The following is a 46,271-nucleotide window of genomic DNA, read 5'->3' on the forward strand; positions in this document are numbered from 1 at the left end:
CAGGATTTCCTCGACGTACTCAGTTCGCGCAAGCGCAAACAGATGCGTAAGGAACGCGAGCAAGTGGCAGGGCAGGGCTTCGAGTTTGAATGGCTGGAGGGGCACCAACTGGATGAGGCTCGATGGGATTTTGTCTATGCTTGCTACGCCAACACCTATGCAGTGCGCCGGCAAGCGCCCTATCTGACCCGGGAATTTTTCAGCTTGCTCGCCGAACGCATGCCGGAGTCGATCCGCGTGGTGCTGGCCAGACATGGCTCACGGCCGGTGGCGATGGCGTTCAGTCTGGTCGGCGGCGACAGTTTCTACGGCCGCTATTGGGGCTGCCTGGCCGAGTTCGATAGCCTGCACTTTGAAACCTGTTTCTATCAGGGCATGGACTACGCGATTGCCCATGGTTTTCAGCGTTTCGATGCGGGAGCTCAGGGCGAGCACAAACTGATTCGGGGGTTTGAACCGGTGATCACGCATTCGTGGCACTACCTGCGTCATCCGGGATTGAAAGCTGCGGTCAAAGACTTCCTGCACCAGGAGCGCGCAGGTGTGCTCGCCTATGCGCAGGAAGCAGTTGCCGCGTTGCCTTACAAACAGGTTTGAGCTTTGGCATCGCACGCGAAACTGCAAAAAGCCGCTGACAACAAGGCCCGACAGTTTGCTCGGGCCTTGTTGGTTCAACTAAAAATACACTCGGTTACCAGCTTGCACCTGCTACACAATTGCTTAACCCTTTCTGCGAGGATACGTTGTTAAAATCCTCAAGAGTGGCAATCGAAGAATAATAATAAATCATCAGATTTGGTTTTTTGGCGACCTGACAGGTATATATGAACTCCGGTCGATCACATTGGACTTTTCCCGTGTTAGCGTTGGCGGAACAATTTAGTTCCGGGCGAACTTCAGACAGCGCTTCACCCATGTTGAATTCCAGAGGTGAGTCGCTATTGACCGTTGGCGACAGCATGGCAGAAGCAAAACCTGAATAAGTTGCAATGATCAGTACGGCGGCGATTAGACTTTTGTAATATTTCATTTACTTACCACTCCCAGTGGCTGCTATTATCTTCAAATACCCAGACCTTGCATTTTTTCAGGTCCAGAGCCTTGGCGGACTCGGTCTCCATGAACGCTTCGGCTGTAGGCGCGTCGCTATAAAAGCCTTTAAGCTTCCAGATGTAGCCCTTGAAATCCTCGCTGTATTGCTGGCAGCGATAAACGTTAGTGCCGGTATCATCGGCTACAGCATTGTTTTGCATCAGACCAGTAGTCAAGGCAATAGCGATGATGCTGTTGATTAAAGTGTTCATGCCTCAATCCTTGAGAGATTTGTGTGTTGGTGGTGAAGAAAGTTGCTTTTGTTTGCGGGGTCAAAGGTAATACGCTTAGAGGCGTCTGTCAGCGTTTTCGCTGTTTCAGAATATTTTATATAGTGTGTGAATGTAATTGAAGGCCGTATTTTTAGTTTAACTAATACGGCCTTTTAGTTGCGTGAGGTTTAGTTTTTTTCGTCAGCCAGCCATCGATAAATTCCACCGCCTGCCACTGCGCCTATCAACGGTGCTACCCAGAACATCCACAGTTGCGCAATGGCCCAGCTGCCAACCATCAGTGCCGGTCCGGTGCTGCGCGCCGGGTTTACCGAGGTATTGGTGACGGGAATCGAGATCAGGTGGATCAGCGTCAAGCCCAATCCGATGGCGATAGGCGCCAGCCCAGGCGGTGCACGTTTGTCGGTGGCGCCGAGGATGATGATCACGAACATCGCGGTCATCACCAACTCAGTGACAAACCCCGCCGCCATCGAATATTTGCCCGGCGAGTGCTCGCCATAACCGTTGGACGCGAGGCCGGCGGCAATATCAAAACCTTCCTTGCCACTGGCGATGTGAGCGATCAGCGCTGCCGCGAAGATCGCGCCGAGCACTTGAGCAATGATGTAAGCAGGTAACTCTTTGGCCGGAAAGCGACCGCCGACGAACAGTCCGACCGACACGGCCGGGTTGAGGTGACAGCCACTGATGTGGCCGATGGCGAATGCCATGGTCAACACCGTCAGACCAAACGCCAGGGCAACCCCCAGCACCCCGATTCCCAACGGCGAGGACGCGGCAATCACCGCGCTGCCGCAACCACCCAATACCAACCAGAACGTACCCAACAACTCAGTGACTGAACGTTTGAACAGAGACATGAGAGAGTCCTTGATAGGCGTGCTATCGAGACTGCATCGAGTTGTGCATCCTTGCAGACTTACGACAGGCCCCGTTCTGGAACCTTGGCTGAGTACAGCAGGGTTTTTACGGATTTCCAGCGGCCAAAAAAAACCGCCAGCGCCCGTGGTTGGCGGACTCTGGCGGTGATCGTTCCCACGCTCTGCGTGGGAATGCTTCAAGGGACGCTCCGCGTCCAGTGACGCGGAGCGTCAAGGGCTGCATTCCCACGCAGAGCGTGGGAACGATCTTGGAGGGGTCAGTCGATGCCGACAAACCCTCCAGTCTGGTGCGCCCAAAGCCGTGCATACAGACCGCGATGAGCCAGCAATTCAGCGTGGGTGCCGCTCTCGGCGATCTTGCCGTTCTCCAGCACCACCAGTCGGTCCATCCGGGCAATGGTCGAGAGCCGATGCGCAATCGCAATCACGGTTTTGCCTTGCATCAGGGTTTCCAGGCTTTCCTGAATCGCCGCTTCGACCTCCGAATCCAGCGCCGAGGTCGCTTCGTCCATAATCAGGATCGGTGCGTCTTTGAGCAGCACCCGCGCAATCGCAATGCGCTGACGCTGACCACCGGACAGTTTCACCCCGCGCTCGCCCACGTGAGCGTCGAAGCCGGTACGGCCCTCGGCGTCCGACAGTAGCGGTATGAATTCATCGGCGCGGGCTTTGTGCACCGCGTCCCACAGCTCGGCGTCGGTCGCCTCCGGTTTGCCGTACAGCAAGTTGTCGCGGATCGAACGGTGCAACAGCGAAGTGTCCTGCGTGATCATGCCGATGCGTGCGCGCAGGCTTTCCTGACCAACTTCGGCGATGTTCTGGCCATCGATCAGAATCCGCCCGCCCTCGACGTCATACAAACGCAGCAGCAGGTTGACCAAGGTCGACTTACCGGCCCCCGACGGCCCGATCAAGCCGATTTTTTCGCCCGGTCTGATGTTCAGGTTGAGATCGCCGATGATGCCTTTCTTCTTGCCGTAGTGAAAATCCACGTGCTCGAAACGCACTTCGCCCTGGGCTACATCCAGCGGTTTGGCCTGTTCGCGATCGGTGACGCTGACCGGTTGCGAGATGGTCTGCAAACCGTCCTGGACCATGCCGATGTTTTCGAAAATGCCGGTGACCACCCACATGATCCAGCCGGACATATTGACGATGCGTATCACCAGGCCGGTTGCCAGGGCAATCGCCCCGACGGTGATCAGTGATTGCGTCCACAGCCACAAGGCCAGGCCCGTGGTGCCGACGATCAGCAGGCCGTTCATGGTGGTAATAGCGATGTCCATGCTGGTCACAACGCGGCCCGCCAGTTGGGCTTTTTCGGTCTGTTCTTCGATTGCTTCGCGGGCGTATTGCTGCTCGTAATTGGTATGGGCGAACAGCTTCAGGGTGGCGATGTTGGTGTAACCATCGACGATCCGCCCCATCAGTTTGGAGCGAGCATCGGAGGACACCACGGAGCGTTCCTTGACCCGTGGCACGAAGTAACAGAGCGCGCCAATGTACGCGGCGATCCACGTCAGCAATGGGATCATCAGGCGCCAGTCGGCCTCGGCGAACAGCACCAGCGAGCTGATCGCGTAGATCAGCACATGCCACAACGCATCCACCGCTTGCACCGCAGAGTCGCGTAGCGAGTTGCCCGTCTGCATGATGCGTTGGGCGATACGACCGGCGAAGTCGTTCTGGAAAAAATTCAGGCTTTGCTTGAGCACGTAGCTGTGGTTTTGCCAGCGGATCATGCTGGTCATGCTCGGACTCAGGGTCTGGTGCACCAGCAGGTCGTGCAGGCCGACAAAGACCGGGCGCAAGATCAGCGCGACCACGGCCATCCAGGCCAACTCCAGGCCATGCTCGTGAAAAAAGTTCGGATTCGGTGCGCCTTGGGCGAGGTCAATGATGCGACTGAGGTAGCTGAACAACGCCACTTCGATCAAGGCGCCGAACAATCCGACGGTGAGCAGGGCGGCAAAACTCGGCCAGACCTGCTTGAGGTAATAGGTGTAGAAGGGCAGTACGCGATCCGGCGGGGATGCCGTGGGGGCATCGCGGAACACGTCGATCAGTTGTTCGAAACGGCGATAGAGCATCAGATAACCGCCCGGAATCCGGGCTCTCCTTTTATCAGTGTGAGCGGCGCGGTGTTGAACCGCGCCGCTCGATACGCCCTGTACAGCTTAGTCGATGACTTTGGCCGACTTGATGATCACAGGGTCTACAGGCACGTTTTGCATGCCGCTTTTGGTGGTGGTTTGCGAGTTGACGATGATGTCGACCACGTCCATGCCCTTGACCACTTTGGCGAACACCGCGTAACCGGCGTCACGGCCCGGATCGAGGAACGCGTTGTCAGCCACGTTGATGAAGAACTGGCTGGTGGCCGAGTCAGGGTTGGAAGTGCGCGCCATCGACAAGGTGCCGCGCACGTTGTGCAGGCCATTGCTGGCTTCGTTCTTGATCGGCGCCTTGGTTTCTTTTTGCTGCATCTGCTGGGTGAAACCGCCGCCCTGAGCCATGAAGCCCGGGATCACGCGGTGGAAAATGGTGTTGGTGTAGAAACCGCTGTTGACGTAATCCAGAAAATTCTTGGTGCTGATCGGTGCCTTGACCGGATCCAGTTCGATTTCGATCTGACCGTTGGTTGTGTCCAGCAGCACGTGCGGTGCTTTGACCGGCGTGGCAGCCATCAGGTTGGCGGCAAACAGCACGGTGCCAGCGGCGAGGGCGAGTTTTTTCAGCATGGGTCAGTGATCCTGAGATTGAATTTCGGCTGCGGCGAGGAACTCCAGCAGCGTTTGATTGAAGCGTTCGGGTTGATCGAGCGGGGTGGCGTGGCGCGAATCGGCGATCACCACCAGCCGCGCATTCGGCAGCAGTTTTACATAGGTTTCTTTCAATGCCACCGGTGTGTAATCACGGTCGGCGCTGATGACGAGCGTTGGACAGGTCACCCGGGAAAGTCGTTCCTGAACGCCCCAGCCAACAATCGCATCGAAGCTGGCGAGATAAGCACGTTTGTCGTTTTTTGCCCAGCGTTCGGCCATTTTCTGCCGCAGACCGGCTTGTTCGGGTTTCGGGAAAAGTTTGCCGCCAAGGGCTTTGCCAATGGTCGCGAGGCTGAGCACGCGCATCAGGCTCCAGCGTTTGAACCACTGCCAAAAATCGTCGCGGCTGCGTAATTTGACCTCCGGTGCGCTGTTGACGATGGTCAGGCTCTTGAGCCGTTGCGGCTGATCGACGCCGAACTGGAAGCCGATCATGCCGCCCATCGACAGCCCGACGTAGTGCACCGGGCCAAGGTTCAAATGCTCGATGAGTGCAAGCATGTCAGCGCTGAATCCAGCGATGCTGTAGCGCTCGTGTGGCTTGTCCGAGCGACCGTGGCCGCGAATATCCGGGACGATCACCCGATAGTGCGCGGCCAGTGCCGGGATCTGCATTTCCCAGTCCAGCGTGCTTGAACCGAGCCCGTGAACCAGCAGCAACGGCGTACCGTGGCCATATTCCTCGTAGTGCAGGTTGCAACCATCGTGCTCGAAATAGGCCATCGGTGAACTCCGTGTCAGGCTTGTTCGGGGGCGGCGTACGGCGCATCCAGAGGTAACGTATCGAAGGTGCGTAGCAGTTCGATGAGGATTTGCGTGGCCGGACCCAAGGGTTTGTCCTTGTTCGAATACAGGTAGAAGCTGGAATTGCGAGTGCCGCCCCTATCCAACGGTAGCAGCTTGAGCGAGCCATCTTTCAGTTCTCGTTCAATCATGTGCCGGGGCAGCCAGGCAAAGCCCAGACCGCTGCTGACAAAGGTTGCGGCAGTGGCGAGACTGCCCACGGTCCAGCGCTGTTCGGCGCCGAGCCAGCCAACGTCGCGGGGCTGCTGGCGGCCGGAGTCGCGGATGACCACTTGCATCTGGGTTTCCAGATCCTGAAAGCTCAGTTCGCGATTGAGCCGGTGCAGCGGGTGATCGGGGTGGGCGACGGCGATGAACTCGACGTCGCTCAATTCCGCCCCGAGGTGGCCGGGAATGCTCAGGCCAGTGATCGCCAGATCGGCCACGCCTTCGAGCAACACTTCCTCGACGCCGGACAATACCTCTTCACGCAAGCGAACCCGGCAACCACGACTCTGCGGCATGAACGCGGTCAACGCGCGCACGATCCGCGCGCTCGGATACGCCGCATCGACTACCAGCCGCACCTCGGCCTCCCAGCCTTGCTCCATGTGATGGGCAAGGTCTTCCAGTTGGCTGGCCTGTTTCACCAGTTGCCGCGAGCGGCGCAGCAATACGCCGCCGGCTTCGGTGAGCACGGCTTTGCGCCCGTCGATCCGCAGCAGCGGCACGCCGAGTTGGTCCTGCATGCGGGCGACGGTGTAACTCACCGACGATTGCGAACGGTGCAAGGCCTCGGCGGCCTGGGCGAATCCGCCGTGGTCGACCACGGCCTGCAATGTTCGCCATTGATCCAGGGTCACGCGGGGCGCTTTCATCAATAGCTCCTCTTGTCCTAAGCTGGCCGTCCTTCATGGAGACTGCCGAATGAAAAAATTCTGTTGTGTGGTGCTGGCGTTGCTGCCGCTGACTGCTTTTGCGTACCCGATCGATGTGCAGAAAGATCTCAATGGCATGAAAATCGATTACGAAACCTTCGACACCGATAACGACATCGGCTCGATCCGGGTGGCCAACTACGGCGATGTCGATGCAGTGTGCAAGGCCGTTTTCAGCAATGGCCCCGAGGCGCCACGCACTCGCACCATCGACGTACCGGCAGGCAAACATAAAAACGCCACGGCCAAGTTCACTCGCGAAATTATCAAGCTGCGCATCAAGCTGACCTGCACCCCGAAGTAACGATCGATCCCTTGTAGGAGTGAGCCTGCTCGCGATAGCGGTGTGTCAGATTGATACACCGCTATCGCGAGCAGGCTCGCTCCCACAGGTTTCAGGTGCATCTAAACGAATTATTCGATGCTTTGCAGCAATTATTTGCGCTTTTTCATCGAGGCGGCACTGTTTAACCTTCACTCCATCGACCTACAACATTCTCGGATGGAGGCTACACACCATGTCCCGCGTTCTGATCATCGAAAGCAGCGCCCGCCAGCAAGACTCGGTTTCCCGTCAACTGACCCAGACCTTCATCAGTCAGTGGAAAGCGGCGCACCCGGCCGATCAGATCACCGTGCGTGACCTCGCCGTGAATCCGGTACCGCATCTGGACAGCAACCTGCTGGGTGGCTGGATGAAACCTGCCGAACAGCGCAACGACAGCGAACAAGCGTCGCTGGATCGCTCCAACGCACTGACCGATGAACTGCTCGCTGCCGACGTGCTGGTGATGGCCGCGCCGATGTACAACTTCGCCATCCCGAGCACCCTCAAGGCCTGGCTCGACCACGTGCTGCGTGCCGGCGTGACCTTCAAGTACACCGAAACCGGCCCGCAAGGCCTGCTCAGCGGCAAGCGTGCCTACGTGCTCACCGCTCGCGGCGGCATCTACGCCGGCGGCCCGGCTGATCATCAGGAACCGTACCTGCGCCAGGTCATGGGCTTCATCGGTATCAACGACGTGACGTTCATTCACGCCGAAGGCATGAACCTCGGTGGCGACTTCCAGGAGAAGGGCCTCAATCAGGCCAACGCCAAGCTGTCCCAGGTCGCTTGATATGTTAATCGCCAGATAATCGCCGATTGTTTAAGTGACCTGGCGCAACCCCTTCAAGGCTCTACGCGCATCGAACCTCCCTTTGCACTTGTTGCTCCTGAGTGCTGTAGCCCGATTGAACGCATTAGCGAGATCGGGCTTTTTTTTGCCCGTAACTCACCGATCCCCTGTAGGAGCTGCCGCAGGCTGCGATCTTTTGATCTTGTTTTTTTTTAAAATCAACATCAAAAGATCGCAGCCTGCGGCAGCTCCTACAGGGGGATTTTTGTTGGTTGCAGGGTGGAAAAACCGCTATCGTCGCCGCCATTCAAATTAGGGGCGAGCATGGGCTATCTACTTTTTGTCACGCTGATCCAGGCGTTTTCCTTCAGTCTGATTGGCGAATACCTGGCCGGTCATGTCGACAGTTACTTCGCGGTGCTGGTGCGCGTGGTGCTGGCCGGGCTGGTGTTTATCCCGCTGACCCGCTGGCGCTCGGTCGAACCTTCGTTCATGCGCGGCATGCTGGTGATCGGCGCGTTGCAGTTCGGCGTGACCTACGTCTGCCTGTACCTGAGCTTCCGCGTGCTGACCGTGCCGGAGGTGTTGCTGTTTACCATCCTCACGCCGTTGCACGTGACGTTGATCGAAGATGCGCTGAACCGGCGCTTCAATCCGTGGGCGCTGATCGCCGCGCTAGTGGCGGTGGGCGGCGCGGCAGTGATTCGCTTCGACAGCATCAGCCCGGACTTCTTCATGGGCTTCTTGCTGCTGCAACTGGCCAACTTCACCTACGCCGCAGGGCAAGTGATGTACAAACACCTGGTAGCCAGGCACCCGAGCGATCTGCCGCATTACCGGCGTTTCGGCTTCTTCTACCTCGGCGCGCTGGCGGTGGTGCTGCCGGCATTCCTGATGTTCGGCAAAGCGAATTTCCTGCCGGAAGCGCCGCTGCAGTGGGGCGTGCTGCTGTTCCTCGGTCTGGTCTCGACCGCGCTGGGCATGTACTGGTGGAACAAAGGCGCGTGCATGGTCAACGGCGGCACGCTGGCGGTGATGAACAACCTGCATGTGCCGGTGGGATTGCTGCTGAATCTGCTGATCTGGAATCAGCATGAGGAATTGGGCAGGTTGTTCCTTGGTGGCAGCGTCATCCTCGCTGCCGTATGGATTAGTCGACTGGGCATCCGCCGCACCGCATAACCCCTGTAGGAGCTGCCGAAGGCTGCGATCTTTTGATCTTTAAAGTCTAAAGATCGCAGCCTTCGGCAGCTCCTACAGGGGAATTGTGTTTTACATGAGGTGCTTCTGCGGCTCGGGAATGCTCGCCGCGCCGAGCACCGCCGGCAACAACCCCGACCGCAAATCCCCGCCACTCGGCTGCTGATACAGGCTCAAGCCAAACTCCGGCAACACCGCCAGCAGATAATCAAAAATATCCCCCTGAATCCGCTCGTAATCGGCCCACGCCGTGGTGCGGGTGAAGCAGTAGATCTCCAGCGGAATGCCCTGCGCCGTGGTCTGCATCTGCCGCACCATGCAGGTCATGTTCGGCTGAATCTCTGGATGACTCTTCAGATACGCCAGTGCATACGCGCGGAAGGTCCCGATGTTGGTCATGCGCCGCCGGTTGGCCGACATCGCCGCGACATTACCCTGGGCCTCGTTCCATGCCTTGAGCTCGGCTTTTTTGCGGCTCATGTAGTCGGTCAGCAGGTGCACTTGCGAGAGTTTTTCTTCCTCGTCATCACGGATGAAACGCACGCCGCTGGCGTCGATGAACACGCTGCGCTTGATTCGGCGCCCGCCGGATTGCTGCATGCCGCGCCAGTTCTTGAACGACTCGGACATCAACCGCCAGGTCGGGATCGAGACGATGGTCTTGTCGAAATTCTGCACCTTGACCGTGTGCAGGGTGATGTCGACCACATCGCCGTCGGCGCCGACTTGCGGCATCTCGATCCAGTCGCCGACCCGCAGCATGTCGTTGCTGGTCAACTGCACGCTGGCGACAAACGACAGCAGGGTGTCCTTGTAGACCAACAGAATCACCGCCGACATGGCACCCAGACCGGAGAGCAGCAACAGCGGCGAGCGGTCGATCAGCGTGGCAACGATGATGATTGCGCCGAACACGTACAAGACCATTTTCGCCAGTTGCACATAGCCCTTGATTGAGCGCGTACGGGCGTGTTCGGTGCGTGCATAGATGTCGAGCAGGGCGTTGAGCAGGGCGCTGACTGCCAGCAACAAGAACAGAATGGTGAACGACAGCGCCACATTACCGAGGAAGGTCATGGCGGTTTTGCTCAGTTCCGGCACCAGATGCAAGCCGAACTGAATGACCAGCGACGGCGTCATCTGCGCCAGACGCTGAAACACTTTGTTGTGGCGAAAGTCATTGATCCAGTGCAGCGCCGGCTGGCGGCCGAGCATGCGGCTGGCGTGCAGGATCAGATAGCGCGCCACTCGTCCGAGCAACAGCGCGATCACCAATAACACCGTCAGCGCGAGCCCCGCCTGCAAAAGCGGATGCTGTTCGAGGGTGCCCCAGAGGTCTTGGGCGTTGAGCCAGAGCTGTTTGAAATCCATATGAGCAACGATTCTTCTGTAAGACGCGATGGGCGATTAGAGCATTTAAGACGCCGTGTATTACCGTTGGAGACAAATCGAGCAACAAAAAAGCCACTGATTACGTCCGTTTGCACAAAGAAACTCGGCCTGAGCGCTCGAAACCGGTAACCTATGCAGCTGTTTTTTTGCATATCTTCGAGGTAGCACCCGTGTTTTCCCAATTCGCCCTGCACGAACGCCTGCTTAAAGCTGTGGCCGAGCTGAAATTTGTCGAGCCAACGCCTGTGCAAGCCGCGGCCATCCCGCTGGCGCTCCAAGGGCGTGATCTGCGGGTGACGGCGCAAACCGGTAGCGGCAAAACCGCCGCTTTCGTTCTGCCGATCCTCAATCGCCTGATCGGCCCGGCCAAGGTTCGCGTCAGCATCAAGACGCTGATCCTGCTGCCGACCCGCGAACTGGCCCAACAGACGCTGAAGGAAGTTGAGCGCTTTTCGCAGTTCACTTTCATCAAGTCCGGCCTGATCACCGGCGGTGAAGACTTCAAGGTCCAGGCCGCGATGCTGCGCAAAGTGCCGGACATCCTCATCGGCACCCCGGGCCGGATGATCGAGCAACTCAACGCCGGCAACCTCGACCTGAAAGAAGTCGAAGTGCTGGTACTCGACGAAGCCGACCGCATGCTCGACATGGGTTTTGCCGAAGACGTGCAGCGTCTGGTCGACGAATGCCCGAACCGTCAGCAAACCATGCTGTTCTCCGCCACCACCGGTGGTTCCGGTCTGCGCGACATGATCGGCAAGGTGCTGAACAACCCTGAGCACTTGCAGCTCAACGCGGTCAGCCAACTGAACTCGACCACCCGTCAGCAAATCATCACCGCCGACCACAATCAGCACAAAGAGCAGATTGTGAACTGGCTGCTGGCCAACGAGACTTATCAGAAGGCCATCGTCTTCACCAACACCCGCGCCATGGCCGACCGCATCTACGGCCGCCTCGTGGCTCAGGAATACAAAGCGTTCGTGTTGCACGGTGAGAAAGACCAGAAGGATCGCAAACTGGCGATCGACCGTCTGAAGCAGGGCGGCGTGAAGATTCTGGTTGCCACCGACGTTGCGGCCCGTGGCCTGGACGTCGATGGTCTGGATCTGGTGATCAACTTCGACATGCCACGCAGCGGCGACGAATACGTGCACCGCATCGGCCGTACTGGCCGCGCCGGTAACGATGGTCTGGCGATCTCGCTGATCTGCCACGGCGACTGGAACCTGATGTCGAGCATCGAGCGCTACCTGAAGCAGAGCTTCGAGCGCCGCACCATCAAGGAAGTCAAAGGCACCTACGGCGGACCGAAAAAGGTCAAGGCCTCGGGCAAGGCCGTCGGCGTGAAGAAGAAAAAGACCGACGCCAAGGGCGACAAGAAGAAAACCGCCGCGAAGACGCCGACCAAGCGCAAGAGCGCCAACCGTCCGAAGCCGGATTCGTTGGTGAGCAGCGACGGCATGGCCCCGCTGAAGCGCCGCAAGCCAGCAGAGCCTGCGGCTGAGTAAAGCGTTTCAGGCGTGCATGAAAAACCCGGACAATGTCCGGGTTTTTTTTCGTCCATCAGTTGCCGAGCTGGCCACTGGTGTCGGCGTCAAAGCGCCGCTTGGCTTGATCCGCTGCCGGTTTCAATGCGCCGAGAAGTGTTGCTTCGCTGTACAACCCGGTAACCGCCAACTCCTTGGGCGTCGGCTCGATCGGGATCAGCACGTCCTCACCGTCAGCATGCAGCCAGATCGCTACAACGTGCAGGGCTGAGACAAACAGCACACGCAACTCGACGCTCTTGCCTTGAAGTTGCGGCGCTTGTTCTGCCAGTTTCAGCGCACTCACCGTAGCAGCGGCGTGATCGCCGTGATTCAGCGAGGCGAATTCGACATGCCCGCGCACCTCGGCCAATTGCGCATCGGCAATCGTCACGCCGTCGGCAAAGACCAGGTAATGCCAGTCGCCGATTCGTGCGTCTTTCAGGCCTTTGCCTTGGCTCAGGTCATCCAGGCTGAGCGAATAGCCACGGTAGGCTTCGCTGAGGCTGATTTTCGCCGGTACAGCGTTGGCGAACTGGCGACTGGCGCCAAAACCCGGGGTTTGCAGCGCGGCTTGCAGGGCCGGGCGCAAGGTCTGTACGCCGTTGGAAGGCGCCTTTGGATAAGTCAGTTGCATGATGTCGCCCTCCTAATTTTTTACCGTGAAGTAAGTGTGAGTCCAGTTGCCGCCGCCATTGTAGGCACGGGGAAAGGCATTCAGCGCACGGGTCGAATAACCGTAGATCGAGTCCGCGACCAGCACGTAATCGCCGTTGGTGCCGTAGATCGTCAGGAAATGCGCACCGCCGCCGTACCAGGCACAGCGCAGGCCGACCGGGCGGCCCATGCTGATCTGGTTCTGGATCGCCGACATCTGCAGCGAACCCTGATTCATACCGTTGTAGCTGCGGGTGGTTTGCAGGGCCGAGTCCAGATAGCCGTAGACGTTGCACGGCCCTGGCTGATTGCAGCAGTTGCGGTCGAGCTGAGTGCTGGCCACACCGCACTGAGTCCAGTTGCCGGTGCCGTAATAGTTGCCGACCGAGGCGGAAACGGCGGCCCAGCACCAGTTGGTCTGGGTCTGTTGCTGCATGCTGAAGTTGAGGCTGCCAGCGGCAAAAGCGCTGGCGTGTTCTGCCGCTTCGACTTCGACCAGTTGTGGGTCGAGCAGATGACCGATGAGGCACCTTGGCAGTGATTCGCTGGTATAGGGTCTTGCTTCAGTGGTTAACATTTTTTCAATCCTCCATGAATGAAAACAAGCGTCCCGCTTGTAAGGGTGTTGCCGAGCGATCGGCGCTTGAGGGTTGCCATCTCCGATGGCGGTTGCCGATCTCCTTGCTCGATGTAACCGTAGACGGGTTATGCGTTTATGCAAATAAATAAATGCATTTGTGCATTTTCATGAGCAAAAGATCGCAGCCTGGGCAGCTCCTACGGTGATCGGCGTAGGAGCTGCCGCAGGCTGCGATCTTTTGTTTTTAACTTTCGGTTTTCTTCTCGGCCGTACCGAGTTCTTTCAACCGCTGATCAATCAACTGGCATTTATCCGGCAGATCCGCACTGGCCGTACCCAGATCCATCTTCTGCAACTCGGCATTGATCTCCTTGGCCTTGGCCGGATTCTGTTCGGTGAGCTTGGCAACTTCCTTGGCCAGTTGTTCGCGTTTGGCGGTGGCCTCTTCCGGCGTACAGGCCCAGACGGGCAAGGCGCAGGCAAGAGTGGCGGCGAGAGTGAGCTTGATCAGGGTTTTCATGGGGAGGGCCTCAGTTCCGGTTAAGGCGGGTTAACCGGTTGAGGCCTTTTTGCTGCGAAAAGTTCAGTCGCCATGGCAGCAGCTGGATCGGGTTTGCCCGTCATATCGATCATGATGCCGAACCCATTCCATGATCTCGTCTTCATTCCTGCCCTTGGGCGTGAGGTCGAGATAGTTGTAGGCACCGACCAGCATGTCGAGACCACGTGCATACGTTGAATAGGTGTGGAAGATGTCGCCATTTGCGTCGCGATAAAACACGCTCAGCCCGGGCATTTCTTCCTCGGCGCTGTCAGTTTTTTCGTAGTTGTAGGTAGCCGTTCCCGCCGCGACATCGTCGGCACGGGCACACACGCCGAAGTCATAGTTGAAGTCGCAGCCTTCTGACGACACCCAGTCGAATTTCCAGCCCATCCGTTGTTTGAACGCCTGAAACTCGTTGAATGGCGCATGGGACACAGCCACCAGCGCAATGTCGTGATGCGCCAGATGCTGGTTGGCGCCATCGATATGGTCACTGAGGAAAGAGCAGCCCTGACAACCTTCCTCCCAATCCTTGGCAAACATGAAGTGGTAAACGATCAACTGGCTGTGTTTACCGAATAGGTCGGCGAGTTTCAGTTCGCCGTTCGGGCCTTGAAAATGGTAATCCTTTTCGACTTTCAGCCATGGCAGCGCGCGACGTTCTGCGCTGAGGCGGTCGCGTTCCTTGGTGAAGGCTTTCTCGTGAGCGAGGTGTTGCTTACGGGCGGCGAGCCATTCTTCGCGCGATACCACCGGATGATTCTCAACGTTCATGATGATTTCTCCTGCGGGGTTGAAACCGTCTGTTTCAGACTAGTCGTTTAACCCTGCGGGAAATCGACAGACCGCCGGTCGGTGGTCGCGCAACATGCGGCTGAACGGCTGCGAGCGGCTCCGGTCACAACCTATGAACGCGCCATAAATCACGCGCACCGGAGGTTGAATCAGGATGACGACTTATAACTGGGATTTGATTGAGCGCTTGCTGCATGAAGTGCAAAACAGCGCCGGCCACAGTTTTGCCCCTCGGGCTTACGCCGAAGACTATGCGGCGGAAAAAGCCAGCGCCGGCGAGCCGATCGAGAACCTTGATCATCTGAAAACGCTGGCTTGCGACTATGAACGCTTGCTGTTGTTGCGTGGCTACATCGCACCGCGTCCGGATGAAGAGGGCAGCACCGGCAACAATTTTGTGCTGACGCCTCGCGGTTCCAGCCTGTTGAGCCTGATAGACAGCAGCATTCCCGGCAATGATCATCCGCGTGAGGTGCTGGATGAACAGGACGATCCGCTGGCCGAGGCGACGTTTGATGAAGTGGCTTCGAAGGCCCAGATCGCCTGAGGCTCTGAAAGCAGAAGATCGCAGCCTTCGGCAGCTCCTACACCGATCTCTGTAGGAGCTGCCGAAGGCTGCGATCTTTGTTTCTAGTTCTGCTTCGCGGCTTTGAGGCATTTGAGGTCGTTGAAGTCTTTACGCACACCCTCGATCTTCTTCAACAACCGCTGGCGCTGTTGCGGCGAGCTCTCAGCCATCAGATCAACCGCCAGCGAGCGTCCCTGCGCCTCAGTATCGGCGAAGGCCTTGCGGTAATCCGCTGTCCATAAACTCTCGCGATTGACCAGAAGGGTCTCGATTCTCTGTGGGAATTCGAGACTTTTGCGTTGCGCTACAGCCGCACTGAACTGCTTCTGCCAATGGGCCCGGTTGGCAATCCATTGGGTGTACTGATCGCCCAGGGCGGTCGACCACGCCATGACCCGCTGCTCTTGTGTGGCGCTCAATGGCCCAAGCCAATCGTTGAGGCGCTTGACCATGCGCGCGCCACGCTCGGCAATCTGTTGATCAAGCGGTGGTTTCAGGTACTCCTGCTGACGCTTGCGCAGATCCTTGGCAAACGCCTCATTCATCTCGGCCACTTGCTTGTCATCCAGACCTTGCAATAATTCGATGGCCGAAGGCGTGATTTCCTTCGCCGTTTGCGCAATCGCTTGCTTGGCTTCGACGGTGCGCGCCTGTAGCGCGGCATCGGTGACCTGATTGGTTTCGACCATGGTCTGCAAGCGATCCAGCCAGTCCAGATAGCCCGGTAATTGCGTGGTGCAATGCCAGCTCAGGTGATCCTTGAGCCGTTCGTTGAACCAGTCTTTCTGCTCGCCGTTCATGTCCAGGTAGTCGCCGAGCGTCCACGGAATGATCACGTCGAGATTGCGATAAGCCAGGCCGACTCGGCTGCAGGCGCCGAGGGCGAGGGTGAAGACCAACAGTGCGGCAATGTGTTTGAACCAGCGAGACATGAGCGAATCCTTGCATGGCCTGGCTTCGGGAGTCTGATTCTTATGTGATGCAGGATGCGCGCGGCAGTTCAGCCGATCAATAGAATGCGCGTTCGGCCTTGAGGGTGACGAGACCGTCGCACTGGCTGTTGTGCCCGGAGTAGGCCGAGCAATCGCTGCCGCTGAGGCTGGAGTTGCTGTAGATCAGGTCAAGGTCGACACCCATGAACGGCCGCGACAGTTGTACTGACCAATCGGTGAAACTGCTGACATAACCACCGTCCACGGCCACCGGTTTGTTCAATTGGTGGGTGGTGTATTTCATGCTGACGCCGATGCCGAACGGCTGATTGCCGCCAAGATCGGCAAACAAGGTGTTGTTCTGCTTATCCGGGTCGTTGCTCAATGCCACGCCGAAACGACTGCCAAGCAGGGTCAGGCCACCGAACAGCTCCTGGCTGTCGAGGGTTTCCACGCTGGGATAGCTGTAATGGATCATGCCGACTTCGTAGCCGAGGGTTTGATCGAAGGGTTGTTTAAAACCGACGTAGGAATCGATTTCGAGATTCTTGCCCGGCGTGATGCCCATGCTCGGCGCGTATTGGCCGACATAGAGGCCGCTGTCGTGGCTCAGATCGAGGCCGCCATGAAACGACCCGGCCGCCGAGGGTTTGACCAGGCCTTGGGCCATGCTGCGCGTTGGCGTGGTGCCGAGCTTGAGGTCGAAGTCGCCCATTTCACGCTGGAAAACTTGCGCGTGCGCGGTTGGACCGGCCAGCAGGCCAACGAGTAATAAACAGGATGTTTTGCGCATGCGTCACTCCATGAACAGCGAGTGCAGGACGGCGGGCCTGCTGAAACGCTTGATCCAGACGCGTGCAAGGATACCGGCGAATGTTCGGCATTGATGGCCGTTCGTCGATTTTCAGAATTTTTGGTATTTGATTTGTTTAAAGCGGGGAGGGTGTTTCGCGGTGCCAGTCCAGGCGCTTCGAAGCTCAAAGCGCCTCTGGACGGGGGTAAAACCGGGTGTTACTTCTTGCCCAGGCTGATCTGCTTGGACGGGCCGAACGTCTGGCCACTGACGCCTTTGGCAATTTGCTGGATCTCGCCGCCGGACTTGAGGAACGCTGCGATCTGATCGTTGATCGATTCGCTGGTTTCAACGGCTGGAGCTGGCTTTGCTTTGCTGGTGGATGCTTTTACACGCATGGCGGCCATTAACCTGTAGAAAAGTAACTCGGCCAGGCATCGTACAGGAATAACTTGACAATTGCTTGGTAAATATCCCCGGGAATAACCTAGCGCTGCACTGCAGTATGCTCGATTCAATATTCGAAATACTTGGCTAACCTGCTGTTTTAAATAAGAAGATTAATGGATTTCAGCGGTGTGGCGATATGCCGCGAGGGCGCACAGCCGACTGACGAGTGGCACCCGGTGCGGCGCAGATCAAGGAAAATCAAGGCGTTGCGCAGAATTCCCGGCAACCGCCGATCTACCGCCCGACGTCGCAGGCAAAAACGGGTAGAATGCCGCCCACGCAATGAGGGTTCTGGAAATGGCTTTAGTCGGGCGTTACAACAGTTTGCAAGTGGTTAAACACACTAACTTCGGTTTATATCTGGACGGCGGTGCCGATGGCGAGATTCTTTTGCCCAACCGTTATATCCCTAAAGATATTCCCAGCGAAGATGAAGACTGGCTCAACGTATTTGTTTATCTGGACAGCGAAGACAAACTTCTCGCTACCACTGAAAAACCAAAAGTTCAGGTCGGTGAATTTGCCAGCCTGAAAGTTGTTGAAGTCAACAGCATCGGCGTGTTCCTCGATTGGGGTTTGCCGAAAGACCTGTTGCTGCCGTACTCCGAAGAAAAACGGCAGATGACTGCCGGTGAATATTGCGTGGTGCACGTCTACCTCGACAAGCACACCCGCCGCATCACCGCCACTGCGCGTCTGGATCGCTACCTCGACAAGACCCCGGCGAACTACAGCCTGGGTCAGGAAGTTGATCTGCTGGTTGCCGAAGCCACTGACATGGGCTTCAAGGCGATCATCAACAACAAGCATTGGGGTTTGATCCACAAGAACGAAATCTTCAAGTTCATGCGCGCCGGCATGAGCGAGAAGGGCTACATCAAGGAAGTGCGCGCCGACGGCAAAATTGCCCTGAGCCTGCAACCGGTTGGCCAGGAAGCGGCCAGCAGCCTCAACTCGAAGATCCTCGCCAAGTTGCGTGATAACAGCGGCACGCTGCCGGTCAGCGACAAGAGCGATCCGGCGCTGATCAGCAGCCTGTTCGGCGTCAGCAAAGGCAACTTCAAGAAGGCCATCGGTGCGCTGTACAAGGAAGGCAAGATCGTTATCCACGCCGATCGCATTGAACTAACCTGAGCCACCGCTGGCCCCATGTAGGAGCTGCCGCAGGCTGTGATCTGTTGATCTTGTCTTTTAAAAACAAAGTCAAAAGATCGCAGCCTGCGGCAGCTCCTACATGAGGGCGGGTGTTATGAAGAAAACTCTGGTTGCCTATGTTGCGACGCTGATTGCGTTTCTGCTGCTCGACGGCATCTGGCTCGGCCTGTTGATGGCGCCGACCTATCGCGAACTGCTCGGTCCGCTGATGCTCGATAAACCGCTGCTGGTTCCGGCAGCGGTTTTTTATTGCCTGTATGTTTTCGGTTGTGTGGTGTTTGTGGTGCTGCCGGCCGTGACATGGCAATGGGCGGCGAAGCGGGGCGCGTTGCTGGGGCTGGTGGCGTATGGCACGTACGACCTGACCAATTGGGCGACGTTGCGTGGCTGGTCGGTGCAGGTGACGCTGATGGATTGGGCGTGGGGCACGTTTGCCACGGCGGTCGCCTGTGCTGTCGGGTTTTTGCTGGCGAGGCGGTTTGCTGGAGCTGATCGCTGACCCGCGTCGATTGAACTGACGCCATCGCGAGCAGGCTCACTCCTACCGGGGAACGCGATCAACTGTAGGAGCGAGCCTGCTCGCGATTGGCGGCGCAGCCGACAGCCATTCAGCGCTGACGCCACTGAAGCACAAAATGTCTTTTCCAGACGGCTTTTTCCGCCCGACTGATTGATAATCCTCGACACTGATTTCTGACCATTGGATGGCCTGCCATGTTGTGTGTGTTCGAGGTGTTGCGGTGAGTAGCGAGCGGCGCAATGCCGACCGTTTTGCCTTGCAGGTGATGATCGGCTTGTGCCTGATCTGGGGCGTGCAGCAAGTAATGATCAAGTGGGCCGCGCCAGACATTGCACCCGTGATGCAAGCGGCGGCGCGCTCGGGGATTTCCGCACTGCTGGTCGGCTTGCTGATCTGCTGGAGGGGCGGCTGGGACCAGGTCGGCGTTACTTGGCGCGGCGGTTTGCTGGCCGGTGCGCTGTTCGGTCTGGAGTTTTTCTTCATTGCTGAAGGTTTGCAACTGACCACCGCCGCGCACATGTCGGTCTTCCTCTACACCGCGCCGATTTTTACCGCGTTGGGCGTGCATTTTCTTTTGGCCAGCGAGCGCCTGCGGCCGTTGCAGTGGCTGGGGATCCTACTGGCGTTCATCGGTATCGCAATCGCCTTCGCCGGCGGTGTGTCGTGGGACAACCTCGACCGGCGTATGCTGCTCGGCGATGCCTTCGGCATATTGGCCGGCGCCTGTTGGGGGGCCACCACCGTGGTCGTTCGTGCCTCGCGACTGTCGGAAGCCCCGGTGACATTGACCCTGTTCTATCAATTGATGGTCGGCTTTGTCGGCCTGCTGTTGATCGCCTTGTTCAGTGGTCAGATCACCCATGTCAGCCTGACGCCCGTAGCGGTGGCCAGCGTGCTGTTCCAGGGCCTGGTGGTGTCGTTCTTCAGCTACCTGATCTGGTTCTGGCTGCTGCGCCGTTATCTGGCCGCCAACCTGGCGGTGTTCTCGTTCATGACGCCGCTGTTCGGCGTCACCTTCGGCGTGATTCTGTTGGGCGAACAACTGAGCGTGAATTTCGTCATCGGCGCCGTGCTGGTGTTGCTCGGCATCACCTTTGTCAGCGCCGAGCAGTGGCTGCGCAGGCGTTTGCGCCAAGCGCTGGGCCAGCGTTAGTCGATTGCATCGCCAGGCCGCCGGCGATCAGCAAACCGCTGCCGGCGATCACCAGCGCCGGTTGCAGGCCACCGCTGAAATGGCTGCTCAATGCTGCCAGTAATGGGCCGCTGAGCTGGCCGACGGCAAAGCACGCGGTCAGCAGTCCGGCGTTGCGCTGCGTTGCGTGGGGCGCGATTTCCCGTGAGCGTTGCATGACCAATTGCATGCAGGCGAGGAACGGCGTACCACACAGAATGACCCCCAGCGCCAGACCGAGGCCGCTGCTCAGCAGGCAGGCGAATACTCCCGCCGCTTGCAGCCATAACGTTGCCATCAACCAATGCCGGGTGGTCGCGGGGTCGTGACGACGCAGGCTCACCAGCAACACGCCGAGCGCGGCGGCCAGACCAAAGCACGGCCAGAACAGATCCGCCTGCCACTGTCCGTGGAACTGTGCGTTGGCCATTTGCGAGAGAAACGTCGCGGGGATGATGTAGCCGATGCCATACAGGGCATAAATGGTCGCCAGACGGCCGATACCTTGAGTCGGTGGGTTGGCGTCAGTCACAACCACCGGTAAGCCACCGACCGGCTGCGGCAAAATGCGCCAGACGCCGAGCATCATCACCAGTGCCGCAGCGGCGTAAATCAGCCACAGCGTCGCCGAGGTCTGATTGAGCAGGTGGGAGACCAGCGCCAACAACCCCGTCAGAAAAATCCCCAGCCCAGGCCCGGCAAATACCAACGCGCCCAAACGTGGACGACCCGCTGCCGCTGCCAGTGGCTGGCTTAAAGACGTGATCATCACCAGCACCCAGGCACTCGCCACCCCGGTGCCGAAGCGCAGCACCAAGTGCGACCAAAAGCCCGTGGCCCAAAACGACGCCAGCGTCAGCAAAACACACAGCCACAAGCCGCCGTGCAGGCGTCGCTGCACCTGCTGCGGGCGATGCGCAAACATCGCATCCACCGCACCGAGCAGGTAACCGAGGTAGTTGGCCGCAGCGATCAGACCGGCGGCCGTCAGGTCGAACTGACCTTCGCTGAGCAGGTGCGGCATTTGTGGCGTGAGGGCGAAACGACCGATGCCCATGGCCATCATCAGGGCTACGAAACAAGCGGATAAGCGAATCAGGGGCGACATGGTCGGGATTCCTATGAACGATCAATGACCGTCAGGCTAGGACTGATTGACTTTCTTTAAAATTGAATAATAGTGAGTAACTTGTTCTGTTATGGAGAAAGCTTGTGGAGTTCAGCCAATTGCGGATCTTTCAGGCCGTTGCCGAGGAAGGTTCGATCACCCGCGCCGCCGAACGCTTGCACCGGGTGCCTTCCAATCTGTCGACGCGGCTTAAACAGCTGGAAGAACAGTTGGGTGTCGAACTTTTCGTCCGTGAGCGTCAGCGTTTGCAGCTTTCGCCTGCGGGAAAAGTTCTGCTGGACTACACCGGCAAGTTGTTTGCGTTACGCGATCAGGCCAGTGCGGCGGTGATGGGCGGGCAGCCGGCGGGGGATTTTGTCCTCGGCACCATGTACAGCACGGCGGCGATCCATTTACCGGCGTTGCTCGCGCGTTATCACAAGCAATACCCGGCGGTGAACCTGCAGGTGCAGTCGGCGCCGAGTGGCGAGTTGCTCGAAGGTCTGCTTACCGGTCGACTCGATGCGGCGCTGGTCGATGGCCCGCTGGAACTGGCCGGACTCGACGGTGTGCCGTTGTGTGAAGAGCGGCTGGTGCTGATTACCGAAACCGATCATCCGCCCGTGCGCAGTGCCAAGGATGTCGAAGGGCGTTCGGTGTTCACCTTCCGTCAGGGCTGTTCCTATCGCATGCGCCTGGAGGCCTGGTACGCCCACTATCACGCAGCGATGGGCCGGGCGATGGAAATCGAGTCGTATCAGGGCATGCTCGCCTGCGTGATCGCCGGCAGCGGCGTGGCGTTGATGGCGGAGTCGATGCTTGCCAGTCTGCCGGGTCGCGAGAGCGTCGCGGCGCACCCGTTGGCCGAGCCATTCGTGGGTGCGACAACGTGGCTCATGTGGCGCAAAGGCATGGTCGGCGCCAACCTCAATGCCTGGGTCGAGGTGCAGCAAGCTGTCTATCCTGCGGCTCAGATCGAAACCCGCGAAACAGCCTGAACCAATGCCGGCGAATTCTGTTCAATTCAGTAACAGATCATTGCGGATTTGGCCGAGCATTGCGTAGGACTTCGGACTATTATCAGTGCGAAGCGGCCTCAGAATTCCGGCCGCTCAGCACCACCCTGAAGGGGGCATGACGATGAAAGAGAAAATTCAAAACTGGCTACACGACTTGGGTGTTGCCCTCGGCTTGATCGAACCGCCTCTGCAGCCTGTCCCGATCCGCACCGATGACGAGCAGCGTCGCCGTCAACAACGGCGCCGGTAACGCCACCGATCCGAGATCACAGGATTCAAGATCAAGAGATCGCAGCCTGCGGCAGCTCCTGCACGAATCAATGCAGGAGCTGCCGAAGGCTGCGATCTTTTGCTTTCAGTGCCGGCCAATCTCAAGCAAGAACCGGCTCAAGTCATTCGCAGTCTTCGCGGTCTTGAGCATGCGGTCTTCCTCGGCGGTGAACGCCGTCAGTCCGAATTCATCTTCCAGATGAAAGATCAAATCTTCGATGTCGGCTTTCTCCAGCCCCAGTTGCACCAGGCTGGTGTTGTCGTTGAATTCGCGGGTTTCCAGCAAACGCTGGATATATCGGTGCACGGCGGCACGCACGGCAGCTCTTCTCATGACAGATTTTTCTGATGGTTGTTCTGCTTGAGTGAAGCAGGCCTCAGGCGTGGCCGCGCAACCATTGGTCAATCATCGAGCGCAAATGCTCGCCGGCAAAACTGCCGAAATGCCCGCCATGCACCGTGCGAATCGGCAACGCCTGCAAACGTCGCAGGCTGCTGGCGTAATCCTCAAGATTGGAGTGGTAGGCGTCTTCGATCAGCGGCCCGTCGTAGATGATGTCGCCGCTGAACAGGGTTTCAGTGGCCGCTTCATACAGGCTGATGCCGCCCGGCGAATGTCCCGGTGTGTGCAGCACTTGCAGCGTGCGATTGCCCAGATCCAGCACATCGCCGTCCTCGACAAACCCGGTGGCCGGCGCGGCTTTGACCCGGTATTCGGCGTAGCACAACGGGCAGTCCGGGTGCGCCTCGAACATGTCATCGCCAACGAATGCGCGGCTCAGATCATTCTCGCCATTCGGCGCCGCCAGAATGTCCGCCTCGGCCGGGTGCACCAGCCGTTCAGCAAATTCATGATGCCCGGCGATATGGTCGAAATGGCAATGGCTGGCCACCGCCATCAATGGCCGCTCGGTGATCCATGGCAACTGCTCGCGCAGGCTGACCAGTCCTGAGCCGCTATCGAGCAACAGGTCTTTGTCGCGGCCTTGCACATGCCACAGGTTGCAGCGGTAGAACGGCCGAATATACGGCTCATGGATCAGCCGAATGCCATCGCTCAAGTGTTGCACTTCAAACCACTGATCGCGCGAAACGATCTTCATATTCACTTTTCTCCAGACGAAAAAAACGGGTGTGGCAAGTGGGCGTGTCCTCCCTTATTTCCTGCACCGCGCCGGATCTGATGTCGTGCAGGGCAAGGCGCGAGGAGCGTAGTTTGGTTTTTCCAAATAAGCTCCGAGCAACGCAGCCCTGCACGACATCAGCTCCGGCCCTCCGGGTTGTGCCTAAAAGCGAGCCAGGCTGCGTTGCAGTCCTTGGCAAGGAACAACCCTTACCTACGGACTGCGCCTTGCCTGGCTCGCTTTTAGGCGCAACGCGGTGCAGGAAATAAGGGAGGACACGCCCGTGCCACACCCGTCGAAGAAAGCATCAAGTCGTTACATCAGAGCTTAGATCGCACTCGCCACGGTTGCCGGGCGAGGGGAGAACAGGCTGACGACCACAAAACTCACCAGACCTGCGCCGAGGCTGTAGTAGATCGGCGTGTTGGCATCCAGACCGTCCTTGAACATGAACAGCAGCGAAGTGGCGAAACCCAGACCCATGGAGGCAATGGCGCCGGCGGTGGTCGCGCGTTTCCAGAAAATCGCGCCGATCAGCGGGATCAGCATGCCGCCCACCAACAGGTTGTAAGCGAGGGTCAGGGCGCTGATCACGTCATTCACCACCAGCGCGATACCCAGTACAACGATGCCGGTCAGCAGAGTGAACAGACGGTTGATGCCCAGGCTCGACTGTTTGCCGCCACGCAGTTTCGGCAGCAGGTCTTCAGTCAGAGTAGTGGCCGCGGCAAGGAGGCCGGCGCTGGCGGTGGACATCATCGCCGCCAGTGCCGCAGCGATCACCAGACCACGGATGCCGTCCGGCAGCGACAGTTTGACGATGGCGGCGAAGGCGTTGTTGACGTTGTCCAGATCCGGGATCAGCACGTGTGCAGCCATGCCGATCAGCGCGCAGGCCAGGCCGTAGAGGATGCAGTAGATGCCCGCGATGCTGCCGGCGTATTGCGCGACTTTCGCGGTCTTGACGGTGAACACCCGTTGCCAGATGTCCTGACCGATCAGGATGCCGAAGAAGTAGATCATGAAGTAGGTGATGATCGTGTCCCAGCCGATGGTGGTGAAGCTGAAGGCGGTCGCCGGCAGTTTCAGCACCAGTTCGTCCCAGCCGCCGACGCGGTACAGGCAGATCGGCAACAGGATGAACATCAGGCCCACGGTCTTGATGATGAACTGGACGATGTCGGTGAGGGTCAGCGACCACATGCCGCCGATCGCCGAGTAGATCACCACGACGCCACCACCGACGAGTACCGACACCCAGAATGGCAGATCGAACAGCACTTGCAGCACGGTGCCGATCGCCAGAATCGAGGTCACGCCGATCATCAATGCATAGGCGAGCATGATTGCCGCACTCGCCGAGCGGGCCATCGGGTTGTAGCGTTTTTCGAGGACCTGGGTAACGGTGTAGATCTTCAGTTTCAGCAGCGGTTTGGCGAGGAACAGGTTCAGCGCGACGATGCCGCAACCGAGGGCTGCGCACAGCCAGAAACCGGAGATGCCGTGCACGTAACCCAGACGCACGGTGCCGACGGTGGACGCGCCACCGAGTACGGTCGCGGCCATGGTGCCCATGTACAGGCTTGGGCCGAGGTTGCGACCGGCGACGAGAAAGTCCTCGTTGGTCTTGGCCTTGCGCATGCCGAAATAGCCGAGCAAGAGCATGCCGGCGGCGTAGATGAGGACGACGAATAAATCCAAAGCCATGATGGCGTGTCTCCGATTGTCTTTTTTATGGTGAAACAAATTTGGTTCAGCAATGCTGCCCACTGTGGGAGCGAGCCTGCTCCGGGCGGCGATCCGACGAAGGCGTCAGCACATTCAACAAAGATGTGACTGACAGATCGCTTTCGCGAGCAGGCTCGCTCCTACAGGGATCTGCGTCAGGCGGTCTGGCGCAGTTCAGGTTTTTCCAGGATTTGGCTACGTGCATCCTTCGGGCCGAACACTTCGCGCGGTTCCGGGAACAGGCTTAGCAGCGTCAGGTACACCACCGAGGCCAGGCCCAGAGTCACCGGCAAGCTGATGTCGATGCCACCGGCCATTTCACCCAGCGGGCCAACGAATTGCCCCGGCAGATTGACGAAGCACAAACCGACCACCGCGCTCGGGATCCATGCGCCCAGACCACGCCAGTTCCAGCCGTGGCTGAACCAGTAGCGTCCGCCCTGTTCGCCACGGGTGAACACTTGCAGGTCATCCGGGCAGTAGAAGCCGCGGCGCACCAACAGACCGATGATCATGATCACCATCCATGGCGTGGTGCAGGTGATGATCAGCACGGCGAAAGTCGACACGCTCTGCACCAGGTTCGCCGCAAAGCGGCCGATGAAGATGAAGGCAATCGACAGCACGCCGATCAGTAGCGTCGCTTTCACTCGCGAGAGAACACGCGGGAACACGCTGGACATGTCCAGCCCGGTGCCATACAGCGAGGTAGTGCCGGTGGACATGCCGCCGATCACCGCGATCAGGCACACCGGCAAGAAGAACCAGCTCGGCGACACAGCGAGCAAACCGCCGACATAGTTGTTCGCCGCGATGTAGTCCGGCGCCTTGATCGCGACGATGGTCGCGGTGGTCAGGCCGAACAGGAACGGGATGAACGTGGCGATCTGCGATAGCACCACCGCCGCCATGATCCGTTGCTTGGAGGTGTCACGCGGGATGTAGCGCGACCAGTCACCGAGGAACGCACCGAAGGAAATCGGGTTGCTCATCGCCACCAGCGCGGCGCCGATGAACGCGGCCCAGAAGCCCGGCTGACCGAGGCTGACGGTGCCCGCGTAATGCGCGTCGAAAGGACCGGCGAAGGCAAAGATGCCCAGCAGGAATAACAGGCTGGCGCTCCACACCGCGATCTTGTTCACCCACAGCAGAAAGCGGAAGCCGTAGATGCACACGGTCAGCACCAGGATCGCGATCAGACCGTAGGCCAGGCCCAGAGTCAGGTCGGTTTCCGGCAAGCCGATCAGGCGTTTCGCACCACCGATCAGCGCATCCCCCGAACTCCACACCGAGAGCGAGAAAAACGCGATGGCGGTCAACAGCGACAGGAACGAACCGACGATCCGCCCGTGCACGCCGAAGTGCGCACCGGACGACACGGCATTGTTGGTGCCGTTGAGCGGGCCGAACAGGCCCATCGGTGCGAGGATCAGCGAGCCGAGCAGCACGCCCGACACAATCGCCCAGACGCCGGCCTGAAAAGACAGACCGAACAGCACCGGGAAACTGCCGAGCACGGCGGTGGCAAAGGTATTCGAACCACCGAAGATCATCCGGAACAAGTCCGTCGGGCCTGCGCTGCGTTCGTGGTCCGGGATCTGTTCGACCCCGTGGGTTTCAATTTGCGTAAGGCTTTGGTCGTTGTTGTTGTTATTCATGATCTGCTCCGATCATAAAGGCGCGCCTCATCGTGCGTGAGGCGTCACCTGTTTTGGCTAAGGGGATGGCAGCCCTTCCGGCATTGCGGACAAATGTTCGTGGCAGGCCAGCCAATGGCCTTGTTGTTCTAGGCTCGACGCTTGTTTCTTGAAAACAATCGTCTCGCGCTCCTGGCTGAAGTGTTGCTCCCCTTGCATGCGCAGCTCGGTGGCCACGTCATGGATGAAAATCGCCACGTCACCCTGCAGGCTGACAAAGGCGTTGCTCGAGGTGCACGCAAGCACCTCGAAGCCATCCTCGGCGCGCCAGCTGTCCCACAAGGCCTGATAGGCATCGCGCGACAGCAGCGGCTGTTCGAGGGTGTAGAAGACGAAACTCGCATCGGCGCTGAACGCGCCGAAGTAAGCTTCGCGATCGTTACGGGCGAAGGCGGCCACCAGATCGGCAGCCGCTTGCAAAACCTGATCACGTTCGTTCATGACCCGACCCTCAGCGATGGACCACGCCAGGCAGTACGCAGAGCATTTCGTACAGCAGGTTGGCGGCCAGCAGCGAGGTGTTGCCGGTGGTGTCATAAGCGGGCGAGACTTCTACCAGATCGCAACCGATCAGGTCGAGGCCTTGGCAGCCACGGACGATTTCAATCGCCTGAATGGTCGTCAGACCACCGATTTCCGGGGTGCCGGTGCCAGGCGCCCAGGCCGGGTCGATACCGTCGATGTCGAAGCTCAGGTACACCGGACCGCCGCCGACTTTCTCGCGCACTTCGGCCATCAGCGGAGCCAGCGACTTGTGCCAGCACTCTTCGGCTTGTACGACGCGGAAACCTTGATCGCGGCTCCAGTTGAAGTCGTCAGCGGTGTAACCCTGCGCGCGCAGACCGATTTGCACCACGCGGTCGCAGTCCAGCAGACCTTCTTCGACGGCGCGACGGAAGGTCGTACCGTGGGCGATCTTCTCACCAAACATGTGATCGTTGACGTCAGCGTGGGCATCGATGTGCACCAGACCGACCTTGCCGTGCTTTTTATGAATCGCCCGCAGGATCGGCAGGGTGATGGTGTGGTCGCCGCCCAGGGTCATCGGGATCACGTTGTGCTCGAGGATGTTGTCGTAGGCTTCTTCGATGATGCGCACGGCGTCGAGCAGATTGAAGGTGTTGATCGCCACGTCACCGATGTCGGCCACCGACAGCGAGTCGAACGGCGCAGCGCCAGTGGCCATGTTGTACGGGCGGATCATCACCGATTCGGTGCGGATGTCGCGTGGCCCGAAGCGGGTGCCGGGGCGCAGCGAAGTACCGATGTCCAGTGGCACGCCAACAAAGGCAGCGTCCAGGCCGGCAGCGGTCGGTACATGGGGGAGTCGGAGCATGGTGGCGATGCCGCCGAAGCGCGGCATTTCGTTGCCGCCCAGTGGTTGGTGAAGAATCTTGTCCACGGGTAAAGCCTCATCGTCTTTGTTTTATTTATGTCGGCGCGCCGTGGAGCACGGGTTCGGACGCCGCTGTGGGGCCGATGATGCGAAATGTAGTGAGGGGAAAGAATCGCTACGGGCAAAAACTTAGTTCAGATTTTTCTAAACTAATGGCGAGGCTGGGATTAGACTTCGGCGGGTTCAAGATTGTGATCGGCTGGGGATTGCTGCCCTCACCCCAGCCCTCTCCCGGAGGGAGAGGGAGCTGATCGCCATTGCTTTTTAATTTTGAGTTCGACTCGATATTGCAGGTCGGCGTAAATCCTCATAACAGCTCGGTAGGCTCCCTCTCCCTCGGGGAGAGGGCTGGGGTGAGGGGCTTTTCCCACCGACACACAGTTGCAAAGCCCGGAGCAGACATGGCCAACGCTTTACCCGACCTGAAACTGTTGCGCATCTTCGTCAGCGTCGTCCGTCATCAGGGTTTCGCCAACGCGCAGCAGGAACTCAACCTGTCGACCTCGGCGATCAGCACCTACATGAGCCAGCTCGAAGCCGCGCTCGGCCTGGTGCTGTGCCATCGCGGGCGCGGCGGGTTCAGCCTGACCAGCAAGGGTGAGCTGTTCCATCAGGAAACCCTGCGCCTGCTCGCCGAACTCGAAGGTTTCGAGCAATACGCCGCCGCGCTCAAGGGCGAATTGCGCGGCACGCTCAACCTCGGCGTGATCGACTCCACCGTCAGCGACAAGGCCCTGCCATTCGCCGAGGCCATCGGCGCCTACAGTCAGGAACACCCGGCGGTGCATCTGCATTTGTCGGTGATGAGCCCCTACGAATTGCAACTCGGCGTGCAGGACAACCGCCTCGACCTGGCCATCGGTGCGTTTTCCACGCGCATGAGCGGTCTGGTCTACATGCCGCTGTACCGCGAGCAGCACTGGTTGTATTGCAGCAGCCGGCATCCGTTGTTCAACGAGCGGCGGATTCCCGAGCAGGTCATCACTCAGCAACGCATGGTCGGTCGTGGTTACTGGAGTCAGGCGGAATTGGCCCGGCACGGTTTCAAACACAGCGCCGCGACCGTGGAAAGTATGGAAGCGCAACTGATTCTGGTGCTGTCCGGCGCCTACATCGGTTACTTGCCGGAGCACTACGCGCAGGCCTGGGCCGACAAGGGCGACCTGCGCGTATTGCTGCCGGCGACGTTCGGTTATCAGGCACCGTTTTCAATGATCATGCGCCGGGGCCGTAGTCGCGAACCGCTGATTCAGACGTTCCGTGATCTGCTTAAAGCTCAGTTGAATCAGGCGTAAACAACATGTCCAGACCTCAATGCCCGCGCTGCCTGCGTCCACAAACCCATTGCCTGTGCCCGCTGATTCCGAGCCTCGACAGCCGCACGCGGGTGCTGCTGTTGCAGCATCCGAGTGAAGTTAATCATGCGCTGAATACCGCGCGGCTGGCGGCGTTGGGGTTGAGCAATGCCGAGCTGATTGTCGGTGAGGTGTTCGAGGATTTGCCGACGCTGTTGAACCGGCCGGGGTATCAGGCGCGGTTGTTGTTTCCGGCTGATGACGCGCAGCCGATGCAGGCTTACGGCGAGTCTGATGAACCACTGTTGCTGGTGGTGCCGGACGGCACCTGGCGCAAGGCGCGCAAGATGCTGCACCTCAATCCGCTGCTGGCGGCGTTGCCACGGGTGACGCTGGCCGAGGGCGGGGTGTCGCGCTATCGCTTGCGCAAGGCGCCGGGACCGGGGGCGTTGTCGACCATTGAGGCGATTGTGCAGGCTTTGCAGACGCTGGAACCGTCGGCGTCATTCGAGCCGTTGCTCAAACCGTTCGAGGCGTTGATCGAGGGGCAGATTGCGGCGATGGGGGAGGAGACCTTTCAGCGTAATCATGCCGAAAGATAATTGTCGTTTGGACTGGCGCTATCGCGAGCAGGCTCACTCCTACAGGGGGAACACATTCCAAATGTAGGAGTGAGCCTGCTCGCGATAGCAATTGTTCAGTCAACGCAGGTTACGGCGAGATTTACCGTTCGCGCATCGCCTCGGTCCGCGCTTTCAGCACCGGTTTCAACAGATAATCCAAGACACTCTTCTCCCCGGTAATAATGTCCACCGTCGCCACCATCCCCGGAATGATCAGCAGCGGTTTCACATCCCCGCCCAAATGGTTTTTATCGGTGCGCACCTGAATCAGATAAAAGCTGTTGCCCTTGTCATCGGTAATCGTGTCGGCGCCGATCAACTCAAGCTTGGCGCTCAACCCGCCGTAAATCGTGTAGTCATAGGCACTGAACTTGACCATGGCTTTCTGGCCCGGATGCAGGAACGCGACATCCTGCGGGCGCACTTTGGCTTCGATCAGCAGGTTGTCTTCCAGCGGCACGATTTCAACCATGTCGCTGCCCGGTTGAACCACGCCACCGATGGTGTTGACCTTCAATTGTTTGATCACCCCATGCACCGGTGAGGTCACCGTCGTGCGGGTGACGCGGTCGTCGATGGCGATGCTGGTCGCGGTGATTTTCGACAGATCGGTGCGTTTCTCATTCAGCTCTTTCGCGGCTTCCGAGCGGAAGGTCTGTTCCGACTCGTCGATCTTGCTGCGGATCTCGGCAATCGCTGATTCGGCGCGGGGAATCGCTAGAGTGGTGGCGTTCAACGAGCCACGGATTTCCACGGCGCTGCGTTTCAGCCGTAGGATTTCCACGGGCGAGACCGCGCCGGTTTTTACCAGCGGTTCGGACATGTTCATCTCTTGCTGCAGCAACGCCAGACTGGAACTGAACTGGCCCTGCTTGGAGCGAAATTCGGCGAGTTCCTGAGTCTTCTGCCGCAGTTGTTCGCTCAACGTACGCTGCTCGCTGGCCAGCCGGCGCTGGCGTTGTTCATACAGCGAACGCTCGTCTTCGGCGACTTGCGGTGCCTTGGCGATCACCTCATCAGAGAGCTTGAACGGCCGGCCCTCGGCCTCCGCCGACAACCGTTCGACCTGCGCGGTCAGCGCATAGCGATCGGCCTCGCTCTCGCCCTTGTTCGAGCGAAAGCGCGTGTCATCCAGACGCAGCAGGGTGTCGCCCTTATTGACCATTTGCCCTTCACGCACAAAGATTTCGGTAACGATCCCGCCCTCAAGGTTCTGGATCACCTGCACCTTGCTCGACGGAATCGCCTTGCCTTCGCCCATGGTCACTTCTTCGAGCACGGCGAACTTGGCCCAGACCACCGCGCTGATCAGCAGCGCCGCCGCCAGCCACACGGTGATCCGCGACCAGCGCGGCGAATCCTGCAGCGAAGCACCGGCGGTTTCCGGCATGAATTCCGCTTCGGCGCTTTTACCGAAACTGTCGAAGTAGCCGCGATCTTTGCTATCGGAGGAAGCAGACATGGGGCAACTCCTAGACCGCCGCCGAGCCGACACGGCCCTTGCGCAGTGCATCGATGACCGCTTCTTTCGGACCGTCGGCGACGACCCGGCCGTTGTCCAGCACCAGCAACCGGTCCACCAGACTCAGCATCGAAGTGCGGTGGGTCACCAGCAGTAAGGTTTTGCCTTGCACCCAGCCATGCAGTTTCTGCCGCAGCAAGTCTTCACTGCTGTTGTCCATGGCGCTGGTGGGTTCGTCGAGCAGCATGATCGGCGGATCAAGCAATAGCGAACGCGCCAGCAACACGGCCTGGCGCTGGCCGCCGGAGAGCAATTGTCCGCGCTCGCCCACCGGCCGATCGAAACCTTGCGGATGCTGGCGAGCGAGTTCGGTCACGCCGGTCAGTTCGGCCACTTCGAGCATCCGCGAATCGCTGATGTAACGTGCGCCGAGGGTCAGGTTGTCACGCAGGCTGCCGGCCAGCAGCGGCAGGTCGTGGGCGACATAACCGATCTGCTGGCGCAGGTCGGCGACATCGAGTTGGCGCAGGTCGAGGCCGTCGAGCAGCAGTTGGCCTTCTTCGGGTTCGTAGAAGCCCATGACCAATCGCGCCAAGGTGCTTTTGCCCGAACCGCTGCGGCCAATGATGCCGACCCGCTCGCCGGGTTTCAGGCTGAAGGTGACGTTGCTCAGCGCCGGCGCATTTTGACCGTTGTAATGGAAGGTCACGCCGTTGACGTCCAGCGCGCCTTGCAACTGCGTGCGCTCCAATGGCCGCTGTTTGCCGTCACGTTCCTGCGGCAAGGCCATCAGCGCATCAGTGCTTTTCATGGTCAGTTGCGCTTGCTGATAGCGCGTGATCAGCCCGGCGATCTGCCCCAGCGGCGCGAGCACACGGCTGCCGAGCATGTAACTGGCGACCAGCGCACCGACGCTGAGATTGCCGGCGATGATGCTGTAGACCCCGGCGACAATGGTCGCCATCCCTGAGAATTGTTGGATGAACAATGTGCCGTTGGTGGCCAGCGCCGACAGGTTGCGCGCATGGCTGTCGAGGCGGGTGAGGGCGCCGTGGGTGCTTTCCCATTTGTGCTGGCGCTCGCTTTCGGCGCTGCAAGCCTTGAGGGTTTCCAGGCCACCGAGGGTTTCGATCAGCACCGCTTGGCGTTCGGCACCGAGGCTCAGGCTCTTTTGCACGGTGTCGCGCAGGCGCACTTGAATGATCATCGCGAAGACGATGGTGATCGGAAACGCGAGTAGCGGAATCACCACCAGCCAACCGCCGAGCAGGCCGATCACCACCAGCATCAGTACCACGAAGGGCAGGTCGATCAGGCTGGTCAGCGTCACTGCCGTGAGAAATTCGCGCAGGCCCTGAAAGTCATGAATGCTCTGCGCAAAACCGCCGATGGTCGCCGGCCGCGCCTTCATCGACATGCCGGTGATGCGTTCGAATAAAGTCGCGGAAAGGATCACATCGGTTTTCTTGCCGGCAGTGTCGAGCAAGTGTGCACGCACCACCCGCAACACCAGCTCGAAACCGGTGCCGATCAGCAGCCCGATCGACAGCACCCACAAGGTCGAAGTGGCCTGATTCGGTACCACGCGGTCGTAGGTCTGCATGACGAACAGCGGCACCATCAGGCCTAAAAGGTTGATCAGGAAACTCGCGAGAATCGCATCGCTGTAGAGCCATTTTGACAGTTTCAACGTGTCGCGAAACCACGCATGCACCCGTGGCACCAACGGCGAGCGCAGGTCTTCGAGTTCGTGGCGCGGACGGGCGAACAAGGCCTGGCCGCTATAGTGCTCGGTGAGTTCTTCGCGGCTGATCCATTGCTCGCCGCCATCGGCTTCGCTGGGCAGGATCAGCGCTTTGCCGTCATCGCCGAAACGCCGCAACACGGCGGTGCGGCCATCGTTGAGCAGCAACAGGATCGGCAGGTTGAGCGGTGAAATATCTTTCAGATCGCGGCGCAAGATGCGCGCCTGCAACCCGGCCCGGGCAGCGGCGCGCGGCAGCAAATCCAGGCTCAGGCGTTGTTTGTTCAAGGGCAGCCCGGCGCTCAGGCTGGCCCGACTGACGATGGCGCCATGCAGTTTGCAGAGGATCAACAGACCGTCGAGTAACGGATCATCGAAGCTCAGCCGCGGATCAATCCCGGAGTGGCCGGGTTCCATGCTGGTCATATTGATCGCCTCTGTTGAACGGGCACGGGAATCCACACATTGATCGTTCCCACGCTCCGCGTGGGAATGCAGCCCGGGACGCTCCGCGTCCGAAAGCGGACGCAGAGCGTCCATTGAGGCATTCCCACGCAGAGCGTGGGAACGATCAACAGGGGACTTATTTCAGTTCAGGCAGCCGCGCTTCGTTTTTGACCTCGGTCGCGGCAATCGCATCGGCCGGCAACACCACCCGTTGTTTGCTCAGCAACTGGCCCATGTTCGCCAGCACGCGGTACATCGAATATTCCTCGGTGTAGCGGATTTCGGTGTAGCGACGGTTGGCGTTGTAGAGCTCGTTTTCACTGTCGAGCAAGTCGAGCAGGGTGCGTTGGCCCAAGCCGAACTGGTCCTGATACGCAGCGCGTACGCGTTTGGTGGTTTCCGCATATTCGCGGGCGGTCGGGGTCTGTTTCTTCGCGTTGAGCATGGCGTTCCATGCCAAGTGAATGTTCTCGTTCAACTGACGCAGGGCGTTGTTGCGGATGTCCATCGCCTGGTTGATCTGGTGCGCATCGGAGGCCAGTCGTGCCTTGTCACTGCCGCCACGGAACAGGTTGTAGTTCATCACCACACCCACACGCCATTCGTTGTCGTGGCCTTCATCGCCCTGCACGTTGTTGTTCGCGCCGACGGCGGCTTCAGCATCGAAGCGTGGATAGAACGGCGACTTGGCGACTTCGTACTGGCTCTCGGCCGATTGCACGTCAGCCTGGGCGGATTTCAGGTACGGGTTGTTTTCGACCATGCTCTGCTGGGCTTCCGGCAGGCTGGTCGGTAATTCGCCACGGGTCGAGGCCGGGGTTTCCAGCTCATCGGGCATGCGCCCGACCACGCTGTAGAAGTTCGATTCGGCGTCGGCCAGATCGACTTCGGCGGTATCGAGGTTGTTCTGTGCCAGCGCCTTACGGGCGACCGATTGATCCGAGTCGGCGGTGCTGCCGACGCCACGCTCGGTGCGCAGGCCGATCTGGTCGTTGACCCGCAAATGCGCCTGCAGGTTGTTCCTGGCCAGGGTCACCAGCTCGCGACGCTTGAGTACTTCGAGGTAGACCTCGATGGTGCGCAGGGCCAGGTCCTGTGCGGTGCCTTGCGCGTAGTACGCGCGCGAATTGGACACGCCTTTGGTGCGCTCGACTTCGTTGGCAGTGTTGAAGCCATCGAACAGCATCTGCCGCAGACGCAGCTCGGACTGGGTGTAATTGAGGATTTCGGTGTGGTGATTTCCGAAGGCCCGGGTGTTGGTGTTGTCGCTGTAGCCACGGCCATACGCAGCATTCAAATCGACCGACGGATAGAATCCGCCCTTGGCGACTTTGACTTGTTCATCTGCCGACAGGCGGGCGTCCACGCGCGAAGCCAGTTCCGGGTGAGTGGCGATGGTGCTTTGAATAGCCTCGGTAAGGTTCATGGCCTGGGCTTGAGAAGTGCAAGCCATGGCCAGCAAAACCGCGCTGCAGAGGGGGGTTAGAACGCGCATGGGTGCATCTCCCTGAGTCCTGATGGTGTGTTACTGTCGCCAAATATTTGACGATATTTGTAGGTCTAAGCGTTTCACTCTTGTAACAACAGAGCTAAGAACATCCTAGAGCGTAGCTAAGAAAAATTTTTCATAAGGCTTATGCCGAAAAAAACTTATGCGCTTTAGCAAAACCAGCACATTGTTCAGCACGAAAGCCTTTGTTTTATGCGCTTTAGGGAGCTCAGAAAGGCTTGAGGAAAGTTCCACTCACTTTGCGACATACGGCGAAGTACTGCTGAAGGGGAGGGACGCGTAGCGGCGAAAGAGCGACAGATTTTTGTCACTCGGGTGATTCACCACCGTTACGTAGCGTTAGTGGGCGGGCTGTTTGAATCAGGATTCGCAAGTGCTTGATAGCGCTAGGATTTCTCTTCAAACAACTCCTGCGAAACGAACTGTCGAGGGTGCGAGCGTCGCCTCCGACAACCCGATTGAGCCATGGGCTGCTTCGCGAACCAGTGCTGACGGTGGTCGGCAGCGGAGGATTTCACATGGCAACGCTCATCGGTACCGTCACAAAAGTCATTGGTCAGGTATTCGCGCAGGCAGCCGACGGCATCAAGCGTCCGTTGGTTGAGGGCGACCGTTTATTTGCAGGCGATCAACTGATCACCGGCGCTGAAGGCGCGGTGGCGGTGAAACTGCAGAACGGTCAGGAGCTGACCTTGGGCCGCGACAGCAGCCTGACCATGACCGGCCAGTTGCTGGCGGATCAGGCCGCTCATGTGAACGTTGCGGAGGCCGTGACCCCGAGCGAAGCGCAACTGACCGACGTCGAGCAAATCCAGAAAGCCATTGCCGCGGGTGATGACCCCAGCAAAACCGCTGAAGCCACGGCTGCCGGCCCCAATGCCCCCGGCGGTGCACCGGGAGAGGCAGGTGGCGGCCACAGCTTTGTTCTGCTGACTGAAGTCGGCGGGCGTGTAGATCCGATCATCGGCTTCCCCACTGCCGGCTTCGGCGGTATTCCCGAGTTTCCTGAAGAGCGTCATAACGCGGTGATCGACAACGGCGACGACAATGCCGCGCCGATCACGCCGCCGCCACCGCTGGTGGTCAACAGTCCAGTGATCATCGACGGCCTCGCCGTGCCGGGCGGTGAACTGAACCTCAACGAAGCCAATCTGCCTGACGGTTCGGCGGCCAACCCGGGAGCGCTGACGCAGAGCGGCAGTTTCACGGTATCAGCCCCGGATGGCTTGAGCAGCCTGAGCATTGGCGGCATCAACGTCCTTGTCGGCGGCGTGCCGGTCGGTTTTCCACAATCGATCACCACGCAACTGGGCAACACCCTGACCATCACCGGCTACAACCCGGCGACGGGCGCGGTCAGCTACAGCTACACCCTCAACGGCAATGAAACCCACGCTGCCGGCGATGGCGCCAACAGCCTCAGCGAACAGTTCACCGTGATTGCCGGCGACAACAATGGCGACACCGCCACCGGCACCCTTGACGTCAACATCACCGACGACGTGCCGCGCGCGGTCGACGACAACAATGGCACGGCTTCCGAGACGTTGCTGACGTTGACCGGCAACGTCCTGACCAACGATGTGCAAGGCGCCGACCGCGTGCCCACCGGCCCCAATGCCGGGCCGATCACGCCTGGCACTTTCACCGGTACTTACGGCACGCTGGTGCTCAACGCCAACGGCACGTACACCTACACGCTGAACACCAACGATGCCGACTTCAAAAACCTGCACGGCGGTGGCAACGGCACCGAGACCTTCACCTACACCCTCACTGATGCCGATGGCGATACCAGCACGGCAAACCTCGTTCTGCAGATCCACAACAATGATGACCCCGTGATCATCAACGGCTTGAACGTCGAGGGCGGCGAGCTGACGGTCTACGAAAAAAACCTCACTGACGGCAGCGCACCGGATTCCACCGCGCTGACCCAAAACGGCACCTTCACCATCACCGCACTGGACGGCGTCACCACGCTGACCGTCGGTGGCATCGCCGTGGTCACCAACGGTGTCGCCGCAGGCTTCCCGCAATCCGTGACCACGCCGCTGGGCAGTACGCTGACCATCACCGGTTTCAACGCCACCACGGGCGTGGTCAGCTACAGCTACACCCTGGTCGACAACGAAGCGCATCCAACCGCCAACGGCGCGAATAACCTGCCTGAGCAGTTTGCCGTCACCGTGGTCGATGACAACGGCAGCACTGCCAACGGCACGCTCGACGTGAACATCACCGACGACGTGCCCCAAGCCGTTGATGACAGCAATGGCACGGCGTCTGAAACGCAACTGACACTGACCGGCAACGTGCTGACCAATGACGTGCAAGGCGCCGACCGCGTGGTGACCAACGAAAGTGCCGGGCCGATCACCGCCGGTACATTCACCGGGACTTACGGCACGTTGGTGCTCAATGCCAACGGCACGTACACCTACACGCTGAACACCAACGATGCCGACTTCAAAAACCTGCACGGCGGCGGCAACGGCACCGAGACATTCACCTACACCCTCACTGATGCCGATGGCGATACCAGCACGGCAAACCTCGTCCTGCAGATCCACAACAACGACGATCCGGTGATCATCAACGGCCTTGACGTGAATGGCGGCGAACTCACCGTTTACGAGAAAAATCTCACGGACGGCAGCGCACCGGATTCCACTGCACTGACGCAAAACGGCACGTTCACCATCACCGCACTCGATGGCGTAACAACGCTGACCGTCGGCGGCATCGCTGTCGTCACCAATGGCGTGGCCGCAGGGTTTCCGCAATCGGTGACCACGCCGCTGGGCAGTACGCTGACCATCACCGGTTTCAACGCCACCACCGGTGTCGTCAGTTACAGCTACACGCTGGTCGACAACGAAGCGCACCCGACGGCCAACGGCGCGAACAATCTGCCAGAGCAATTCGCCGTTACCGTGGTCGATGACAACGGCACCACAGCCAACGCCACGCTCGATGTGAACATCGTCGACGACCTGCCGAAGGCCAACGATGACAGCAACGGAACAGCGTCAGAAAGCCAACTGACGCTGACCGGTAACGTCCTGACCAACGACGTGCAAGGCGCTGATCGCGTACCGACCGGGCCAGTCACGGCCGGCACATTCACCGGCACTTACGGCACCCTGGTGCTCAACGCCAATGGCACCTACACCTACACGCTGAACACCAACGACGCCGACTTCAAAAACCTCCACGGCGGCGGCAGCGGCACGGAAACCTTCGCCTACACCCTCACCGACTCGGACGGCGATACCAGCACGGCGAATCTGGTGCTGCAGATCCACAACAACGACGATCCGGTGATCATCAACGGCCTCGACGTCAACGGCGGCGAACTCACCGTCTACGAGAAAAATCTCACGGATGGCAGCACGCCGGATTCCACTGCACTGACGCAAAACGGCACGTTCACCATCACCGCACTCGATGGCGTAACAACGCTGACCGTCGGCGGCATTGCCGTCGTCACCAATGGCGTGGCCGCAGGGTTTCCGCAATCGGTCACCACGCCGCTGGGCAGTACGCTGACTATCACCGGTTTCAACGCCGCCACTGGCGTGGTCAGTTACAGCTACACCCTGGTCGACAACGAAGCCCATCCAACCGCCAACGGCGCCAACAATCTGCCTGAGCAGTTTGCCGTCACGGTCGTTGACGATAACGGCACCACCGCCAATGGCACGCTGGACGTCAACATCGTCGACGACCTGCCGAAGGCCAACGATGACAGCAACGGAACAGCGTCAGAAAGCCAACTGACGCTGACCGGTAACGTCCTGACTAACGATGTGCAAGGTGCTGACCGCGTACCGACCGGGCCAGTCACGGCCGGCACATTCACCGGCACTTACGGCACCCTGGTGCTCAACGCCAATGGCACCTACACCTACACGCTGAACACCAACGACACCGACTTCAAAAACCTCCACGGCGGCGGCAACGGCACCGAGACTTTCACCTACACCCTCACCGATTCGGATGGTGATACCAGCACCGCCAATCTGGTCCTGCAGATCCACAACAACGACGATCCGGTGATCCTTAACGGCCTCAACGTCAACGGTGGCGAACTCACTGTCTACGAGAAACACCTCAGCGACGGCACCGCTCCAGACACCCCGGCGCTGACCCAGAGCGGCACCTTCACCGTCACCGCCCTCGACGGTCTGCAGACCCTGACCGTGGGCGGCATCAACGTGGTCAGCGGTGGCGTGGCGGCAGGCTTCCCGCAGTCGGTCGTCACGCCGCTCGGCAGCACGTTGACCATCACCGGTTACAACCCCGCTACCGGCGTGGTCAGTTACAGCTACACGCTGGTCGACAACGAAACCCATCCGAACGCCAACGGCGCCAACAGCATCACCGAGAACTTCAACGTCGTTGCCACGGACACCGATGGCAGTACTGCCAACGGCCAGATCAACGTCAATATCGTCGATGATCTGCCCAGCGCCCACCCTGACGCGGCGTCGGTGGCGGAGGGCGGCACGGTCAGCGGTAATGTGCTGAACAATGACATCGGCGGCGCCGATGGCCCGGCCGTGACCGGTGCGGTAGTCGGTGTGCGCGCCGGCTCCGATACCTCGACCTCGGCTATCGGCGGCCTCAACAGCAACATCAACGGCACCTACGGCTACCTGACCCTGGACGCCAACGGCAACGCCGTCTACCACAGCAATCCCAACGTCGTGAACGGCCCGGGCGCAGTGGATGTGTTCACCTACACCGTGCGCGATGCCGACGGTGATGAAAGCACTACCACCATCACCATCGATGTCGCCAACAGCAAACTGTGTGCGACCAGCGACACCGACGTCACCGTCTTCGAGAAAGCGCTGGATCTGACCAAGGACGGCGCGGATCTGGCGCCCGGTACGGTCACTGGCAGCGACCCGACCAGCACCGGCGAAACTGCGTCCGGCACGCTAGTCGGCTCGGTCACTGGTGCGGTCGGCGCGATCAGCTATGCACTGGTCGGCAGCGCCAGCGGCAACTACGGGCAGATCGTCCTCAACCCCAACGGCACGTACACCTACACCCTGACCTCGCCGGCGAGCACCACGCCGCATGCCGACGATGGCGCCAACAGCCTGACTGAAACCTTCACCTATCAGGCCACTGATTCACTGGGCAACATCGTCACCAGCACCATCGTCGTCAACATCGTCGATGATGTGCCGAAAGCCGTGAACGACAGCAACGCCAACAGCGCTGCGGAAACGCAACTGACCCTGACCGGCAACGTGCTGACCAACGACGTGCAAGGCGCCGATGTGGTCGCAACCGGACCGAATGCCGGGCCGATCACCGCCGGCACCTTCACCGGTACTTACGGCACGCTGGTGCTCAACGCCAACGGCACATACACCTACACGCTGAACCCCAACGATGCCGACTTCAAAAACCTGCACGGCGGCGGTAACGGCACCGAGACGTTCACCTATACCCTGACCGACGCCGACGGCGATACCAGCACCGCCAATCTGGTGCTGAACATCCACAACAACGACGATCCGGTGCTGCTCAACGGCCTCGACGTCAACGGCGGCGAACTCACCGTCTACGAGAAAAACCTCGGCGACGGCACCAGCCCCGACACCCCGGCGCTGACCCGGAGCGGCACCTTCACCGTGACCGCGCTCGATGGCCTGCAAACCCTCACCGTTGGGGGCATTGCCGTGGTCACCAACGGTGTTGCCGCAGGTTTCCCGCAATCCGTCGTCTCGCCGCTGGGCAGCACCTTCACCGTCACTGGTTACAACCCCGCGACCGGTGTTGTGAGTTACAGCTACACCCTGGTCGACAACGAAACCCACCCGAACGCCAACGGTGCCAACAGCCTCACCGAGAACTTCAACGTGGTGGCGACGGACACCGATGGCAGCACTGCCAACGGCCAGATCAACGTCAATATCATCGACGACCTGCCGACCGCCAAACCCGACACCGGCTCGGTGGCGGAGGGCGGTACGGTCAACGTCAGCGTGCTCGGTAATGACATCAGTGGTGCCGATGGCGCGGCCACGGTGGTTGGCGTGCGCGCCGGCAGCAACACCGGCACTTCGGCCATCGGCGGCCTCAACAGCAACATCAATGGCAACTTCGGTTACCTGACCCTCGACGCGGCGGGCAATGCCGTCTATCACAGCAACCCGAACTCGGTGAGCCCACCCGGCGCCACCGACACCTTCACTTACACCATCCGCGACAGCGACGGCGATGAAAGCACCACGACCATCACCATCAATGTCGCCGACAGCAAACTGATGGCCTCGGTCGATCAGGACGTGACGGTCTATGAAAAAGCCCTCGACCTGAGCAAGGACGGCGCGGATCTGGCCCCCGGTACGGTCACCGGCAGCGACCCGAGCAACACTGGCGAAACCGCCACCGGCACGCTGGTCGGTGCGGTCACTGGCGGCAGTGGCGCGATTACCTACACCCTGGTCGGCAGCGCCACCGGCAGCTACGGGCAGATCCAGCTCAATGCCGACGGCACCTACACTTACACGTTGACTTCGGCGCCGAAAACCTCGCCGAGCGCCAACGACGGGGCCAACACCCTCAGCGAAAGTTTCACCTACAAAGCCACTGACGCTCTGGGCAACAGCACCACCAGCACCCTCGTGGTGAACATCGTCGATGACGTACCAAAAGCCGTGGCCTCGGATCGCTCGGTGGCGGCGGTGGAGATCGATTCCAACCTGCTCATCGTTCTCGACATCTCCGGCAGTATGGCCGATGCCTCCGGCGTGCCAGGCCTGTCGCGGTTGGCCCTGGCCAAGCAGGCGATCAGCGCCTTGCTCGACAAGTACGACGACCTCGGTGATGTCAAAGTCCAGCTCGTCACCTTCAGCAGCAACGCCACTGACCGAACCTCGGTGTGGGTTGATGTGGCGACCGCGAAGACGATTCTCGCCGGACTCACCGCAGGCGGTGGCACCAACTACGACGCCGCGGTGGCGGTGATGCAAACCGCGTTCAACACCTCGGGCAAACTCACCGGGGCGCAGAACGTCGGCTACTTCTTCTCGGACGGCAAACCCAACGAAGGCGACATCAACGCTGCTGACGAAGCCGCGCTGAAAAACTTCCTCGATGCCAACAACATCAAGAACTACGCGATTGGCCTGGGCAGCGGCGTGAGCAATGCCAACCTCGACCCGCTGGCGTACGATGGCATCAGCCACACCAACACCAACGCGGTGGTGGTCACCGACCTCAACCAGCTCAACTCGGTGCTGTCCGGCACCGTACAGGGTGCGCCGGTCACCGGTTCGTTGCTGGGCGAGGGCGGCACCTTCGGCGCTGATGGTGGTTTCATCAAATCCATCGTGATCGACGGCACCACCTACACCTACGATCCGAAAGCCCTCAGCGGCCAAGGCTCGTTGACGCCAAGCGGCGGCACCAATCACGGTACTTTCAACACCGCCAACAACACGTTGAGCATCGCCACCAATAACGGCGGCACACTGCTGATCAACCTCGACAGCGGCGACTACACCTACACCTCGCAGAAAACCACGGCGGTGCTGATCACCGAGAACATCGGCTTCACCGTCAGCGACAACGACGGCGACCTCGCCAGCTCGACGCTGACCGTAAAAGTGATTCCCAATGCGCCGCCGGTGGCGGTGGATGACCACGTCATCACCAACGTGCTGTCGGGCAACATCGTCGTGCCGGGCGAGCTGCTGCTGGCCAACGACACCGACCCCAACGGCGATACCCTCAACGCCACACCGACCAGTTTCAACACCGGCTGGATCTCGAAAGCCGCGGACTTCACCGGCACCGGCGCGATCAATTTCACTGGCACCAACGTCAACACCGCCGCCAACCAGAACCTGGCCAACGTGCGCAGTTCGTTCAGCGCCAACGCTGCGACCATGACTGCCCTGCTGGTGGTCAGCGGCTATCTCGGCGCAGTGACCAACAGCAACGCCAACGATGAAGACCGCATCACCGTCAACCTGCGCCAGGGCGAAACCCTCAACCTCGATCACAACCTGGCGGCCGGTCACGTCACCATGGAGTACTCGATCAACGGTGGCGCCTACACAACCCTGGCAGATGGGCAAACCCTCACCGCGGCGGCCGATGGCGTCTATCAGATCCACATCACCAACATCGCCAATCCCAGCGGTGGCGGTAACCCCAACGCGGCGGAAAACTATCAGCTGACCATGACCCTCAACTATGCCGGGGCCCACGACATAACTCCGGACTTCAACGGTAGCTACACCGCCAACGACAACCATGGCGGCAGCGACACCGCCAACGTCAGCATCAGCTATCAGGACGGCCACACCCTCACTGGCACTGCGGGGGATGACGTGCTGGTGGCGGGCAGCGGCGACAACATCATCAACGCCGGCGACGGCAACGATGTGCTCAGCGCAGGCTCCGGCAACAACGAGCTGCACGGCGGCGCCGGTAACGACTTGCTCTACAGCGGCCCGGGCAATGACCTGCTCGACGGCGGCACTGGCAGCGACACCGCCAGTTATGCCCATGCCACGGCCGGGGTCACGGTCAACCTCGGCCTGCTCGGTGCGCAAAACACCCTCGGCGCCGGCACCGACACCCTGACCGGGATCGAGAACCTGATCGGCTCGAACTTCAACGACACCCTCACCGGCGACAACAATAACAACGTGATCAACGGTGGCCTCGGCAACGACATTCTCAACGGTGGCGGTGGCGACGACCTGCTGATCGGCGGCATGGGCAACAACACCATGACCGGCGGCGCAGGGGCCGATACCTTCCAGTGGCTCAAGGGCAACAGCGGCCACGACCTGATCACCGACTTCACCCCCGGCACCGACAAGCTCGACCTGTCGCAACTGCTGCAGGGCGAAAACGGCACCACCGCGTCGCTCGACGACTACCTGCACTTCACCGTCTCCGGCAGCGGCGCGTCGGTGATGACCAGCATCGACGTCAGCGCCATGGCCGGCGCCACGCCGAACCAGACCATCGACCTCGCCGGCGTCAACCTCGCCAGCCATTACGGCGTGACCCCGGGGGCGGGCGGGATGATCGCCAGCGGGCACGACACGGCGACGATCATCAGCGGGATGCTGAATGATCATTCGTTGAAGGTGGATACGGTTTGATCGAGGGCTGAAACGACAAAACCCGCCGCCCCGGTTGATCGGGGCGGCGGGTTTTTTTTGTGTCTGAAGATATCTATTGCCTGTGAATAAGCCATCGCGAGCAGGCTCACTCCCACAGTGGATTTGCGATGGTCACCATTTTTGTGCCCGACAAAAATCCCCTGTAGGAGTGAGCCTGCTCGCGATAAACACCTGACAGCCACCCAATCCCTCACAGGTTCACTCAATCCCTGTGAAAGTTGGCTTGCCAGCGATAGCGGCCTACGAGCCGACCAATCCCTCACAGATTTACTCAATCCCTGTGGGAGATTCTATGGTTGAGGGGAAGCCCTCAACCTCCCTTCGGCTGGTATTCGCTTTGCCCCTTCAGCAGCGCGAATACTACTCGCGCAAGCTTGCGAGCCAATATCACCAGCGCCTTTGTCGTACTGAACCCACGGTTTCTTTGCTCCTCGTAGAAGCTTTTCCAAGCCGGTGTACGGCTGGCCGACATGGCTGCGTTATGGAGCAGTCGCCGGCGACCGTCCTTTTGTCCTGACTGCGACACGCGCAAATCCATCCCCAAAAACGCAATAAATGCATCCGCGTTTTTGAAGTCGCCCCGCTGAAATGTTGCGATCAAACGGGCTCCGGTCAAAAAACCAATACCTTCAACGTTTGTGCAGCGCTTCAGATCTGCGAGCAGCCCAGCCTCTTTTAATTGATCGTTGATCATCTTCACGACTTGCAGCTTGAAGCTGTCGTCGAATGCCCCGCGTTTTTTAGTCATGAATAACTCCCCGATAGATGTATTTTCCACCTATCGGGGTTTCCGGGGAAATTAGACCACTGCATATAACGTAATTGAACCGTATTTCGCCGTTTCATGCGCCTGAGAAAAACTCTGCGAAACTGTATTGAATACGCTTGAGTATCCTCCTGATGGCGGAACGCAGCACCACAGTTCACCAGCGCTCAATCGAATAGGACTATTGAAGCGTTTCAGATGGTCTAGATCTGATTGGGTGAATGGCCTGTGGCCTCGTCTATTCCCAATGTTCGTTGCTAAATCTGTTGGCACATGAAAGCTAGCTACCAAATCCCATACGTTAGAAACGACAACTTGATAAGTCACGAATTTGCCTGCGCTATCATGTACATCGATAAATGCTGACCCGTTTTTGACTCCAGTTACTTCGCCGCGACTGTCTACAGTTGCAACATTTATGTTGCGAGACCAATATCTATAGGGAGGTGTGCCACCGGAGGGTAATCTGGTAGCGAAATTTCCAGGTACTGGGCTTGTGTTCCACCAGTTTATTTTAAAAGCTGACAGGCGAAGAGGGGTTGTATCTATAGCCAGTTCCTTGACTATTACATTCAGCGTCCGCGCAGCCGATACTTGGCCACTGCCATACAGCGCGGTGGCGGTGAAACTATGGGCGGCCACGGTCAAACCGGTCACAGTCAGTTCCCACAAACCTGTCGTCAGATTAACCGTCGCCTCACCTTTGACGGTGGCGCCATCCTTGATCTGGACTTTCTGACCTTTAGCCCCGGC

General features: G+C 59.4%; 40 protein-coding genes and 1 pseudogene (1 of these 41 cut by a window edge). 14 read left to right on the plus strand and 27 right to left on the minus strand.

Annotated features, from left to right (window positions below; genetic code table 11):
* Window positions 1-597, plus strand: the 3' portion of a protein-coding gene (locus tag CQ009_RS20790) for a GNAT family N-acetyltransferase (RefSeq protein WP_105708508.1). 528 nt of this gene lie to the left of the window's left edge; the window shows 597 of its 1,125 coding nt (coding positions 529-1,125); its start codon lies off the left edge, out of view; the stop codon is at window positions 595-597.
* A gap of 94 nt (window positions 598-691) precedes the next feature.
* On the opposite strand, the gene CQ009_RS29865 is transcribed toward CQ009_RS20790, so the two are convergent.
* The 7 genes from CQ009_RS29865 to CQ009_RS20820 form a co-directional block, all read right to left on the minus strand.
* Window positions 692-1,030: a hypothetical protein gene (locus CQ009_RS29865; protein WP_146117560.1), complete on the minus strand. Its 339-nt coding sequence runs from the start codon at window positions 1,028-1,030 to the stop codon at window positions 692-694.
* Between the two features lie 4 nt (window positions 1,031-1,034).
* Window positions 1,035-1,304 carry a hypothetical protein gene (locus CQ009_RS20795; RefSeq protein ID WP_064388364.1) on the minus strand — a complete coding sequence of 90 codons (270 nt, stop codon included), beginning with the start codon at window positions 1,302-1,304 and terminating at the stop codon, window positions 1,035-1,037.
* A gap of 188 nt (window positions 1,305-1,492) precedes the next feature.
* Window positions 1,493-2,188 (minus strand): aquaporin Z, encoded by a 696-nt coding sequence (gene aqpZ, locus CQ009_RS20800; protein ID WP_105708510.1) that lies wholly within the window; start codon window positions 2,186-2,188, stop codon window positions 1,493-1,495.
* 278 nt (window positions 2,189-2,466) lie between these two features.
* A complete protein-coding gene (locus CQ009_RS20805; RefSeq protein WP_064388360.1) occupies window positions 2,467-4,299 on the minus strand; it encodes an ABC transporter ATP-binding protein in 1,833 nt (610 codons plus the stop codon).
* Window positions 4,300-4,386: 87 nt separating this feature from the next.
* Window positions 4,387-4,950 (minus strand): peptidylprolyl isomerase, encoded by a 564-nt coding sequence (locus CQ009_RS20810; RefSeq protein WP_064388358.1) that lies wholly within the window; start codon window positions 4,948-4,950, stop codon window positions 4,387-4,389.
* Window positions 4,951-4,953: 3 nt separating this feature from the next.
* Complete coding sequence (locus tag CQ009_RS20815) at window positions 4,954-5,757, minus strand: alpha/beta fold hydrolase (RefSeq protein WP_064388355.1); 804 nt, start codon at window positions 5,755-5,757, stop codon at window positions 4,954-4,956.
* Window positions 5,758-5,771: 14 nt separating this feature from the next.
* Complete coding sequence (locus CQ009_RS20820; protein ID WP_008086429.1) at window positions 5,772-6,695, minus strand: LysR family transcriptional regulator; 924 nt, start codon at window positions 6,693-6,695, stop codon at window positions 5,772-5,774.
* A gap of 49 nt (window positions 6,696-6,744) precedes the next feature.
* On the opposite strand from CQ009_RS20820, the gene CQ009_RS20825 reads away from it, so the two are divergent.
* The 3 genes from CQ009_RS20825 to CQ009_RS20840 all read left to right on the plus strand — a co-directional run bounded on the left by CQ009_RS20825 (window position 6,745) and on the right by CQ009_RS20840 (window position 9,055).
* Window positions 6,745-7,059, plus strand: a complete 315-nt coding sequence (locus tag CQ009_RS20825; protein WP_064388352.1) for a hypothetical protein — start codon at window positions 6,745-6,747, stop codon at window positions 7,057-7,059.
* A 214-nt stretch (window positions 7,060-7,273) separates the two neighbouring features.
* Window positions 7,274-7,873: an FMN-dependent NADH-azoreductase gene (locus CQ009_RS20830; RefSeq protein WP_064388351.1), complete on the plus strand. Its 600-nt coding sequence runs from the start codon at window positions 7,274-7,276 to the stop codon at window positions 7,871-7,873.
* 324 nt (window positions 7,874-8,197) lie between these two features.
* Window positions 8,198-9,055, plus strand: a complete 858-nt coding sequence (locus tag CQ009_RS20840; protein ID WP_064388349.1) for a carboxylate/amino acid/amine transporter — start codon at window positions 8,198-8,200, stop codon at window positions 9,053-9,055.
* Window positions 9,056-9,145: 90 nt separating this feature from the next.
* On the opposite strand, the gene CQ009_RS20850 is transcribed toward CQ009_RS20840, so the two are convergent.
* On the minus strand, window positions 9,146-10,444 hold the full coding sequence (locus CQ009_RS20850; RefSeq protein ID WP_105708514.1) for a mechanosensitive ion channel family protein: 1,299 nt from the start codon (window positions 10,442-10,444) through the stop codon (window positions 9,146-9,148).
* A gap of 191 nt (window positions 10,445-10,635) precedes the next feature.
* Between CQ009_RS20850 and CQ009_RS20855 the strand changes: the two genes are divergently transcribed.
* Window positions 10,636-11,976, plus strand: a complete 1,341-nt coding sequence (locus CQ009_RS20855) for a DEAD/DEAH box helicase (RefSeq protein ID WP_007914470.1) — start codon at window positions 10,636-10,638, stop codon at window positions 11,974-11,976.
* 55 nt (window positions 11,977-12,031) lie between these two features.
* Here the strand turns inward: CQ009_RS20855 and CQ009_RS20860 are convergent, their stop codons facing one another.
* From CQ009_RS20860 to CQ009_RS20875, 4 genes are all read right to left on the minus strand, one after another.
* On the minus strand, window positions 12,032-12,631 hold the full coding sequence (locus CQ009_RS20860; RefSeq protein ID WP_105708516.1) for a hypothetical protein: 600 nt from the start codon (window positions 12,629-12,631) through the stop codon (window positions 12,032-12,034).
* Window positions 12,632-12,643: 12 nt separating this feature from the next.
* On the minus strand, window positions 12,644-13,228 hold the full coding sequence (locus tag CQ009_RS20865; protein ID WP_064388343.1) for a papain-like cysteine protease family protein: 585 nt from the start codon (window positions 13,226-13,228) through the stop codon (window positions 12,644-12,646).
* Window positions 13,229-13,475: 247 nt separating this feature from the next.
* Complete coding sequence (locus tag CQ009_RS20870) at window positions 13,476-13,751, minus strand: hypothetical protein (protein WP_105708519.1); 276 nt, start codon at window positions 13,749-13,751, stop codon at window positions 13,476-13,478.
* Window positions 13,752-13,814: 63 nt separating this feature from the next.
* Window positions 13,815-14,549, minus strand: a complete 735-nt coding sequence (locus tag CQ009_RS20875; protein ID WP_105708521.1) for a thioredoxin family protein — start codon at window positions 14,547-14,549, stop codon at window positions 13,815-13,817.
* Window positions 14,550-14,724: 175 nt separating this feature from the next.
* Between CQ009_RS20875 and CQ009_RS20880 the strand changes: the two genes are divergently transcribed.
* Entirely contained in the window at window positions 14,725-15,117 is a 393-nt protein-coding gene (locus CQ009_RS20880; RefSeq protein ID WP_064388337.1) for a hypothetical protein, read from the plus strand.
* An 83-nt stretch (window positions 15,118-15,200) separates the two neighbouring features.
* Here the strand turns inward: CQ009_RS20880 and CQ009_RS20885 are convergent, their stop codons facing one another.
* From CQ009_RS20885 to CQ009_RS20895, 3 genes are all read right to left on the minus strand, one after another.
* Window positions 15,201-16,070, minus strand: a complete 870-nt coding sequence (locus CQ009_RS20885) for a DUF6279 family lipoprotein (protein ID WP_105708524.1) — start codon at window positions 16,068-16,070, stop codon at window positions 15,201-15,203.
* 76 nt (window positions 16,071-16,146) lie between these two features.
* The gene (locus tag CQ009_RS20890; RefSeq protein ID WP_064388333.1) at window positions 16,147-16,863 is read right to left on the minus strand and encodes a TorF family putative porin; all 717 of its coding nucleotides are present in this window, start codon (window positions 16,861-16,863) and stop codon (window positions 16,147-16,149) included.
* A gap of 218 nt (window positions 16,864-17,081) precedes the next feature.
* Window positions 17,082-17,270, minus strand: a complete 189-nt coding sequence (locus CQ009_RS20895) for a hypothetical protein (RefSeq protein ID WP_016985943.1) — start codon at window positions 17,268-17,270, stop codon at window positions 17,082-17,084.
* A gap of 340 nt (window positions 17,271-17,610) precedes the next feature.
* On the opposite strand from CQ009_RS20895, the gene CQ009_RS20900 reads away from it, so the two are divergent.
* The 3 genes from CQ009_RS20900 to CQ009_RS20910 all read left to right on the plus strand — a co-directional run bounded on the left by CQ009_RS20900 (window position 17,611) and on the right by CQ009_RS20910 (window position 20,141).
* Window positions 17,611-18,447, plus strand: coding sequence for a S1 RNA-binding domain-containing protein (locus CQ009_RS20900; RefSeq protein ID WP_064388332.1), 837 nt, complete (start codon window positions 17,611-17,613; stop codon window positions 18,445-18,447).
* A 115-nt stretch (window positions 18,448-18,562) separates the two neighbouring features.
* Window positions 18,563-18,967 carry a DUF2177 family protein gene (locus tag CQ009_RS20905; RefSeq protein ID WP_105708527.1) on the plus strand — a complete coding sequence of 135 codons (405 nt, stop codon included), beginning with the start codon at window positions 18,563-18,565 and terminating at the stop codon, window positions 18,965-18,967.
* 241 nt (window positions 18,968-19,208) lie between these two features.
* A complete protein-coding gene (locus CQ009_RS20910; RefSeq protein WP_064388326.1) occupies window positions 19,209-20,141 on the plus strand; it encodes a DMT family transporter in 933 nt (310 codons plus the stop codon).
* On the opposite strand, the gene CQ009_RS20915 is transcribed toward CQ009_RS20910, so the two are convergent.
* Complete coding sequence (locus tag CQ009_RS20915; RefSeq protein WP_064388325.1) at window positions 20,086-21,267, minus strand: MFS transporter; 1,182 nt, start codon at window positions 21,265-21,267, stop codon at window positions 20,086-20,088. The two genes, CQ009_RS20910 and CQ009_RS20915, sit on opposite strands and share 56 nt — an antisense overlap.
* Window positions 21,268-21,371: 104 nt before the next feature.
* On the opposite strand from CQ009_RS20915, the gene CQ009_RS20920 reads away from it, so the two are divergent.
* Together CQ009_RS20920 and CQ009_RS30265 are read left to right on the plus strand one after the other, a co-directional pair.
* Window positions 21,372-22,265 carry a LysR family transcriptional regulator gene (locus tag CQ009_RS20920; RefSeq protein WP_064388323.1) on the plus strand — a complete coding sequence of 298 codons (894 nt, stop codon included), beginning with the start codon at window positions 21,372-21,374 and terminating at the stop codon, window positions 22,263-22,265.
* A 142-nt stretch (window positions 22,266-22,407) separates the two neighbouring features.
* Window positions 22,408-22,536: a PA1414 family protein gene (locus CQ009_RS30265; RefSeq protein WP_007914492.1), complete on the plus strand. Its 129-nt coding sequence runs from the start codon at window positions 22,408-22,410 to the stop codon at window positions 22,534-22,536.
* Between the two features lie 105 nt (window positions 22,537-22,641).
* Here CQ009_RS30265 and CQ009_RS20925 read toward each other — a convergent pair whose 3' ends face one another.
* From CQ009_RS20925 to speB, 6 genes are all read right to left on the minus strand, one after another.
* Window positions 22,642-22,890, minus strand: coding sequence for a phosphopantetheine-containing protein (locus CQ009_RS20925; RefSeq protein WP_064388321.1), 249 nt, complete (start codon window positions 22,888-22,890; stop codon window positions 22,642-22,644).
* A gap of 43 nt (window positions 22,891-22,933) precedes the next feature.
* The gene (locus CQ009_RS20930; RefSeq protein WP_105708530.1) at window positions 22,934-23,659 is read right to left on the minus strand and encodes an MBL fold metallo-hydrolase; all 726 of its coding nucleotides are present in this window, start codon (window positions 23,657-23,659) and stop codon (window positions 22,934-22,936) included.
* Window positions 23,660-24,007: 348 nt separating this feature from the next.
* On the minus strand, window positions 24,008-25,387 hold the full coding sequence (locus CQ009_RS20935; protein ID WP_064388318.1) for a sodium:solute symporter: 1,380 nt from the start codon (window positions 25,385-25,387) through the stop codon (window positions 24,008-24,010).
* 176 nt (window positions 25,388-25,563) lie between these two features.
* Window positions 25,564-27,066 carry a cytosine permease gene (locus tag CQ009_RS20940; RefSeq protein WP_105708532.1) on the minus strand — a complete coding sequence of 501 codons (1,503 nt, stop codon included), beginning with the start codon at window positions 27,064-27,066 and terminating at the stop codon, window positions 25,564-25,566.
* 57 nt (window positions 27,067-27,123) lie between these two features.
* Window positions 27,124-27,546: a nuclear transport factor 2 family protein gene (locus CQ009_RS20945; protein WP_064119611.1), complete on the minus strand. Its 423-nt coding sequence runs from the start codon at window positions 27,544-27,546 to the stop codon at window positions 27,124-27,126.
* 10 nt (window positions 27,547-27,556) lie between these two features.
* Window positions 27,557-28,507 (minus strand): agmatinase, encoded by a 951-nt coding sequence (speB, locus tag CQ009_RS20950; protein ID WP_003222717.1) that lies wholly within the window; start codon window positions 28,505-28,507, stop codon window positions 27,557-27,559.
* 395 nt (window positions 28,508-28,902) lie between these two features.
* Here speB and CQ009_RS20955 point away from each other — a divergent pair, with 395 nt between their 5' ends.
* Both CQ009_RS20955 and CQ009_RS20960 read left to right on the plus strand, forming a co-directional pair.
* A complete protein-coding gene (locus tag CQ009_RS20955) occupies window positions 28,903-29,796 on the plus strand; it encodes a LysR family transcriptional regulator (RefSeq protein ID WP_007956593.1) in 894 nt (297 codons plus the stop codon).
* Window positions 29,797-29,801: 5 nt separating this feature from the next.
* Complete coding sequence (locus tag CQ009_RS20960; protein WP_105708534.1) at window positions 29,802-30,398, plus strand: tRNA-uridine aminocarboxypropyltransferase; 597 nt, start codon at window positions 29,802-29,804, stop codon at window positions 30,396-30,398.
* A 121-nt stretch (window positions 30,399-30,519) separates the two neighbouring features.
* On the opposite strand, the gene CQ009_RS20965 is transcribed toward CQ009_RS20960, so the two are convergent.
* From CQ009_RS20965 to CQ009_RS20975, 3 genes are all read right to left on the minus strand, one after another.
* Window positions 30,520-31,881, minus strand: a complete 1,362-nt coding sequence (locus CQ009_RS20965) for an HlyD family type I secretion periplasmic adaptor subunit (RefSeq protein ID WP_016985930.1) — start codon at window positions 31,879-31,881, stop codon at window positions 30,520-30,522.
* Between the two features lie 10 nt (window positions 31,882-31,891).
* A complete protein-coding gene (locus CQ009_RS20970; RefSeq protein ID WP_105708537.1) occupies window positions 31,892-34,051 on the minus strand; it encodes a type I secretion system permease/ATPase in 2,160 nt (719 codons plus the stop codon).
* Window positions 34,052-34,208: 157 nt separating this feature from the next.
* The gene (locus tag CQ009_RS20975; protein ID WP_105708539.1) at window positions 34,209-35,567 is read right to left on the minus strand and encodes a TolC family outer membrane protein; all 1,359 of its coding nucleotides are present in this window, start codon (window positions 35,565-35,567) and stop codon (window positions 34,209-34,211) included.
* A gap of 533 nt (window positions 35,568-36,100) precedes the next feature.
* Here CQ009_RS20975 and CQ009_RS20980 point away from each other — a divergent pair.
* Window positions 36,101-44,731 carry a retention module-containing protein gene (locus CQ009_RS20980; RefSeq protein WP_105708542.1) on the plus strand — a complete coding sequence of 2,877 codons (8,631 nt, stop codon included), beginning with the start codon at window positions 36,101-36,103 and terminating at the stop codon, window positions 44,729-44,731.
* Window positions 44,732-45,062: 331 nt separating this feature from the next.
* On the opposite strand, the pseudogene CQ009_RS20985 reads toward CQ009_RS20980, so the two are convergent.
* Together CQ009_RS20985 and CQ009_RS29870 are read right to left on the minus strand one after the other, a co-directional pair.
* A pseudogene (locus tag CQ009_RS20985) lies at window positions 45,063-45,455 on the minus strand (transposase); the annotation flags it as partial.
* Window positions 45,456-45,551: 96 nt separating this feature from the next.
* Window positions 45,552-46,271, minus strand: a 720-nt coding sequence (locus CQ009_RS29870; RefSeq protein ID WP_177431186.1) for an Ig-like domain-containing protein, incomplete at its 5' end; no start/stop codon positions are given.

Source organism: Pseudomonas sp. MYb2 (assembly GCF_002979955.1).
In the GTDB taxonomy this organism is placed as follows: Bacteria; Pseudomonadota; Gammaproteobacteria; order Pseudomonadales; family Pseudomonadaceae; genus Aquipseudomonas.

Coding starts and splice junctions, on each gene's coding strand:
- CQ009_RS29865 (WP_146117560.1), bottom strand. CDS start 1,030: ATGAAATATTACAAAAGTCTAATCGCCGCCGTACTGATCATTGCAACT.
- CQ009_RS20795 (WP_064388364.1), bottom strand. CDS start 1,304: ATGAACACTTTAATCAACAGCATCATCGCTATTGCCTTGACTACTGGT.
- aqpZ (WP_105708510.1), bottom strand. CDS start 2,188: ATGTCTCTGTTCAAACGTTCAGTCACTGAGTTGTTGGGTACGTTCTGG.
- CQ009_RS20805 (WP_064388360.1), bottom strand. CDS start 4,299: ATGCTCTATCGCCGTTTCGAACAACTGATCGACGTGTTCCGCGATGCC.
- CQ009_RS20810 (WP_064388358.1), bottom strand. CDS start 4,950: ATGCTGAAAAAACTCGCCCTCGCCGCTGGCACCGTGCTGTTTGCCGCC.
- CQ009_RS20815 (WP_064388355.1), bottom strand. CDS start 5,757: ATGGCCTATTTCGAGCACGATGGTTGCAACCTGCACTACGAGGAATAT.
- CQ009_RS20820 (WP_008086429.1), bottom strand. CDS start 6,695: ATGAAAGCGCCCCGCGTGACCCTGGATCAATGGCGAACATTGCAGGCC.
- CQ009_RS20825 (WP_064388352.1), top strand. CDS start 6,745: ATGAAAAAATTCTGTTGTGTGGTGCTGGCGTTGCTGCCGCTGACTGCT.
- CQ009_RS20830 (WP_064388351.1), top strand. CDS start 7,274: ATGTCCCGCGTTCTGATCATCGAAAGCAGCGCCCGCCAGCAAGACTCG.
- CQ009_RS20840 (WP_064388349.1), top strand. CDS start 8,198: ATGGGCTATCTACTTTTTGTCACGCTGATCCAGGCGTTTTCCTTCAGT.
- CQ009_RS20850 (WP_105708514.1), bottom strand. CDS start 10,444: ATGGATTTCAAACAGCTCTGGCTCAACGCCCAAGACCTCTGGGGCACC.
- CQ009_RS20860 (WP_105708516.1), bottom strand. CDS start 12,631: ATGCAACTGACTTATCCAAAGGCGCCTTCCAACGGCGTACAGACCTTG.
- CQ009_RS20865 (WP_064388343.1), bottom strand. CDS start 13,228: ATGTTAACCACTGAAGCAAGACCCTATACCAGCGAATCACTGCCAAGG.
- CQ009_RS20870 (WP_105708519.1), bottom strand. CDS start 13,751: ATGAAAACCCTGATCAAGCTCACTCTCGCCGCCACTCTTGCCTGCGCC.
- CQ009_RS20875 (WP_105708521.1), bottom strand. CDS start 14,549: ATGAACGTTGAGAATCATCCGGTGGTATCGCGCGAAGAATGGCTCGCC.
- CQ009_RS20880 (WP_064388337.1), top strand. CDS start 14,725: ATGACGACTTATAACTGGGATTTGATTGAGCGCTTGCTGCATGAAGTG.
- CQ009_RS20885 (WP_105708524.1), bottom strand. CDS start 16,070: ATGTCTCGCTGGTTCAAACACATTGCCGCACTGTTGGTCTTCACCCTC.
- CQ009_RS20890 (WP_064388333.1), bottom strand. CDS start 16,863: ATGCGCAAAACATCCTGTTTATTACTCGTTGGCCTGCTGGCCGGTCCA.
- CQ009_RS20895 (WP_016985943.1), bottom strand. CDS start 17,270: ATGGCCGCCATGCGTGTAAAAGCATCCACCAGCAAAGCAAAGCCAGCT.
- CQ009_RS20900 (WP_064388332.1), top strand. CDS start 17,611: ATGGCTTTAGTCGGGCGTTACAACAGTTTGCAAGTGGTTAAACACACT.
- CQ009_RS20905 (WP_105708527.1), top strand. CDS start 18,563: ATGAAGAAAACTCTGGTTGCCTATGTTGCGACGCTGATTGCGTTTCTG.
- CQ009_RS20915 (WP_064388325.1), bottom strand. CDS start 21,267: ATGTCGCCCCTGATTCGCTTATCCGCTTGTTTCGTAGCCCTGATGATG.
- CQ009_RS30265 (WP_007914492.1), top strand. CDS start 22,408: ATGAAAGAGAAAATTCAAAACTGGCTACACGACTTGGGTGTTGCCCTC.
- CQ009_RS20925 (WP_064388321.1), bottom strand. CDS start 22,890: ATGAGAAGAGCTGCCGTGCGTGCCGCCGTGCACCGATATATCCAGCGT.
- CQ009_RS20930 (WP_105708530.1), bottom strand. CDS start 23,659: ATGAAGATCGTTTCGCGCGATCAGTGGTTTGAAGTGCAACACTTGAGC.
- CQ009_RS20935 (WP_064388318.1), bottom strand. CDS start 25,387: ATGGCTTTGGATTTATTCGTCGTCCTCATCTACGCCGCCGGCATGCTC.
- CQ009_RS20940 (WP_105708532.1), bottom strand. CDS start 27,066: ATGAATAACAACAACAACGACCAAAGCCTTACGCAAATTGAAACCCAC.
- CQ009_RS20945 (WP_064119611.1), bottom strand. CDS start 27,546: ATGAACGAACGTGATCAGGTTTTGCAAGCGGCTGCCGATCTGGTGGCC.
- CQ009_RS20955 (WP_007956593.1), top strand. CDS start 28,903: ATGGCCAACGCTTTACCCGACCTGAAACTGTTGCGCATCTTCGTCAGC.
- CQ009_RS20960 (WP_105708534.1), top strand. CDS start 29,802: ATGTCCAGACCTCAATGCCCGCGCTGCCTGCGTCCACAAACCCATTGC.
- CQ009_RS20965 (WP_016985930.1), bottom strand. CDS start 31,881: ATGTCTGCTTCCTCCGATAGCAAAGATCGCGGCTACTTCGACAGTTTC.
- CQ009_RS20970 (WP_105708537.1), bottom strand. CDS start 34,051: ATGACCAGCATGGAACCCGGCCACTCCGGGATTGATCCGCGGCTGAGC.
- CQ009_RS20975 (WP_105708539.1), bottom strand. CDS start 35,567: ATGCGCGTTCTAACCCCCCTCTGCAGCGCGGTTTTGCTGGCCATGGCT.
- CQ009_RS20980 (WP_105708542.1), top strand. CDS start 36,101: ATGGCAACGCTCATCGGTACCGTCACAAAAGTCATTGGTCAGGTATTC.